The sequence below is a fragment of the Streptococcus huangxiaojuni genome (assembly GCF_040930515.1).
GTDB classification, from domain to species: domain Bacteria; phylum Bacillota; class Bacilli; order Lactobacillales; family Streptococcaceae; genus Streptococcus; species Streptococcus huangxiaojuni.
Genome location: NZ_JBFQEG010000009.1, coordinates 1 through 57,671, shown reverse-complemented (window position 1 = coordinate 57,671; position 57,671 = coordinate 1). Strand labels below are relative to the sequence as shown.

Annotated in this window: 48 protein-coding genes, 1 tRNA gene and 3 pseudogenes (1 of these 52 running past the window's edge); 47 read left to right on the top strand and 5 right to left on the bottom strand. The window is 40.4% G+C overall.

Annotated features, from left to right (window positions below; translation table 11 throughout):
- From AB3329_RS06605 to lacD, 4 genes are all read left to right on the top strand, one after another.
- Positions 1–1,537 carry the 3' portion of a flavocytochrome c gene (locus AB3329_RS06605; RefSeq protein ID WP_368395001.1) on the top strand. Its footprint begins 875 nt before the window's first position, so only the last 1,537 of its 2,412 coding nucleotides appear in the window; its start codon lies off the left edge, out of view; its stop codon occupies positions 1,535–1,537.
- Between the two features lie 435 nt (positions 1,538–1,972).
- On the top strand, positions 1,973–2,704 hold the full coding sequence (locus AB3329_RS06600) for a GntR family transcriptional regulator (RefSeq protein WP_368394999.1): 732 nt from the start codon (positions 1,973–1,975) through the stop codon (positions 2,702–2,704).
- A 105-nt stretch (positions 2,705–2,809) separates the two neighbouring features.
- Complete coding sequence (locus AB3329_RS06595; RefSeq protein ID WP_368394997.1) at positions 2,810–3,985, top strand: SIS domain-containing protein; 1,176 nt, start codon at positions 2,810–2,812, stop codon at positions 3,983–3,985.
- 12 nt (positions 3,986–3,997) lie between these two features.
- Entirely contained in the window at positions 3,998–4,981 is a 984-nt protein-coding gene (lacD, locus tag AB3329_RS06590; RefSeq protein WP_368394996.1) for a tagatose-bisphosphate aldolase, read from the top strand.
- 345 nt (positions 4,982–5,326) lie between these two features.
- Here the strand turns inward: lacD and AB3329_RS06585 are convergent, their stop codons facing one another.
- Positions 5,327–6,043 carry a GntR family transcriptional regulator gene (locus tag AB3329_RS06585; protein ID WP_368394995.1) on the bottom strand — a complete coding sequence of 239 codons (717 nt, stop codon included), beginning with the start codon at positions 6,041–6,043 and terminating at the stop codon, positions 5,327–5,329.
- 163 nt (positions 6,044–6,206) lie between these two features.
- Between AB3329_RS06585 and AB3329_RS06580 the strand changes: the two genes are divergently transcribed.
- The 8 genes from AB3329_RS06580 (at position 6,207) to AB3329_RS06545 (ending at position 15,205) form a co-directional block, all read left to right on the top strand.
- Positions 6,207–7,997 carry a glycoside hydrolase family 35 protein gene (locus tag AB3329_RS06580; protein WP_368394993.1) on the top strand — a complete coding sequence of 597 codons (1,791 nt, stop codon included), beginning with the start codon at positions 6,207–6,209 and terminating at the stop codon, positions 7,995–7,997.
- 913 nt (positions 7,998–8,910) lie between these two features.
- Positions 8,911–9,396: a PTS sugar transporter subunit IIB gene (locus tag AB3329_RS06575; RefSeq protein WP_368395020.1), complete on the top strand. Its 486-nt coding sequence runs from the start codon at positions 8,911–8,913 to the stop codon at positions 9,394–9,396.
- 42 nt (positions 9,397–9,438) lie between these two features.
- Positions 9,439–10,323, top strand: coding sequence for a PTS mannose/fructose/sorbose/N-acetylgalactosamine transporter subunit IIC (locus AB3329_RS06570; RefSeq protein ID WP_368394992.1), 885 nt, complete (start codon positions 9,439–9,441; stop codon positions 10,321–10,323).
- Positions 10,310–11,119 (top strand): PTS system mannose/fructose/sorbose family transporter subunit IID, encoded by an 810-nt coding sequence (locus AB3329_RS06565; protein ID WP_368394991.1) that lies wholly within the window; start codon positions 10,310–10,312, stop codon positions 11,117–11,119. Before AB3329_RS06570 ends, AB3329_RS06565 begins: the two co-directional genes overlap by 14 nt.
- A gap of 13 nt (positions 11,120–11,132) precedes the next feature.
- Positions 11,133–11,537, top strand: coding sequence for a PTS sugar transporter subunit IIA (locus AB3329_RS06560; protein ID WP_368394989.1), 405 nt, complete (start codon positions 11,133–11,135; stop codon positions 11,535–11,537).
- Positions 11,538–11,653: 116 nt separating this feature from the next.
- Entirely contained in the window at positions 11,654–12,802 is a 1,149-nt protein-coding gene (gene nagA / locus AB3329_RS06555) for an N-acetylglucosamine-6-phosphate deacetylase (protein WP_368394988.1), read from the top strand.
- Between the two features lie 463 nt (positions 12,803–13,265).
- Positions 13,266–14,708: a collagen binding domain-containing protein gene (locus AB3329_RS06550; protein ID WP_368394986.1), complete on the top strand. Its 1,443-nt coding sequence runs from the start codon at positions 13,266–13,268 to the stop codon at positions 14,706–14,708.
- A gap of 215 nt (positions 14,709–14,923) precedes the next feature.
- Entirely contained in the window at positions 14,924–15,205 is a 282-nt protein-coding gene (locus AB3329_RS06545; protein WP_368394984.1) for a transposase, read from the top strand.
- Between the two features lie 309 nt (positions 15,206–15,514).
- Here the strand turns inward: AB3329_RS06545 and AB3329_RS06540 are convergent.
- A tRNA-Thr gene (locus AB3329_RS06540) sits at positions 15,515–15,585 on the bottom strand.
- Positions 15,586–16,134: 549 nt separating this feature from the next.
- On the opposite strand from AB3329_RS06540, the pseudogene AB3329_RS06535 reads away from it, so the two are divergent.
- The 8 genes and pseudogenes from AB3329_RS06535 (at position 16,135) to AB3329_RS06500 (ending at position 25,009) form a co-directional block, all read left to right on the top strand.
- Positions 16,135–16,661: pseudogene (locus tag AB3329_RS06535) on the top strand (DapH/DapD/GlmU-related protein).
- Positions 16,662–16,730: 69 nt separating this feature from the next.
- Positions 16,731–16,985: a DUF1912 family protein gene (locus tag AB3329_RS06530; protein WP_368394982.1), complete on the top strand. Its 255-nt coding sequence runs from the start codon at positions 16,731–16,733 to the stop codon at positions 16,983–16,985.
- A 297-nt stretch (positions 16,986–17,282) separates the two neighbouring features.
- On the top strand, positions 17,283–17,555 hold the full coding sequence (locus AB3329_RS06525; RefSeq protein WP_368394980.1) for a hypothetical protein: 273 nt from the start codon (positions 17,283–17,285) through the stop codon (positions 17,553–17,555).
- Between the two features lie 364 nt (positions 17,556–17,919).
- Entirely contained in the window at positions 17,920–18,513 is a 594-nt protein-coding gene (locus tag AB3329_RS06520; protein WP_368394979.1) for a flavin reductase family protein, read from the top strand.
- Positions 18,488–19,069, top strand: coding sequence for a GNAT family N-acetyltransferase (locus AB3329_RS06515; protein WP_368394978.1), 582 nt, complete (start codon positions 18,488–18,490; stop codon positions 19,067–19,069). Before AB3329_RS06520 ends, AB3329_RS06515 begins: the two co-directional genes overlap by 26 nt.
- Positions 19,066–20,346, top strand: coding sequence for an ABC transporter permease (locus AB3329_RS06510; RefSeq protein ID WP_368394976.1), 1,281 nt, complete (start codon positions 19,066–19,068; stop codon positions 20,344–20,346). Before AB3329_RS06515 ends, AB3329_RS06510 begins: the two co-directional genes overlap by 4 nt.
- Positions 20,347–20,362: 16 nt before the next feature.
- Complete coding sequence (locus AB3329_RS06505; protein ID WP_368394975.1) at positions 20,363–23,011, top strand: valine--tRNA ligase; 2,649 nt, start codon at positions 20,363–20,365, stop codon at positions 23,009–23,011.
- A 519-nt stretch (positions 23,012–23,530) separates the two neighbouring features.
- Positions 23,531–25,009, top strand: coding sequence for a hypothetical protein (locus AB3329_RS06500; RefSeq protein WP_368394974.1), 1,479 nt, complete (start codon positions 23,531–23,533; stop codon positions 25,007–25,009).
- 312 nt (positions 25,010–25,321) lie between these two features.
- Here AB3329_RS06500 and AB3329_RS06495 read toward each other — a convergent pair.
- A pseudogene (locus AB3329_RS06495) lies at positions 25,322–25,590 on the bottom strand (transposase); the annotation flags it as partial.
- Positions 25,591–25,793: 203 nt separating this feature from the next.
- Between AB3329_RS06495 and AB3329_RS06490 the strand changes: the two are divergent.
- The 11 genes and pseudogenes from AB3329_RS06490 to AB3329_RS06440 all read left to right on the top strand — a co-directional run bounded on the left by AB3329_RS06490 (position 25,794) and on the right by AB3329_RS06440 (position 40,062).
- Positions 25,794–27,392 (top strand): type I restriction-modification system subunit M, encoded by a 1,599-nt coding sequence (locus tag AB3329_RS06490; protein WP_368394973.1) that lies wholly within the window; start codon positions 25,794–25,796, stop codon positions 27,390–27,392.
- Positions 27,392–27,994, top strand: a pseudogene (gene fic, locus AB3329_RS06485) (protein adenylyltransferase Fic). The gene AB3329_RS06490 and the pseudogene fic overlap by 1 nt, the downstream one beginning before the upstream one ends.
- Before the next feature lie 213 nt (positions 27,995–28,207).
- On the top strand, positions 28,208–29,083 hold the full coding sequence (locus AB3329_RS06480; RefSeq protein ID WP_368394971.1) for an Abi family protein: 876 nt from the start codon (positions 28,208–28,210) through the stop codon (positions 29,081–29,083).
- 11 nt (positions 29,084–29,094) lie between these two features.
- On the top strand, positions 29,095–30,453 hold the full coding sequence (locus AB3329_RS06475; RefSeq protein WP_368394969.1) for a restriction endonuclease subunit S: 1,359 nt from the start codon (positions 29,095–29,097) through the stop codon (positions 30,451–30,453).
- Positions 30,454–30,545: 92 nt separating this feature from the next.
- On the top strand, positions 30,546–31,001 hold the full coding sequence (locus tag AB3329_RS06470) for a restriction endonuclease subunit S (RefSeq protein ID WP_438272899.1): 456 nt from the start codon (positions 30,546–30,548) through the stop codon (positions 30,999–31,001).
- Positions 31,002–31,015: 14 nt separating this feature from the next.
- Positions 31,016–32,116 (top strand): AAA family ATPase, encoded by a 1,101-nt coding sequence (locus AB3329_RS06465; RefSeq protein ID WP_368394967.1) that lies wholly within the window; start codon positions 31,016–31,018, stop codon positions 32,114–32,116.
- A 31-nt stretch (positions 32,117–32,147) separates the two neighbouring features.
- Complete coding sequence (locus AB3329_RS06460) at positions 32,148–35,210, top strand: type I restriction endonuclease subunit R (RefSeq protein WP_368394966.1); 3,063 nt, start codon at positions 32,148–32,150, stop codon at positions 35,208–35,210.
- A 205-nt stretch (positions 35,211–35,415) separates the two neighbouring features.
- Positions 35,416–38,118: a TOTE conflict system archaeo-eukaryotic primase domain-containing protein gene (locus AB3329_RS06455; RefSeq protein WP_368394965.1), complete on the top strand. Its 2,703-nt coding sequence runs from the start codon at positions 35,416–35,418 to the stop codon at positions 38,116–38,118.
- Between the two features lie 106 nt (positions 38,119–38,224).
- Entirely contained in the window at positions 38,225–38,806 is a 582-nt protein-coding gene (locus AB3329_RS06450; RefSeq protein ID WP_368394963.1) for a GrpB family protein, read from the top strand.
- Positions 38,807–38,857: 51 nt separating this feature from the next.
- Complete coding sequence (locus AB3329_RS06445) at positions 38,858–39,340, top strand: GNAT family N-acetyltransferase (protein ID WP_368394961.1); 483 nt, start codon at positions 38,858–38,860, stop codon at positions 39,338–39,340.
- Positions 39,341–39,549: 209 nt separating this feature from the next.
- Complete coding sequence (locus AB3329_RS06440) at positions 39,550–40,062, top strand: HXXEE domain-containing protein (RefSeq protein WP_368394960.1); 513 nt, start codon at positions 39,550–39,552, stop codon at positions 40,060–40,062.
- A 251-nt stretch (positions 40,063–40,313) separates the two neighbouring features.
- On the opposite strand, the gene AB3329_RS06435 is transcribed toward AB3329_RS06440, so the two are convergent.
- Entirely contained in the window at positions 40,314–41,195 is an 882-nt protein-coding gene (locus tag AB3329_RS06435; RefSeq protein ID WP_368394959.1) for a TSUP family transporter, read from the bottom strand.
- A gap of 181 nt (positions 41,196–41,376) precedes the next feature.
- Between AB3329_RS06435 and AB3329_RS06430 the strand changes: the two genes are divergently transcribed.
- The 16 genes from AB3329_RS06430 (at position 41,377) to AB3329_RS06355 (ending at position 57,367) form a co-directional block, all read left to right on the top strand.
- Entirely contained in the window at positions 41,377–42,462 is a 1,086-nt protein-coding gene (locus tag AB3329_RS06430; protein ID WP_368394958.1) for an MmcQ/YjbR family DNA-binding protein, read from the top strand.
- A gap of 580 nt (positions 42,463–43,042) precedes the next feature.
- The gene (gene asnA, locus AB3329_RS06425) at positions 43,043–44,035 is read left to right on the top strand and encodes an aspartate--ammonia ligase (RefSeq protein WP_368394957.1); all 993 of its coding nucleotides are present in this window, start codon (positions 43,043–43,045) and stop codon (positions 44,033–44,035) included.
- A gap of 206 nt (positions 44,036–44,241) precedes the next feature.
- Positions 44,242–44,781, top strand: a complete 540-nt coding sequence (rsmD, locus tag AB3329_RS06420) for a 16S rRNA (guanine(966)-N(2))-methyltransferase RsmD (RefSeq protein WP_368394956.1) — start codon at positions 44,242–44,244, stop codon at positions 44,779–44,781.
- Positions 44,771–45,271, top strand: a complete 501-nt coding sequence (gene coaD / locus AB3329_RS06415; RefSeq protein WP_368394955.1) for a pantetheine-phosphate adenylyltransferase — start codon at positions 44,771–44,773, stop codon at positions 45,269–45,271. Before rsmD ends, coaD begins: the two co-directional genes overlap by 11 nt.
- Positions 45,249–46,334, top strand: a complete 1,086-nt coding sequence (locus tag AB3329_RS06410; protein ID WP_368394954.1) for a SepM family pheromone-processing serine protease — start codon at positions 45,249–45,251, stop codon at positions 46,332–46,334. Before coaD ends, AB3329_RS06410 begins: the two co-directional genes overlap by 23 nt.
- Positions 46,335–46,473: 139 nt before the next feature.
- Positions 46,474–46,722 (top strand): DUF3923 family protein, encoded by a 249-nt coding sequence (locus AB3329_RS06405; protein WP_368394952.1) that lies wholly within the window; start codon positions 46,474–46,476, stop codon positions 46,720–46,722.
- A gap of 100 nt (positions 46,723–46,822) precedes the next feature.
- Positions 46,823–48,187, top strand: a complete 1,365-nt coding sequence (locus AB3329_RS06400) for a bifunctional metallophosphatase/5'-nucleotidase (RefSeq protein ID WP_368394951.1) — start codon at positions 46,823–46,825, stop codon at positions 48,185–48,187.
- 253 nt (positions 48,188–48,440) lie between these two features.
- The gene (locus AB3329_RS06395; protein ID WP_368394950.1) at positions 48,441–49,028 is read left to right on the top strand and encodes a YutD family protein; all 588 of its coding nucleotides are present in this window, start codon (positions 48,441–48,443) and stop codon (positions 49,026–49,028) included.
- A 3-nt stretch (positions 49,029–49,031) separates the two neighbouring features.
- Positions 49,032–50,111: a dual-specificity RNA methyltransferase RlmN gene (rlmN, locus tag AB3329_RS06390; protein WP_368394949.1), complete on the top strand. Its 1,080-nt coding sequence runs from the start codon at positions 49,032–49,034 to the stop codon at positions 50,109–50,111.
- Between the two features lie 3 nt (positions 50,112–50,114).
- Positions 50,115–50,639, top strand: coding sequence for a VanZ family protein (locus AB3329_RS06385; protein ID WP_368394948.1), 525 nt, complete (start codon positions 50,115–50,117; stop codon positions 50,637–50,639).
- A 284-nt stretch (positions 50,640–50,923) separates the two neighbouring features.
- Positions 50,924–52,657, top strand: a complete 1,734-nt coding sequence (locus tag AB3329_RS06380) for an ABC transporter ATP-binding protein (RefSeq protein ID WP_368394947.1) — start codon at positions 50,924–50,926, stop codon at positions 52,655–52,657.
- A 5-nt stretch (positions 52,658–52,662) separates the two neighbouring features.
- Positions 52,663–54,411 (top strand): ABC transporter ATP-binding protein, encoded by a 1,749-nt coding sequence (locus tag AB3329_RS06375; protein ID WP_368394946.1) that lies wholly within the window; start codon positions 52,663–52,665, stop codon positions 54,409–54,411.
- Positions 54,398–54,721, top strand: coding sequence for a sensor histidine kinase (locus tag AB3329_RS06370; RefSeq protein WP_368394945.1), 324 nt, complete (start codon positions 54,398–54,400; stop codon positions 54,719–54,721). Before AB3329_RS06375 ends, AB3329_RS06370 begins: the two co-directional genes overlap by 14 nt.
- A 108-nt stretch (positions 54,722–54,829) precedes the next feature.
- A complete protein-coding gene (locus AB3329_RS06365; RefSeq protein WP_368394944.1) occupies positions 54,830–55,471 on the top strand; it encodes a hypothetical protein in 642 nt (213 codons plus the stop codon).
- 1 nt (position 55,472) lies between these two features.
- Entirely contained in the window at positions 55,473–56,069 is a 597-nt protein-coding gene (locus AB3329_RS06360) for a response regulator transcription factor (RefSeq protein ID WP_368394943.1), read from the top strand.
- Positions 56,070–56,197: 128 nt separating this feature from the next.
- Positions 56,198–57,367: a permease gene (locus AB3329_RS06355; RefSeq protein ID WP_368394942.1), complete on the top strand. Its 1,170-nt coding sequence runs from the start codon at positions 56,198–56,200 to the stop codon at positions 57,365–57,367.
- A gap of 220 nt (positions 57,368–57,587) precedes the next feature.
- On the opposite strand, the gene AB3329_RS06350 is transcribed toward AB3329_RS06355, so the two are convergent.
- Entirely contained in the window at positions 57,588–57,668 is an 81-nt protein-coding gene (locus AB3329_RS06350) for an IS3 family transposase (protein WP_368395019.1), read from the bottom strand.
- Positions 57,669–57,671 lie beyond the last annotated feature (3 nt).

Genomic DNA, 57,671 nt, shown 5'->3' with positions numbered 1-57,671 from the left:
TGATACACAGGATAAAGAGTACCAAACTGACATCGTTGTCGTTGGCGGCGGCGGCGCCGGCCTTGCTGCAACCGCTACTGTTTTACAGCAGGGACATGATGTTATTTTGGTCGAGAAATTTCCTGCCCTAGGCGGTAACACCGTACGTGCGGGAGGACCAATCAATGCTCCTTGGCCTGAATGGCAGAACACCTTCCCAGCAAATCCCGGTGAGGCTCATAATCTGCAGGAACTGCATGATGTAGATGAAGCAACTATTGATCCCGAGTTTTTAGATGATTTTCGGGCGCTGAAAGCAGAATTGGAAGCTTATCTCGAAGATCCTGCCTACCTCTTTGATTCTAAGCTCCTCTACCGTATTCAAACCTATATCGGCGGAAAACGCAAGGATCTTAATGGGAAAGAAATTCACGGGAATTATGATTTAATTAAAATTTTAACCGAACGGGCTTTAGAGTCTGTACAGTGGTTGGAAGATGTCGGTGTCGAATTTGACCGTGATGAAGTGACTATGCCTGTCGGTGCCCTATGGCGCCGGGGACATAAACCAAAGGTTCCAATGGGTTATGCCTTTATTTCGGTTTTAGGGGAGTATGTCAAGGAAAAAGGAGCAACTGTCCTGACTGACAGTCCGGTCAAGGAATTGATTGTTGAAGACGGACAGGTTAAAGGCGTGATTGCGACAGGACGCAACGGTCAAACAATCACGATTCATGCCAAGGCTGTTATCCTTGCCTCCGGCGGCTTCGGTGCCAATACTAAAATGCTGCAAAAGTATAATACCTACTGGACTAAGATTGATGATGATATCAAGACTTCAAATTCACCTGCTATTACGGGTGATGGTATTGTTTTGGGGCAAAGTGTCGGAGCAGACCTTGTCGGTATGGGCTTTACCCAGATGATGCCTGTATCTGATCCGGAAACAGGAGCACTCTTCTCAGGCCTTCAGGTTCCACCGGCCAATTTCGTGATGGTTAACAGCCAAGGCAAACGTTTTGTGGACGAATACGGCAGCAGGGATAAACTGTCGCAGGCTGCTATTGATAACGGCGGACTTTTCTATCTGATTGCTGACGAAAATATTAAAGGCACGGCCTATAATACCAGTGATGAAAAGATTGAAGCACAGGTTGCGGCTGGAACACTCTATCGGGCTGATAGCCTGGAAGAGCTGGCTGAGCAGATTGGGGTTGACCCTGCAGTTTTTGTTGAGACTATTACTAACTATAATTCGTATGTTGATGCTGGTTATGATCCGGAATTTAACAAAGGCGGTTTTGACTTTAAAGTTGAAAGAGCGCCGTTTTATGCAACACCGCGTAAACCGGCTGTTCATCATACAATGGGCGGTCTCAAAATTGATACCCAAACGCATGTTATCAATGAAGACGGCGGAGTGATTTCCGGTTTGTATGCTGCTGGAGAAGTTGCAGGCGGTCTGCATGCCGGCAATAGGTTGGGCGGCAATTCACTGACCGATATCTTCACATTTGGTCGTATTGCCGGTCAAACTGCAATAGCGGAGCATTGCTGATAAAAGCTGTGAGAAATATAAAAACAGCAGTTATCACTTATATATTAAAGAAAGCTGAACAGGCGGCGCCTGTCCAGTTTTCTTTTTTCCACAGCTCTGAGGCCGTGTTCAATTCAGCAAAATACAAAGCCCGTGAAAAACGCAAAAGGAAAATGACGGTAAGTCCGAAATCTTTGATTTCGCAGACGCACCTCTGCCAGGACGACTAGAAGGGTGCGGTTAGCTGTTAAGACGACAAAGCCTTCAGGCGTCTACGGCTAGCTAACTTGAAATCAATTCTAAACTTAGCCACATCTTTTTCCCGCGGCGCTTAGGCCGTGTTCAATTCATAACTGCCCTTTTTTGAAGACTTTTTATTTTGTTGGGAAATGAATTTGACAAGTCAGAAATAATATAATAAACTATAAATGGTTATAACCAGAACGGGGGGATGGGATGAAATCGTCGAAAAGTGAGCAGCCTCTTTATCTGCAGTTGGTTGACGCCTTGGAACTTGAAATAAGAGGGACAATGTCGCCTAACGACAAACTTCTTTCTGAACGGGAGCTTAGCGCAGCGCACGGTGTTAGCCGTATAACCGTGCGGCAGGCCCTTAAGGAATTGGAGACAAGGGGACTTATTTATAAGAAGCAAGGTAAGGGAACCTATGTTTCGGGTATAAAAACACCGCCTACAGATTTGGCGGCAGCCTACAGTTTTACCGAACATATGAAACAGCTGGGGAAAAAACCTCAGACAGATATCTTATCTTTTGAAAAAATGCAGGTGACGCCGTATCTGTCTAATTATTTAAATTTAGAAGAAGGCACAGACGTTTTTGAATTTGAACGGCTGAGAAAAGCCGACGGCAGTCCTCTGATGTTTGAGCGAACTTATGTTCCTTGCAGCGACTTTGCAACCTTGACAAAAAAATCATTGCTGAAGAAGCCCCTTTACGATATTTTTTCAGAAGATTACGGTCAGGCTGTTCGGCAGGCTGAGGAAGAATTCTATGCCAGTGTTGCCTTGGATTATGAGGCAAAACTTTTGGGAATCAAAAAGGGGGATCCCGTTTTGCATATGATTCGTAAAACATTCAATGATAAAAATAGGATTATTGAATTCACCTTCAGTATAGCACGCGCAGACCAGTTTCATTACCATATTACCCACTATCCTTCCCCTTAAAACCAAGGGCAGCCTGTCTTTGGTGGAGTCTTATAGCCAAAGCATTTTTAACCTCTCTTTGTTGTACGTTTTCTATCTAAAAATGACATGGCGGAGGAAGAAAAAATGTTTAACCTATCAGTAGAAGAACTTGAAAAACTTGGTGCAGAGATAACAGCCAGAGAAATTAAACAGCAGCCGGAAATATGGCAGGAAGCTTTTGAAAACTATTTCTCTAATAAGGAAGCGATTGCTGCTCTTTTAAACAGAGCTATTGCCTCAGCCAAGGGGAAACAGGTAAAAGTCATCTTTACCGGAGCTGGCAGCTCTGAATATGTGGGCAACAGTATCTTTGCGTATTTGCAGACCTATGGAGACAGAGACCGCTTTCTCTTTTCCAGTGTTGCCACAACAGATATCGTTTCTGTGCCGCATTATTATCTTTTTGAAGAAGATACGGTTATTTTGGTTTCATTTGCCCGCAGCGGCAATAGCCCAGAAAGTATAGGGGCTGTGGATTTAGCCGATCAGTTGGTGGGAAACTGTTATCACTTAACTGTTACCTGTGCACCTGACGGTGCTCTGGCCCAAAAGGCCAAGCAGGCAGACAATAATCTTTTGCTTTTGATGCCAAGCCGTTCTAATGACGATGGTTTTGCAATGACCGGCAGCTTCTCCTGTATGATGCTGACAGCTCTTCTTGTTTTTGATAAGCATACAGCAGACGAGGACAAGAAACGCTATGTCAGTATTATGGCTGAGCTTGCCAAAGATGTCATTGCGCGAGAGGACGAGCTGCAGGCAATTGTAGACCTTGATTTTAACCGTATTTGCTACATTGGTTCAGGCAGTTTAGCTGGTTTGACAAAAGAAGCGCGGCTGAAAATTCTGGAATTAACTGCCGGCAAAATTGCTACTATCTTTGATTCATCAATGGGATTCAGACATGGTCCCAAGGCCTTTGTTGATGAAAAAACATTAGTCATTGGATTTGTTAATAATGATCCTTATGTGCGCCAATATGATTTGGATGTTTTGGAGGAAGTTTATTCTGATCAAATTGCTGTTAAGACTTTGGCGGTTGAGCAAAGTGCCGACAGTCAATTCTCGGCAGATACCTTTTCTTTTGCACCGGCTGAACTTTTGCCTGATGCCTATCTGGCCTTTCCAATGATTGTTCTGGCCCAGACCATTGCTTTGCTGTCCTCTGTTAAGGTGAATAATTCGCCTGATACCCCATCAGCAACCGGTCAGGTTAATCGTGTTGTAAAGGGTGTCACGATTCATGAATTTGTCAAGTAAGGAGATAGCATCATGTCTAATGTCACACAAACCAAGCAAGCCTATCTTGAAAAACTGAGCCATGATGGGATTATTTCTGCCTTAGCATTTGACCAGCGAGGAGCTCTTAAACGTCTGATGAGCTCCTATCAAAGGGCAGAACCTTCAGCCGAGCAAATGAAAAATTTAAAAGCACTGGTTTCGAAGGAATTAACACCCTATACTTCAGCTATCTTGCTGGATCCGGAATACGGCCTGCCAGCCAGTAAGGTCCGCGATAAGCGTACCGGTCTGCTTTTGGCCTATGAAAAAACAGGTTATGATACAGCAACAACATTGCGCCTGCCGGACTGTCTGGACCAATGGTCGGTAAAGCGTTTAAAGGAGCAAGGTGCAGATGCGGTGAAATTTCTCCTTTACTATGATGCTGACGGCGATGAGGAAGTCAATTCTCAAAAACAGGCCTATATTGAGCGCATCGGTTCTGAGTGTAAAGCAGAAGATATCCCGTTTTTCCTTGAAATTTTGTCTTATGATGAAGGAATTGCTGACAGCGGAAGTGCAGCATTTGCTAAAATTAAGCCTCGTAAAGTTAACCAAGCTATGAAAATTTTCTCTGAAGCGCGTTTTGGTGCTGATATACTGAAAGTGGAAGTGCTGGTAAACATGAAATATGTTGAGGGATTTACAAACAATGATGTCGTTTACACCAAAGAAGAGGCTGCACAAGCTTTTCAGGAACAAGAAACCGTAAGCCGTTTGCCCTATATTTATCTAAGTGCCGGTGTATCAGCCGAGCTTTTCCAAGAAACACTTATCTTTGCTGCAGCATCCGGAGCCAAGTTCAGCGGAGTCCTTTGCGGGCGAGCAACATGGGCCGATTCAGTCCCTGTATATATTAAAGAGGGAGAAGCCGCTGCGCGTGAATGGCTGCAAACAGAAGGTGTCAAAAAAGTCATTGAGCTTAATAAAGTGCTGGAAAGAACAGCCTGTCCCTGGACAGCAAAAGGCAGATAAAAATAAAAAGGCCAAGCTGCCAGTAAAGCTATAAACAGCTGCCTTCTTATTTCTTGCCTGTTTGGAAAAGGATATAGCTCCGTCTGTGCAGTTGATTGGGCTCTTAAAAGTCACTAAGAGCAGCAGGTCTTATTATTTCAACTAAGAAAAGAAGGAGAGTGCGACAGTTGATTAGGGAGTTCTTATCCCTTGCCTGACAAGAGGTAAGAACTTCCAATCAAAAACCATATGTCTAAAAAATGAAAAGAGGCAGGACTTTTTGTCCTAGCCTCTTTTTAGTAGAAAAAAAATCTGTTTCAAATCCGGATAAAAGCACTTTATACTGATACTGGCCAAAACTTACAGCTAATCTGCTGAAGAAATTTCAAATTTATAGAATTGCCAGTGCTTATAGGTCTCGGTATACTCTAAGACACGATTATTTGTCTTGCTGAATGTTGTTTTGATTTGAAGGACAGCAGGTGCAGGGGCTGTTAGATTCAAATATTTCGCTGGCTCATCAGGTGCAGGAAAGGCAACCTCATTTGTTTCTGAAAAATTTTCTTCCAGCATGTGTATACCAAAATCATGTCGGAAGCGGCGGTAAATTGAGGCAAATTTCTCCAGAGGACTGCTGGGATTTAAAATATAATCGTGGGGCAGGTAGGATTGATGGTAGACGTAAGGGAGGGATTTATTATAGCGAACACGAATAATTTTATAGTAAAATTCACTCTTATGAAGTTTTAATTTATCAAGATAGTAGGGATCGTTCCCCTTTTCCATAGAAAGCACCTTGACAGAGTCATTAGATGTGGGGAAAAATTCTATATCAGAGAATTTAACCCGTTTTTCTTTGCGAGATCGTGAGACAAAGGTACCGACACCTTGCCGTCTGTCTAAGAAGCCTTCGTTTTCCAATTCCTTTAAAGCATGAATCACAGTAATAGAACTGACATGATATTTTTTAACAAGTTCTGCCTCAGTGTAAAATTTATCGCCGTATTCAAAGTCTCCGGCTATGATTTGTTTGCGCAAGTCATTTTGGATGTGTTTATATTTGGGCTCGTTTTGCTTGGTCATATCCTTTTGTATCCTTTAATTATCAATGGTTCTTATTTTACTAAACCTGGCTAAAAAAGACAAATAGAATTTTTAATTTTTTTGAAAAAATAACTTGATATAACCACTAAATAATGTTATTATACAAATAGGTAGAAAACGATTATAACAAGAGGTGGCGAAAATGCGGCGCTTTGATATAAGAGAAGAGTTTTATCTTGATGGAAAACCCATTAAAATCCTGTCTGGTGCGGTTCATTATTTTAGAATTCATCCTGACAGCTGGTATCATTCCTTGTATAATTTAAAGGCCTTAGGTTTTAATACTGTTGAAACTTATGTTCCTTGGAATTTGCATGAAGCCAGTGAAGGACAGTTCGATTTTGAAGGGATTCTGGATATTGAAGGCTTTTTACGGAGCGCACAGAACTTGGGTTTATACGCTATTATCAGGCCATCGCCTTATATTTGCGCGGAATGGGATTTTGGCGGTTTGCCGGCTTGGCTGCTGGAAAAAAATCTCAGAGTCCGTTCCTGTGACAGCGAATTTTTAAAATATGTCAGCCGTTATTATGATGTGCTCCTGCCCAAATTGGCCCGGCATCAGCTGGAGCAGGGCGGCAATATCTTAATGTTCCAAATTGAAAATGAATATGGATCTTATGGTGAAGATAAGGCCTATCTCCGTGCTTTGCGCCATCTGATGGACGAGAAAGGACTGACGGCACCCTACTTCACTTCGGATGGTCCTTGGCAGGCGACACTGAGGGCAGGGAGTCTCATTGAAGATGATATTCTTGTCACTGGCAATTTCGGCTCAAAAGCAAGGGAAAATTTTGCGAACATGCAAGCCTTTTTCCGTCAGCACAATAAAAAATGGCCGCTTATGTGCATGGAATTTTGGGATGGCTGGTTCAACCGCTGGCGGGAACCGATTATTAAACGTCAGCCTCAAGAAGCTGCGGATGCTGTTATCGACCTTGTCAAACGCGGCAGCATTAACCTTTATATGTTTCACGGTGGGACAAATTTTGGTTTTATGAACGGCTGTTCAGCACGAGGTCAAATTGATTTGCCTCAGATAACATCTTATGATTTTGATGCCATACTTGATGAAGCTGGCAACCCCACCCAGAAATTTTATGTACTGCAAGAACGGATGAAGCAGGTTTTTCCGGATTTATCTTATGCAAAGCCTCTGGTCAAACCAAGTATGGCCCTTGAAGCCATTCCTTTAAGTGCGAAAGTCAGTCTTTTTAATACGCTGGAAAATGTAAGCGGTTGCCAAGAAGCTTTTTACCCTAAAAATATGGAAGCATTAGGGCAAGAAACGGGCTATATTCTTTATCGAACCCGTCTGAAAAAAGATAAAGAAGAACCTGAAAAAATTCGCCTTATTGACGCCAGAGACCGTGCACAGCTCTTCCTGAATGGGGAACCTGCAGCTGTACAGTATCAGAATGAAATTGGCGAAGATATTTTCCTGAGGCTTGAAGAAGCAGACAATCAGCTTGATATTTTGGTTGAAAATATGGGACGGGTCAATTATGGGCATAAGCTGACGGCGCCTACTCAGAAAAAAGGCATCGGCAGAGGCGTGATGGCGGATTTACACTTTATTGGCGGCTGGAAGATGTACCCTCTAGCATTCAAAGATATTTCCAATATCGATTATAGCGCTGGTTGGCAAGAGCAGCAGCCAAGCTTTTATCGCTTTGATTTTAATTGTGAGGAACCTGAGGATACTTACCTCGATATGTCGGGATTTGGTAAAGGTGCTGCTTTTATCAACGGGCATTGTCTCGGCCGATTTTGGAATGTCGGTCCGACCCTGTCCCTCTATTTGCCTAAAGGTTTTTTGAACCGCGGGTCTAATACCGTCACACTTTTTGAGACTGAAGGTATTTATCAAGATCATTTACATTTAGCCGATAAACCAATTTTTAAAGAAGTTGAACACGGCCTAAAATCCTAGTGAAAAAGATGGCGTACACTATACTTTATACTATCAATGATTTGAAAAGCCAGTCGTAGCCGTCTGGGAGTGGGCCAGAACTTTTGTCAAGGATAAAAAGTTCGTTGTCCCACCCCCGCAAGGCCTAGTAGACATTTTAAAGCTTTGAAAAAGCGACTAAAATGTCACTAGACGACTAGCGTCTTGAAAAAGGCTGGAATTGATTTAAAAGTTAAAGCATTTGCCGCACCTTTCTAGCCGTTCTGGCAGGGGTACGCAGACGAAATCGAAGATTTCTGACTTACCGCCAGCCGTAAACGTCTGAAAGCTTTGTCGTCTTAACAGTCGACCGCACCTTTCTAGCCGTTCTGGCAGGGGTGCGCAGACGAAATCGAAGATTTCTGGCTTACCGCCATTTTCATACGGATTTTTCAACGGCCTTTGTATCTTGTCAGAACTGAACACGGCCTAAACGCTGCGGGAAAAAGATGTCCTGACTTAGAATCTGGCGATTCGTCAGTCAGTCCCCTATTTTCCTTTTGCGTTTTTCACGGCCTTTGTATCTTGTGAATTGAACACGGCCTAAGAGCTGTGCAAAAAAGACAGCCTGTCCTAGAGCCTTGAGGCTCTTCGTCCAGTCTCCTATTTTTGCTTTGCTCTTTTCACGGCCTTTGTATCTTGTCAGAACTGAACACGGCCTAAACGCTGCGGGAAAAAGATGTCCTGACTTAGAATCTGGCGATTCGTCAGTCAGTCCCCTATTTTCCTTTTGCGTTTTTCACGGCCTTTGTATCTTGTGAATTGAACACGCCCTAAGCTCTTTGCAAAAAAGATAAAACTTCCTAGAAACTGAAGTTTCTTCGTCAGTTTTCCTATTTTTGCTGTGAGCTTTTAACGGGCTTTGTATCTTGTTTTTAATAAAAGGAGAAATATGATGACTATTGCAGCTGCACGTATTGATGGACGGTTGATTCATGGACAAGTTGCTAATCTTTGGACAACAAAGTTAAATATCAGCCGTATTATGGTAGTTGATGATGAAGTGGTTAACAGTGATTTAGAAAAAACCGCATTGAAATTGGCAACTCCGGCGGGAGTGAAATTATCTGTGCTGACCATCGAAAAGGCTGCCAATAATATTTTAGCCGGACGATATGGTTCTCAGCGCCTGATGATTGTGGCTCGTAAGCCCGATCGCTTCTTGGGCTTGATTGAAAGAGGAGTAACTATCCCAGAACTCAATGTCGGAAATATGTCTCAAACTAAAGAGACGCGTTCGGTTACACGTTCTATTAATGTTGTTGATGCAGATATTGCTGCTTTTGATGCTATAAAGGCCAGAGGAACGAAACTCATTGCACAAATGGTTCCTGGTGATTCACCTGCAGATTTTATGCCTTTATTGGATAAAGTAAGATAAAGCCTATCGGTCGACATTTTAAAATATGAGGAGGAAAACATCATGATTCAATGGTGGCAAATTCTACTACTGACTTTGTATTCAGCTTATCAAATTTGTGATGAGCTGACGATTAATACGTCTGCAGGTTCACCTGTATTTGCCGGATTTATCGCCGGTATTATCATGGGAGACCTCGAAACGGGTCTTTGGATCGGGGGAAGTTTGCAGCTTATGGTGCTTGGTGTTGGGACTTTCGGTGGTGCTTCCCGCATTGATGCGACCTCTGGTGCAGTTCTGGCGACAGCTTTTTCTGTTGCTCAGGGCATCAAACCGGAATTGGCTATTTCTACGATTGCTGTGCCGGTAGCAGCGCTGATGGTCTACACGGACATCCTTGGCCGTTTTTCTACGACGTATTTTGCTCATCGTATCGATAAGCATGTTGAGAATTTCAACTATGCAGCCATTGAGCGCAACTACCTTTACGGTGCTATTCCATGGGCTTTATCGCGTGCCTTACCGGTATTTCTTGCTCTGGCCCTTGGCGGAGGTGCAGTCGATGCTATTGTACAAGGGATTTCTAATGTCCAATGGCTGGCTGATGGCCTGACACTTGCAGGGAAGATGCTTCCTGGTCTTGGATTTGCTATTTTGCTTCATTATCTGCCTGTTAAGCGCAATATTCATTATTTGGCCCTCGGTTTTGCCATCACAGCTATGATGACGACAGTTTTTGGCGGTTTATCATCACTTGGCGGCGCGGTTGCAGGCCTTGTTAAAGATTTTGATGCCAGCTCATTCAGTAATGGTCTTCCTATGATTGGCATTGCCATTATTGGCGCAGCTTTGGCAACAATCCATTATAAAAACGGTCAGAATGTGACAATTACCGAAGTAAAACCGGATCTTTCAGAAAGCGGGGAAATTGAAGATGACGAAATCTAATTATAAACTGACTAAAGAAGATTTTAAACAAATCAATAAACGCAGTTTGTTCACTTTTCAATTAGGCTGGAATTATGAACGGATGCAAGGCTCAAGCTATCTCTATATTATCCTGCCTCAGCTTCGGAAGATGTACAAAGATGGGACCCCTGAGCTGAAAGAAATGATGAAAACACATACTCAGTTTTTTAATACCTCAAACTTTTTTCATACTATTATCACAGGGATCGATTTGGCACTTGAAGAAAACGAAGGAATAGCGGCCAAAGATGCTGTTAATGGTGTTAAAGCCGGTTTGATGGGGCCTTTTGCACCAATTGGGGATTCTGTATTTGCTTCACTTGTTCCGGCGATTATGGGTTCTATTGCTGCTTCCCTGGCAATGAACGGCAATCCTTTAGGTGTTTTCTTATGGGTAGGGGTAACTTTTTTAATCAATATCTTCCGCTGGAAACAACTAGAGATTGCTTACCGTGAAGGAACAAAGCTGGTAACAACCATGCGTGATAAATTAACAGCACTGGTTGAGGCAGCTTCGGTTATGGGTGTTTTTATGGTCGGCGCTCTGATTGCCACAATGATTAATTTCCAATTTACTGCGGCTCCTTCAATCGGGGACAAGGTGATTGATGTTCAGGGTCTTTTTGATCAAATCTTCCCGCGTCTTGTCCCTGCGCTCTTTACTGGTGCAGTCTTCTGGCTGCTTGGACGTAAAGGTATGACATCAACAAAAGCTATTTTAATCATCATTTTCTTTGCGCTTGTGATGGCATACTTTGGTATTCTTGGTGTTTAGTAGGTAAATGTTTATGGCAAAGGATTTAATTTTAGTCAGTCACGGCGCTTTTTGTGAAGAACTAAAGAAAAGCGTTGAAATGATTATGGGACCGCAGGAAAAGATTCATGCTGTTGGATTATATGAATGGGAGGGGGCAGAAGAATTTAAGGATAAATTTTTAGAAATAGCTGAGAGTTTGGACAATTATATTGTTCTTGCTGATTTGATGGGCGGAACTCCCTGCAATGTGCTGTCCCGTCTCTTGATGGAGGGCCATCAATTTGAACTCTATGCCGGCATGAATATGCCTATGGTTATTGGTTTTCTGAATGGCCAACTGGTCGGTGAAGATGTGAATCTTGTGGAGTTTGCAAGAGAGAATACTCTGTGTGTTAATGATTTGCTTCTTTCACTTGATAAGGAAGAAGAGGATTGATCTTCTTTCAAATTTTATCCCAAAAAGTAACCAAAATGGTTGCTTTTTTGGTATGTACCATTTATGATAGAATTTAAAGGGTGTATACTAGAAATGACGAATCGGAGGATTTTATAATGACAACCTTTCTCAAAGCAGATTTATTTTATTACCCGGAAGAAATAAAAACCGGTGGTTATTTAGAAATCAATGATGGTGTTTTTGGCCAGTGGCAGCCTGCTCTCCCTGAGGGTGCGGATGTGATTGATTATTCAGGTTATCGAATTGCTCCCGGGCTTGTGGACACCCACATTCATGGTTATGGCGGCCACGATGTTATGGATAACTCGGCTGAAGGCATCAAAATTATAAGTCAAAGGCTCTTGTCAACAGGTGTCACTTCTTTTCTTCCAACGACTTTGACCTCATCGTTCGAACGACTGAGGGATGTGTCTGAGACAGTGGCATCGGCAGCTCCTGAAGTGACGGGCGCAAAAATCCGCGGTATTTATTTTGAGGGCCCTTATTTTACAGAAAAATATAAGGGGGCTCAAAACCCATCTTATATGAAAGATCCCAGCCTCGAAGAATTTGCGGCATGGCAGGAGGCAGCCGGCGGGCTTATTAAGAAAATTGCCATAGCCCCGGAACGCAAAGGTGCTGCGAACTTTGTCTCTGCTTTGACTGCTCAGGGTGTGACAGTAGCTCTTGGCCATTCCAATGCAACTTATAAAGAAGCAAAAACAGCCGTGGAGGCCGGTGCTTCAGTCTGGGTGCATGCCTATAACGGAATGCGCGGACTTAATCACCGTGAACCTGGTATGGTAGGTGCAGTTTACAACATTCCAAATACTTATGCGGAGTTAATTTGTGATGGACAGCATGTGTCACCTGTAGCCTGTGATATTTTAATGCAGCAAAAAACACACAACCGCATCGCCTTGATTACAGACTGCATGAGTGCTGGCGGCTGTGCAGACGGTGATTATAGGCTCGGTGAATTTGCGGTGACCGTGTCTGACGGGACAGCACGCCTGAAGGACAGCGGCAGTCTGGCCGGTTCGATTTTAAAACTGAAAGATGGTTTGAAAAATGTCGTCGACTGGGGACTTGCGACAGCAGAAGAAGCTGTTAAGATGGCCAGTTTTGTTCCTGCTGTTTCAGTGGGGATTGATGATGTTTGCGGTCAAATTAAGGAAGGCCTTGCGGCTGACTTTATTGTTTTAGATCAGGAGCTGAACTTAGCAGCGACTTATCTGGATGGCAAAAAAGTTTATCAGGCTTAGTTTGCCGACATGGCAAAAGAAATACCGTATTTTCAAAGAAAAAATCAGCTAAACAGACATACTAGAGCTTGGTATCTGCTGTATCAATTAAGAAGCAGAAGTTTTCAGTAAAGCCTTACCTTAGATAAGATTAAGACATGCTAGGAACAAGCTTTTATATTTTCTTTCAGACAGCAAATCTTTCGGAGTTGAAATGGATGAAACTCCGAAAGATTTGCTGTAAATCATTTGAATCCAAATATTTTAAATAAGCATGGCTGCATGTAATTTATTCCGGTCTATAAATATACTGTCATTTTTAGATTTATATAAAAAATTACTTACATCAATGTAGTAATATGCTATACTATATATAAAAGATTATAATTAGATTATAATATTTGATTTTTTAACAATATTAACATTATATTTTCAGCAGCTACTTGCTTAGTTAGCTTGTCAATCTAGGAGGTTTGTTTGAAAAATGAAAAAAATGGCAATATTCAATATGTATTTCTTCATACCGTTTGTATTTATCATGGCTTTCTTTTCTTTAGGAGGGACAGTTCAGGCTTCTGATGTCAGCAACAATATCACTTCTTTGACAGTATCGCCAGCCGAAATCAATGATGGCGGAAAAACAAAGGTCAGATTTACTTTTGATGAACATTCTCAAAAAATAAATTCAGGCGATACTATCAACGTAACATGGCAAAATTCTGGAACAGTTTATGGTTCAGGCTTTAGCAAGACAGTTAGGCTGACTATCCAAGAAACATATGTTGGCGATCTGGTTATCAGTGATGGTCAGGCGACTGTTACTTTTAATGAGGGTGTCAGTGGTTTGCAAAATATTACTGGCTGGGGTGAATTTGAAATCCAAGGCCGCAACTTAACACAAACCAGCGATGAACATTCTGGTTCTTTTACTCTCTCGAGCGGTGGAGAAACAACCAGTGTAACAGTGAAAAAAGGGGCATCAGGGGTCGGCAGTGTTTTCTATTATAAGACTGGAGATATGCAGCCAAATGACACAGAACATGTCCGCTGGTTTCTTAATATAAATAACGACAATGTTTATGCTGCTGATGATGTTCGAATTGAAGATCAGATTCAATCAGGTCAAACTCTTGATATGGATAGTTTTTATATTACAGTAACCGGATTACAGAATGCAGTGTATTCTGGTTCAGATGCTCTGAACGATTTTTCTAATGATTTTACTGGTGCCGTTATTTCCGCTGATGCTGCAACTGGTACAATAACTGTTGCTATTCCAAGCGGTTGGGTTTCTTTGAATAGCATCAGTATTATGTATTTGACCAAGGTGGATAATCCTGAACAGAGGTTTTTTGAAAATCATAGTAAAGCTTGGTATAAGGAAAATGGGAAAGACGCCGTTAGCGGTGAATCATTTAACTATACAGTAGCCAATGTAGCAGCTGATGGGGGAGCTGATGGCGATAAACTTACAAGTGTTACATCAGCAGAAACAACAATAACAGAAGCACCGACAGTAACAACAGAAACCCCTACTACTACCGCAGCGTCAACAACAGAAAGTGTGACAACTACAGTTGCTCCAACTAGCACGACCACAACGATAGAAAGTCCAACGACAACAGCGGTAACTTCAACAACAACTACCGTTAGGGGAAATCCAACAACTTCTATTACGGGAATATCGAGCAGTACGACTACAACTACTACCACAACAACCACCTCAACTTCTCCTGCTGGCAGCCAAGAATCGGGCACTAGCACAATGCCTGCCCCAAATACAAGTACAAGTTCAGATAAAGGCGGCAAGGGGAAGAAAAAACTGCCAAGCACAGGTGAGCAGGAAAATACAGTTGTTATTTTAGCAGGTGTTACTGTACTTTCCGTAGCAGGATTGTTCTTGGTCAACCGTAAAAAAGAAGCCTAAAATAAGAGAAAACAACAGTTAAAGTATCTAATGAAGAATCTGAGTCAAAAACTCAGATCCTTCTTCATTTATGCGACTTTAGTCCGTTTCGCTCCGTAGGTGCGAAACAATAAACCACCCGCTATGCGGGTGCGCATCGGATGTTATACAAAAAATCTCCAAACGCGTTACAATAAAGGTGTTCAAGCTTATTGTAAAGCGAAAGGAGAAAAAATATGATCCAAAAAACATATAGTCACACAAATCAGAGATTATGCAGCTACAGAGGAATTGAAATAATAGAAGGACATTTGATGCAGAGCGTTGGTAAGTATCTCGCCAAGAATAAGAGCCACAAGTTTCATAGGATATCGAAAGGTAGAAGTGTACTCATGATGTTTGATAAACACGCCAATCTCAAATACAAATTTGGTAATCAACATTTTTGGACAGAGGATTATTATGTCAGTATAGTTGAACCCAATGAAGCCACAATAAAGAAATATATCAAGGAATAGGAAAAACATGATATAGTTTTGGATAAATTGAGTGTAAAAGTATAAAGATTCTGTTAGGGATATTGAATCATACCAAAGCATACTTGAGAGGCTGGTGACAAGTTAAAAGTAATAAGGCTTGAATAAAGTGAAAACCAGCGTCTTTAGGCGCTGGCTAATAATGTGGGCTTACAGCCCTTTCCAAAACCACTCGTTTGAGGGTGTTTTGATTGTAAAGATGACTCATTAGTTTTTGTGAATAAAGTGCTATTTACTTTACAAAGTAAAAAACTTAAAAAATCAGGCTTTCAAAGTGCTAGTGATATATGATGCCACCACCGAGAATCGAACTCGGAACGGAGCATTACCATTGCTCTATTATACCATTTAACTATAGCGGCTACTTTTCTATAGTATCATGAAACTTTTTTTATGGCAAGAAAAATGTTATCTTTTCAGTTATTCTTTGAAGACATTTTCAGAAAAAAATGGAAAATTTCCTATTGCAGCCTCTTAGGAGCAACTGTTTATTTTTTTAGCTGGCTTACCTAGAGAATTTCAGAAGAAGATGATATAATGACTGAAAGGGTTTTCATAAATTAAATATCTGCAGAACTTATTTTACTCTTTAAAGGCTCTTTGTATCTTGTTAAATTGAACACGAGCTAAGAGCTGTGCAAAAAAGAGACGCAGTCGTAGGAAGCATAAGCTGACGTACGAATGTGGCTGCTCTTGTGAGTATAAAACTTCCTAGAAACTGAGGTTTCTTCGTCAGTTTTCCTATTTTTGCTTTGCTCTTTAAACGCTCTTTGTATCTTGTTAAATTGAACACGGACTAAATGCTGCGGGAAAAAGATAGCCTGACCTCGAATCTTTTTGAATTCATCGGTCAGTCTCCTATTTTCCTTTTGCATTCTTAACGGCCTTAGTATCTTACTGGAGGTGGGAGGATGACTGATTATAAAGATGAACAGAAGTTGGCTGATCCCTATCAAGAAGCAATTCGGATTAGTATGGAATTAAATAATACCTATCATAGTCCAGAGGAAGTCAGAGCTATCGTGAGCCGGCTCTTGGAAAAAGAGATTGATGAGAGCTTTCGTCTTTTTCCGCCTTTTTATACGGATTATGGCAAAAATATCAGTTTGTGTAAAGATATTTTTATTAACTCGGGCTGTCATTTTCAGGATCAAGGCGACATTGAAATCGGTGATGGCTGCTTTATTGGCCATAATGTTGTTCTGGCGACGGTTAATCATGACCTCAGGCCTTCATGAAGCGCAAAAACCATTATGCGCCGATTAAGCTGGGTCAGAATGTATGGATTGGCTCTAATGCAACTGTTCTCAGCGGTGTGACCATAGGCGACTGGGCCGTTGTGGCTGCCGGTGCTGTGGTCAGTAAAGATGTCCCAGCTTATACTGTTGTCGGTGGCGTTCCCGCCAAGGTGATTAAGCACATTGACCCTGACAGCTGAGAATAAAAACTTATTTTGTTTTTGAAAAATGGTATAATAAGGCATCAACAATAAAGGGGTTATTTATAAATGACTTACGAACAGGAATTTTTACGGGATTTTGAGGCTTGGATTGATTCACAGATTGCGGTGAACGAGATGGCTATGGCAGCCAGCCGAAAGCTTGTTGAGGAGGATAAGGATGAGCAGGCAGCTGATGCTTATATTCGCTATGAGAGCAAGCGAGATGCTTATCAGTTTATTCAGGGGAAATTTGATAATTACCGTGCCGGCAAGGGGTTTCATGATGCGCCGGATGGTTTATTTAAAAAGAGCACTTATTGAAATTTTATGACAGCACAGATATATGAAAAAGAAGCTATTATTTTGACTTAATCTATTGATAGCAGCCAGTTTTTACCAGCTTGCAGCCTAGTAACTAGGGGAGGGGCTTCTTCTGAATCGACTGAGCAAACATCTTCTCAGTCTTGCGCAGAGACAAGAAGTTTTTCTTCCAGAGAAGAATCTCCCTTGTCTGGCATGCAGCGGATTGGTAACGTTGACTAAGGTTATGTTTATGTTCCTAACGACTGGGTCAGTTTCACAGATTTAGATGGCGAAGAGAGTTATCAGTATTCTGATTTGTCACCCTATAATGCTGTAACTCTTTATGCTTACGCCAAGGAAGACTTGGGTGCCGAAACGATCAAGGGCGATGTTCTGGAGCGAACTGCAGGTACCTGCTTTGCCAATCTAAAAGAAGAAGACCTTTTTGATGGGCTGACAGGTTCAAGGGCAGCTATTTCAGGCAATGATGCTTATCAGATTTACGGCACTGCAAAAAATAAGGGGAAACTCTTTTATGTCTGGTTCTTTACAACCAAAAAAATGGTAAAGTTTACGATGTTTCCTTAGAAGGGGAGCAGGATACTTTTGCAGAAGAGCTGCCTTATGTCGAAGAAACATGGACAGGACCGAGCTAGATTGCTTTTTGCTGGAAATTCTGTTAAAATAAAAAGCATTCAGAGGTATTTTGAGTTTGTCTGTTTACAGAAAGCGGTGGGGCTGAGAAATCCGTACAGATGTCAGAAGAGTTGCTGATGATTAGAGGAAGATAGATAAAGCAGCGGGCTTGAAGCCCGAATCTGGGTGGTACCGCGGAAATCACAATGAGATTCGTCCCTGTCAGAATTGACAGGGACGTTTTTCTATTGCAGCAGAAAAATTTGGTGAGCTGATGCTAATTTATTGGTCATTAAGCGAAAAAAAAGAGAAATAAGTGAAACAAGCACTTGAAACTGAGAAACTGTATTATGGCTTTCCTATCTTTATCCTAGGATATAAAGATGAGGCGTTCAGTTATAATATCACAACAGCCAGCTCATCCTATAGTTTAGGCGATATGGTTGTCATTGGTTTGTTTGAAGGGAACAACGCTGTCCGGCAGATTCAAAAATCCGGTTCTTTTACACTTAATATTCCTGAAAGAAAAGAAGCTTTAATTATGGAAAGCGCTGGCTTTATGACAGGTCAGGATAAGCTCTCAGAATTATCTGTATCATACAGTCAGGCTGAAACGATAGATGCTCCGCTGCTGACAGCCTGCCCGATTAATTTGGAATGTCAGGTGGAAACTGTACAGCAATGGGAACATTATGTCAATTTCACAGCTCGTATCACTAAACGATGGGCGGACGACAGATTGTTTGATGAGAAAGGCTATTTCAGAAGCACAGATTTTCACCCCCTTATCTATATGGGAGACAGTAAGAAGAGGATTTACCGCTATCTGGACGAAGAAGATTCAGATCAGTCAGGCAGTTTCATCAAGAAAGCAAGGAAAAAATATGATAAAAATTTTAGGGCAGGTTAAAGATAAGATTTTACCTGCGATAGAAACCGACCGTCTCTACTTGCGTCAGCGGGCAGTCGCAGATGCAGCTGATATTTTTGCCTATGCCAGTCTGCCGGAAGTTAGCTGGCCGGCAGGCTTTCCGCCGGTACAAACCGTAGAAGAAGAAATTTACTACCTTGAGCAAATTTATCCGCAAAATCTGCAAAAAGAAGACCTCCCTTCAGGTTACGGCATTACCATCAAAGGCCAAAATAAAGTAGTTGGTTCACTGGATTTCAACCACCGCCATGCAGATGATGTGTTGGAGATGGGCTATACTCTGCATCCTGCTTACTGGGAACAGGGCTATATGCCGGAAGCTGCGCGTGCACTGCTGGAAATAGGCTTCACTCTGCTTAATCTTCACAAAATCGAATTGACCTGTTATGACTATAACAAACCGAGCCGCCGTATTGCCGAAAAACTGGGCTTCACCCTAGAAGCCAGAATCCGTGACCGCAAAGATGCCCAAGGCAGACGCTGCGCCAGCCTGCACTACGGGTTGCTCAAAAGTGAGTGGGAGGGGAGAAAATGAAAAAATTATTTATATATTTAACGTATATAGTAGCCTTACTACCTATTATGTCATTGTTTTCCCTGTTAATATTAGTCCCTTTAGCTTTTCCAATATCTTTATTTCCAAAGAGTGTCTTACCGATTGCACCAGTCTATATTGTTGAGATTATTTTAGTAATAATGCTAGGACTATATGGATTAAGATTAAATAAATTGGTGGCCAAAAAAACTTATAAATTCTTCTATTGGATTTCTTTGATGGTGCTGATATTTGTATTTTTGAAATCCAGATTAGTAGTAATCTTACAGCCTTTATTAGCTATTATTTACAGTATTTTATTTGAAGAAAGCTTTCAGAAAATGAGAAAGTTTTTGCGGAAAAGTATAGGAGCAATTGCTTTTTTAAATGGTTTTGATACTATTTTGATTATTATATTTTTTATATTAAGAGATAATATCAAGTACGTAGAAATGGTATTAAGCAATTTTTCTGATATTTTTGAGGAATTCCACTTATCTCAAAAAAATTTTGAAGCTACTATTATAACCATGGGTATGCTATTTCTTATATTATTACCTTTGTTGAGAAGTTGTATATCTGTTATAACTTATAAAAAACTAAATAATATTTCTGTGTCATCAGGTAAAGTGCTTTGGAATTCATACCTAGAATCATATTTTGGATCAGCTATTTCTGTATTGATGTACTTTAGATTATTTTTTCAGATAGATAGTTCATCATTTAGCGCTAGTACTGTATTTGTTCTTTTTATACCTATGGCAATAAGCATTTATTTTTGGATGTGGGTGTATGAGAGCATTAATAAAGGCGGTGATGATAAAGATTCACTAATATTATTATATATATTATACCTATCTGCAATAATCTTTATGGTTCTTTTAAGTATGATAGAAAGTGATTTAATTGAAATATTGACATGGTTTTTACCTATCTTACTTCCTAATATTATAGGAAATATAAATAAATACAGGCGTCCAAGTAAAAAACCGACTGAAAAAATGGAAAGGCATCTGTATTTACTGACAGTAAGGAGTTTTAATTTATTACTTATATATAATTTATTGTCGGTATTATCGGAAAAATATAACTTAAAAGAAGGGTTGAACAATATAATCCAACACAATTCTAAAGATATATCAATATTTATGTCCAATCTATTTAGCACTTTGATTCTAATGTCTATCTCTGTCATTATTACATTTCATATAAGTGATAAGATAATTAAATGGGTTGAGAAGTACTATCTAGATTCATCAAATGGTTTTTTTTATTAAAAATAAGGGAGGAAAAATGAAACAACTTTCACCAAAATACAATCCGGCCGAGGTTGAGGCTGGGCGTTATCAAACTTGGTTGGACCAAGATGTTTTTAAGCCGTCAGGGGATAAGAAGGCTAAGCCCTATTCCATCGTGATTCCGCCGCCCAATGTTACTGGGAAACTGCACTTAGGGCATGCTTGGGACACGGCCTTGCAGGATATCATTATCCGCCAGAAGCGCATGCAGGGCTTTGATACCCTCTGGCTGCCGGGGATGGACCATGCAGGGATTGCCACTCAGGCAAAGGTTGAGGAGCGTCTGCGCCAGCAAGGGATTTCCCGCTACGATCTGGGTCGTGAGAAATTCTTGGATAAAGTCTGGGAATGGAAGGACGAGTATGCGGCAACCATCAAGGAGCAGTGGGGGAAGCTGGGGCTTTCTCTTGATTATGCGCGTGAGCGATTTACGCTGGATGACGGCTTGTCGAAAGCTGTCCGCAGGGTTTTTGTTGACCTTTATAAAAAAGGCTGGATTTACCGCGGTGAGTTCATCATCAACTGGGATCCGGCTGCCAGAACAGCTCTGTCAGACATTGAGGTTATTCATAAAGATGTCGAGGGAGCCTTCTACCATATGAACTACATGCTTGAAGATGGTTCGCGTGCTTTAGAAGTCGCAACAACACGGCCTGAAACCATGTTTGGAGATGTAGCTGTCGCTGTTAATCCGGAGGATCCGCGCTATAGAGACCTGATTGGCCAAAATGTCATCCTGCCAATCGTCAATAAAGCTATTCCAATCGTGGCTGATGAACACGCTGATCCTGAGTTTGGAACGGGGGTTGTGAAAATCACCCCTGCTCATGATCCGAATGACTTTGAGGTCGGTCAGCGCCATAACCTGCCTCAGGTTAATGTCATGAATGATGACGGAACAATGAATGACCTGGCCGGTGAGTTTTCCGGGATGGAGCGTTTCGAAGCCCGCAAGGCAACAGTTGCCAAACTGGAAGAAATCGGTGCCCTTGTCAAGATTGAAAAACATGTCCACTCTGTCGGTCATTCAGAGCGCACCGGTGTCCCAGTTGAACCGCGCCTGTCCACCCAATGGTTTGTCAAAATGGATGAGCTGGCTAAACATGCCATTGCCAATCAGGCGACAGATGATAAGGTGGATTTCTATCCGACACGCTTCAACGACACCTTCCTGCAATGGATGGAAAATGTTCATGACTGGGTGATTTCCCGCCAGCTCTGGTGGGGACACCAGATTCCTGCTTGGTACAATGCTGACGGGGACATCTATGTTGGAGAAGAAGCTCCGCAAGGTGATGGCTGGACACAAGACGAAGACGTCCTTGACACCTGGTTTTCTTCTGCTCTCTGGCCGTTTTCCACTATGGGCTGGCCAGACACTGAAAGTGAGGACTTCAAACGTTATTTCCCAACTTCAACCCTAGTTACAGGTTATGATATTATCTTTTTCTGGGTGTCGCGTATGATTTTCCAATCTTTAGAGTTCACCGGCCGCAGACCCTTCCAAAATGTCCTGCTTCACGGCCTTATCCGCGATGAACAGGGCCGCAAGATGTCCAAGTCTCTTGGAAATGGCATCGATCCTATGGATGTCATTGACCAGTATGGAGCCGATGCCCTGCGCTGGTTCCTCTCCAACGGTTCTGCCCCAGGGCAGGATGTCCGCTTTTCTTACGAGAAAATGGATGCTGCTTGGAATTTTATTAACAAGATTTGGAATATATCCCGCTACATTCTCATGAACAATGAGGGCTTAGAGCTTTCTGCAGCTAGTGAGAATGTGGCTAAGGTAGCAGCTGGTCAGGCCGGCAATGTGACAGACCGCTGGATTCTCCACAACCTCAATAAGACAATTGAAAAAGTAACTGAAAACTTTGATAAATTTGAATTCGGTGTGGCAGGCCACAGTCTCTATAACTTTATCTGGGACGAGTTTGCCGATTGGTATGTGGAGCTGACTAAAGAAGTGCTTTACAGCAACAATGAAGATGAAAAAATCATCACCCGTTCTGTTCTGCTTTATACCTTGGATAACATCCTGCGCCTGCTTCACCCTATCATGCCTTTTGTAACTGAGGAAATTTTTGGCCAATATGCTGATGGTTCAATCGTGACAGCAGCCTATCCGCTAGTGAACCCTGCCTTTGATAATGCAGAAGCTCACAAGGGAGTGGAAAGCCTCAAGGACTTGATTCGTGCGGTGCGCAACAGCAGAGCAGAAGTCAATGTTGCTCCAAGCAAACCCATTACCATTCTTATCAAGACCAGCGACAGCAAACTGGAGCGTTTCTTTAAGGAAAATATCAGCTACATCAGACGTTTTACCAATCCGGAGCATTTGGAAATTTCTGAGCATATTGAAGCTCCGGAACTAACAATGTCCAGTGTGATCACAGGAGCAGAGCTCTTCCTGCCGCTGGCTGATCTCCTTAATGTTGATGAGGAGCTGACCCGACTCAGTAAAGAACTCAGTAAGTGGCAGAAAGAATTGGATATGGTTGGCAAAAAGCTGGGCAATGAAAAATTTGTCGCCAAGGCCAAACCGGAAATCGTCGAAAAAGAACGGCAAAAACAAGCCGACTACCAAGCTAAATACGATGCGACAATGGCGCGGATTGAAGAGATGAAGAGGTTGGTGAAATAATAATAGAAATACTGGAAAAACTTTATTTTTGACTGCTCTTGCTGTCTCTGTCTTTGTGTCCGCCATAAGAATGCAAAGCCGAAATTAAGATTAAGCTTTCTGAAAGAAAACTTTCAGCTTCACTTAAGGAAAGCTCTGTATACTATAACCATCCTAGAAATAGGAATCCTAAAACTTTTCTTTTTCATAAATCTCCTAAACCAAGCCCAGCTCACAGCTGGGCTTGGTTTTTGTATAAACAGGCAAAATATTGCAGTCTGATTTTCATATATGAGTTTTTGTATAAACAGGAAAAATATTGCAACTTGATTTTCGTATGTTAGAATATGGTTGAAAGGCTGTATTTTTTGAGAGAGTATAATAAGAATTTTTCAGTTGGCACTGTACCACACAGATATCTTGTTTTTTAGAGATTATTCATGACGTGACAGAAATAATATCCAAAATATGTCCTATTACATGTGTTTAAAATGTGATAAGGTTTATAATCGATCTAATTATATAGAAAGAGTGTTATTGATGGGAAATACTATTTTAAAACAACTTGAAAAGAGAGAAGAAGAGATAAGAGAAGAAATTTTAAAACACGATTTCTTTAAAATTAGGAGAGAAAAAGCAATAAAGTTTTTAATTTCAAGACTTGAAACATCTATTATGATTTCAAATGGTAATCTATTTTCACTTCCACAGTCTCCAAATGATGATTTATTAATGAGTGGGCATAAGTTAGTGGAAGTAATTCAAACCTCAATACCGTTTATCTTTTATAATTTACATGAGAAACATCAAGTAGATAATTTACAAATTGATGTGGTTGATTTAATAAAATTAATTCAACAAGTATGTGATTATTTAGAATTCAAAAAAATGATTCGACTTTATAAAATGCAGATTGTAAGAGTTATTTTTAATGACCAAGTTATCCGATTTGAATATAAAGACGACGTATTTAGAATAAACGATATCTATAATGGGTATTGGCATTCGAAGGAACAGAATGTTGTACTAGAAGATGCTGAAAGTTTGGAAGATATAACAGAGAAAATATTTGATTTGACTGTAGATATAAACATTGGTCAGTTTTCTATGGAAGATTATAAACTTTTTTGTAAAGGTATTGACTTCTTTATATTAACAGAATATATCAATCCAGTTATGATAGTGAATGATATTGGCTATATTGAGTTAGAAAAAAATAAATGGATTAATCAATTATCTTATTTTATCACTGACTTGAGTAGTGAAAAGATAAAAAGTATCGTAGAATTTTTGACCTATAATTTTGAAGATATAAACGGTGATCCACTTTTATCGTATTTTATACCAACCAATGGTAAACTACTGTTATCTATAAGTATGTTTAGTTCCCAAAGACTAGATAAAAATTTACTTCGATTATTGTTACAGAAAAATGAAGCACATTTCCAGAATGAGCAGAAGAAACTAGAAAAACATCAAATTAATGAGCTTAGACTACAGAAATCAAGCATGTATGATTTTGACACAGATAAGGATGGAAGTCCAGGAGAGGACTTGATCGTGTATGATAAAAAGGCGAATATAGTACATGTGATTGAGTTAAAATTTAAACTGCCAGTGGATTCAATAAAAGAATTGAGAAGTTTAAAAAGGATGCTAGCCAAAGCTAGTACACAAAATGAAAAAGCAAAAAAAGCGATTACGCTTGATAATATTTTCGAGAAGTATTTCAATGGAAAGTATGAAGGGAAAAAACCTAAAGAAATACTATATTTTACCTTAACAAATTATTCTGTTTATTATGATTCTAACTGCCGTATTTTATTAACTCAACACTATGCTGAATTATTGAAATCAGATAATTGCTCAGAACGGCTAAAGAAGATTTTTAATGATCCATTTAGAGGTATAAATATGAAGCCAAATGTAAAATTTGAGAAAATTAATCTTTTTGGGAATGTAATAAAGATCCCGTTAAATTATTCAGAGACCCCATATCTACAAGAGTTAAAATACTGAGAGAATAATAACAACAGACGAAAAATATTCGAAGTTTTTCTATTATAATAAAGGGAGCAGATCCATGTAGAAAGCTCAACTATAAAACTGACATATATATAGATTGACAATTCAAATCTCTCCTACGAAGCCAAGCGAGAGCTTTGGGAAATAATTTTTGCTCTCCAAAAATGGATGGACTGAATCCATCTGTTTATATGGAAGAGTCGACCGATAGCCAAGCGTGTGGCGAGTAATCTATGATCAGGTCTATGAGGAAATCACCAAATACCACCAGCCAACTAATGCGAATACTATTGTCAAACATATCTAATTCACTTCAATATCCTTGATGGTTTGGCGCATAGAGCGAATGCCATAGAAGCATTGAAGGATAGGAATTTTGATTAGCAGGATAGGATCCAGACTTGGACAGCCATTACATTATCAGATGAATAAGTTTTCTCAACCAAGTCATAGATAAACTCAAAATCGATGAGTTTATCCACTTATCGGAGAAAATGATCTTCAGTGATAAGTTGGTCTAGGGTGTAGAAGCCCAATTGATTACGATTGTAGTCAGGTTTTTCTTTGTGAAACATAAGATAGCTCACAAGCTCTTTTTAGGCTATTATACGCCTAAAAATAACAAAAAAACTTAGAAATTAAATTCTAAGGACTTTGTCTTCAATCGACCCAGCCGATAAGGTTGGGTTTTAACAAGATTAAGAGAATATTCAAGAAAAAGGTAGTAGATTGATTTGTGATATAATAGAACTAGTTTTTATAATAATTGGAGAAATAAATGACAGCTAAGAATGAAAGGCAGCAACGTCAAGGATTACATCAAAAAATTTGGGCTATTGCGGATGATGTTCGTGGAGCAGTAGATGGTTGGGATTTTAAACAGTATGTTTTGGGGATTTTGTTTTATCGTTTTATTTCTGAAAATATTGCAGCTTATTTTGACCAAACAGAACATGAAGCAGGAGATGAAACGTTTCGGTATGCTGATTTAAGCGACGAGGAAGCAAAGGAAGACTTTCTTCCAGGAACAGTCGATGAAAAGGGCTTCTTTATCCTTCCTTCCCAACTATTTGAAAATGTTCTCAAAGATGCTGCTACAAATGATAATCTAAACACTGATCTAGCAAAAATTTTCAAAGACATTGAAGGCTCCTCTATCGGTCACCCTTCTGAAAATGATTTTAAAGGGCTGTTTGATGATTTAGATACAACTTCTAATCGTTTAGGTGGCTCGGTTACAGAAAAAAATCAACGTCTCGTCAAAATTTTAAAAGGAATTGCCAAAATTGATTTTGGCAATTTTGAAGAGAATGATATTGATGCTTTTGGGGATGCTTATGAATTTTTAATCTCCAACTATGCCTCCAATGCTGGTAAAAGCGGAGGTGAGTTCTTTACGCCGCAGACAGTCTCTAAACTATTGGCGCAGATAGTCATGGTGGATAAAACGAAAATTAATAAGGTCTATGATCCAACCTGTGGGTCTGGTTCGCTGCTTTTACAAATGAAAAAGCAATTTGAAGACCATATCTTAGAAGATGGTTTTTTTGGTCAGGAAGTTAACATGACCAATTACAATCTGGCTCGGATGAATATGTTCCTTCATAATATCAATTATAACCATTTTGATATTCGTCGCGGAGATACTTTACTCGAACCCAAACATCTAGATGAACGTCCTTTTGATGCTATTGTATCTAATCCCCCTTATTCTGTTAAATGGGTTGGGACTGATAATCCGACCTTGATTAATGATGAACGCTTTGCTCCAGCGGGTAAACTTGCACCTAAGTCCAAGGCTGACTTTGCTTTTATCATGCATAGCCTCAATCATTTATCTAATAGAGGTCGGGCGGCTATTGTATGTTTCCCTGGTATCTTTTACCGCGGAGGAGCCGAGAAAACCATTCGACAGTACCTTGTAGATAACAATTTTATTGAAGCGGTTATTGCTCTTCCCGACAATCTCTTTTACGGAACCAGTATTGCAACCTATGTTTTAGTTCTTGCTAAAAATAAATCTGACGATAAAACCCTCTTTATTGATGCCTCATCTGATGAAAAAGAAGCAGACTCTGGTAAGCCTAAGTTTCACGAAACAGTTACCAATGGAAAAATTTTGAATTCAGAGAACATTGAGGCAATTGTTAAGCTATTTAAAAATAAAGAAGACATTGACCACGAAGCTAGTTTGGTTGATAATGCTATCATTGCTAAGGAACATGATTATAATCTCTCAGTATCAACCTATGTTGAAAAGCGAGATACCAGAGAAGTAATTGATATTATTGAACTCAATAAAGAAATTACGGCAACTGTAAAGAAAATCGATGTTCTTCGCCATGAAATCGATAAGATAGTGGAGGAGTTGAGCTAATGGTTTTGGATAATAAACTGGAATTACCGATTCTTTGGAACTAGCTAAGGCTGAAGAAAAGATAAGCAAGGAATGGGCCAAGGCATTATTTGAACAAGGCTTGTTAGCCACAAACAAGGCTGCTAGTTTTGAAACTTTGGCCTTTATTCACAGAGAACTGTTTCAGAATATCTATACTTTTGCAGGATAAGTTCGTGATGTCAATATGGCAAAAGGCCTTTTTCGCTTTACGCCAGTCATGCATATGTCCCATTCGCTTGAAACTATTGACGAGATGCCTCAGCCAACGGTGGATGAGATTCTTGAGAAATATGTGGAAATGAATATAGCCCATCCTTTTCGGGAGGGTAATGGCCGTGGCATGCGTTTATGGCTGGACCACCTGTTGAAAACAGAGATTGGACAGGTTGTTGATTGGTCAAAGGTGGATAAGGAAGACTACCTTCTAGCTATGGGCGCAGCTCTATCTGGGACATCGAATAAAGTATGTTATCAAACAGGCTTTGACAAGTAAAGTGGACGACTGCTCCATTGAGATGAAGGGAATCGACCATTCCTCCTACTACGAAGGTTATAGTCTCTATAGGACGGAGGACTTGTAAGTCATGTCTAATGATGAAGTCTTTACTGATAAGAGTACGACTGCCATTGACCTTCGTTTATGACTATTTGAGCTAGGTCGTTTCATTTTCTCCAAAATAAAGCAATTCGCTCTCTTGACAAGGCATGTGAAAATAGGGTAGAATAATATTAATAGGACCGCCCACCTCTCTCTGATGTGACAAGGCGGACATTTTTTTATACGGAAGTTTAAGATGGAAGTAAAAGCATTTAAAACTTGGAATGAGCAGGTAGCCAAATTAATTGAGCATGGTTGTGAAGATATTACCTCTGAAGAATATGCCAGAGGTATTTTGCAACGGGTCAACTATTATCGGTTAACTGCTTATTTTTTGCCCTTTCGTGATGTTGTTAGTAAAACCTATGACAGTTCCAAGGTGAGTTTAGAGAAGATTTATCAGATTTACTCTTTTGACTCTGAGTTGCGCTTACTTCTTTTGGAGTGCCTGGAAGTTGTCGAGCTCTACTTAAGGACGCAGGTAGCCTATCACCATGCTAATCTGTATGGTGCGCTAGCCTATAAGGAAGCTCAATATTTTAATAAGTATCATCGCCACAATAGTTTTTTGCAAGATGTGGAGCAAGAACTCCAACGGCGAAAGAAAGACCTCATTTATCAACATCATCAGTACAAGTATGGTGGTCAATTCCCTATTTGGGTATTGGTTGAATTCTTTACCTTTGGTATGACATCAAAGTTTTTTGCGGATGCTCCAACGGCTGTTCAGCAGGAGATAGCCAAAAGCTTAGGGCTTAAAACGGCACAAGTCCGGACCTATCTTGAGGTAGCAGTCGTCTTGAGAAACTTCTGTGCCCACTATAATCGACTTTATTACACTACCTTTAGCAAGTTGCCAGGGCAACTACCGCCTTTTATAGCAGAAGACCTTAAACTCAAACATCGACTGATGGCTCAATTGTATGCGGTCAAAATGCTCTATCCTGATCAGCAAAGATGGAATGAGAATGTACTACCGAAATTGGAAGGTCTTATCACCAAGTATCGGGAGGCAATCCACCTCCACCATATCGGCTTTACAGACAATTGGCAAAAAGTACTAAGGAAATAGAGGAGAAATTAATGACTAAAATCGAAGAGATGCTAGCAGACCTCTGCCCCAATGGTGTGGAATGGAGAGAGTTGGGGGATAAAGATATTGCCAAACTCTCACGTGGAAAAGTGATGTCTAAGCAATTCTTAGAAGAGAATAAGGGTGATTATCCCGTTTACTCTTCTCAAACTGCAAATGATGGGGAAATCGGAAAAATTTCAACCTTTGATTTTGATGGTGAATACATAACTTGGACAACTGATGGAGCAAATGCTGGAACGGTGTTTTATCGACAAGGGAAGTTTAGTATTACAAATGTCTGTGGCTTAGTAGATATCCAAACAGATAAATTACTTACTAAATTTATTTATTACTATCTAACTATCTCAGCAAAAAAACACGTTTCATCCGGCATGGGAAATCCTAAGTTGATGTCGAATGTAATGGCTAAAATCAAAATCCCCATCCCACCCCTAGAAATTCAAGAAGAAATCGTCAAAATGCTTGACAAATTTACGGAATATGTTACAGAATTGACCACAGAATTGACCACAGAATTGACCCTACGCCAGAAGCAATATACTTTTTACAGAGATAAACTCCTGAGCTTCGATGAAGATGGTTCGGGGGAGGATAATAAAGTTTATCAAGTTGAGTGGAAGACGCTGGGGGAGGTGGCGCTTCCGACAGAGAATATTTCTTGGAAAAATCAAGGGGAACAACACTTTTCTTATATAGATCTCTCATCTGTTGATAGGAATAGTAAGAAAATTACAGAAACTACAAAAATTACTAAGTATACTGCACCTAGTCGAGCTCAAAGGATTGTGAAAGAAAATGATATTATTTTTGGAACAACTCGGCCAACACTGAGGAGATATGCAAAAATACCTCTTGAATTCGATAATCAAATTTGTAGTACAGGATTTTATGTATTTAGGGCTTCTGATGAGGTATTACCCAAATATATATATCATATTTTCGCATCTAATGACTTTAATAACTTTGTTGAAGAAAATCAAAGTGGAGCTAGTTATCCAGCAATTTCAAATAGTTTGGTTGAACAATATAAACTGCCAGTTCCAAGTAAGAAAATCCAATCACGCATCGTTCAAGTCCTAGATAATTTTGATACGGTTTGTAATGACCTCAATATTGGTCTACCTAAAGAGATTGAACTTCGTCAAAAACAGTATGAATTTTTTAGAGATAAACTCTTGACTTTCGCCGCTCAAGGCGTGTATACTGGCAGCACAGCACAGCACAGCACAGCACAGCACAGCACAGCACAGCACAGCACAGCACAGCACAGCACAGCACAGCACAGCACAGCACAGCACAGCACAGCACAGCACAGCACAGCACAGCACAGCACAGCACAGACTTGATTAAGCTTTTAAATTGGGTATTTGGGCCAATTAGAGTCCGATTAGGCTCAATAGTTGAGTTGAAGCGAGGAAAGCGAGTAGTTCGAGGTCAGTTGGCAACAGATGATTTATATCCTGTATATCAAAATAGCATGGTTCCCTTAGGGTTTTATAATAAAGCTAATAGACAAAAGGGAACTACTTTTGTTATATGCGCAGGTGCTGCAGGAGAAATTGGTTATAGTGATATGGACTTTTGGGCTGCTGATGATGTTTTTACTTTAGAAAATTCTGATAATATGGTTCCAAAATTTATATATTACACATTGTTAAATAAACAGGATAGGATAAAGTCGCAAGTAAGAAGAGCAAGTATTCCTCGCTTGTCTAGGACGGTCTTAGAAAATCTTGTTTTCACGTTGCCATCCATAGAGAAACAAAAATACCTTGTTTCAGTCTTGGATAATTTCGATAAACTAACATCGGACTTATCACAAGGTCTACCAAAAGAAATCGGGCTGCGGCAGAAACAATATGAATATTTTCGGGATAAACTCTTAACGTTTTAGAAAGATTTAGCGAAATGAAACTTAACGACATTGCAAAACGTCTCTATGCTAATAATAAAAGGGCTAAGATTATTTATGGTTTTAATGGGACAGGAAAAACGAGACTTTCTCTGACTTTTAAAGATTTAGTGGAGCATACCTCGGATTCCAGTGTGGTCTATTATAACGCTTTTACCGAAGATTTGTTTTACTGGGATAATGATTTTGATGAAGGGCAAAATTATAAACTGATGATTAATCCCCGATCCAGTTTTGTCAAGACAATTATCAAAGATCAAGGGAAAGAGCATGATGTTATCCGTGTTTTTCAAGACTACACGTCATCAGATATTCTTCCTCAGTTTAATAATGAGGTTACGGAAGTCAGCTTTTTACTGCAATCAGAAGAGTCGTCACCTGCCATAAAAATTTCTAAAGGCGAGGAAAGTCAGTTTGTTTGGTCTATTTTCTATAACCTTTTAGACATTATTATCAATGAGTTAAATCTGGAACAAGAGGACCGTAGTACTGCTGAATTTGATAAGGTCAAATGTATTTTTATAGATGATCCGATATCTTCTTTAGATGATGGTAAGGTAATCAATGTTGCTGTCCAGTTAGCTAATCTAATAAAGACCTCTACGTCTGAATTGCAATTTATCATCACCACGCATCATGCCTTGTTTTACAATGCGATCTGCAATGCTTTAAATGATTGGAAGCAGTACGATTTAGCGCAAGGGCAAGAAGTTAGAGCCTCTGTTCGCTACACGTTTACTCGAAAAGATGATGACTATCAATTAAAGAAACAACGAACGGACTCACCCTTTGCCTACCATCATATTCTGGTGTCAGAGTTGCATCGAGCGATTACAGATGGTAATGTGCAAAAATTCCACTTTAACCTCATGCGCAATCTTTTGGAAAAAACAGCAACTTTCTTAGGTTATGCAAACTGGTCAGACTGTATTGCTGAGGAAGAAAAAGCTCTTTATGCTAGGGTTTTAAATATTCATAGTCATAGTAAGAATAATGAATTTGAATACCGAGAACCAAACATACAGGAGTGTGCAGTTTTGGAAAGGGTTTATCAAGGATTTATAGATAAGTATCATCTTAAGGTTTTTGAAAAATAACGGTAAGTAAAAGTAAGGACAAGTAATTATTATGGTAACATATGAACAACAGCGTACGACTTTACCAGTAGCTGAAATGCCTAATGGGATTATCATTGAAGAATTTGTAAAGACAGAACGCTACAATCGAGATGTCTATCAAACGGAAGAAGAAATGGAAGAGCAGCTGCTTAAAGATCTGATTTCTGGCCAGCATTATGAACCCTTTACTGAAAAGACGACAACAGCTCTGTTGTTAAATTTGCGTCAGCAACTACAGCGTTTAAATGATATTACCTTTACTGATGTAGAGTGGCAGCGTTTCTTAGATGAGTACCTAGATAAAGTCAGTGATGGCATGATTGAAAAAACGCGTAAAATTCAAGAAAATCACATTTATGACTTTATTTTTGATGATGGCAGAATTAAGAATATCATGCTGATTGATAAGAAAAACATTCATCGGAATCACTTGCAAGTTGCTAATCAGATCACTCAAAAAGGGAGTTATAAAAACCGTTATGATGTGACAATCTTGGTTAATGGCCTGCCGTTAGTGCAGATTGAATTGAAAAAACGGGGTGTTCCGATGAAAGAAGCGTTTGAACAGATTCATCGTTACAGTAAGGAGTCTTTCAATACGCAGCATTCTTTATTTCAATATATTCAGCTTTTTGTTGTTTCAAATGGAACAAGGACACGTTATTTTGCTAACACAACTGCCCAGAATAAAAACCATTTTGAATTTACCTGTGAATGGGCAGATAAAAGAAATCAAGCGATACATGATTTAGAAGATTTTGCTCAAACTTTTTTAAACAAACAGACTCTTTTGTCGTTGTTGACCAAATATTGTATTTTTGATGCTAATGATACTCTGCTAGTGATGAGGCCTTATCAGATTGCAGCGACTGAAAGTATCTTGCATCAAATCCATATCGCTCATGAAAATAAGCGTTATGGAAGTGTTGACGCTGGGGGCTTTGTTTGGCATACAACGGGGTCTGGTAAAACTTTAACCAGCTTTAAAACGGCCCGTTTAGCGACAGAATTGGATTATATTGATAAGGTATTCTTTGTTGTAGACCGTAAGGATTTGGATTATCAAACCATGAAAGAATATCAAAAATTCCAAAAAGATTCGGTCAATGGCAGTAAAAATACCAAGGAACTAAAAAAAGCGATTGAAAAGGATGATAGCAAGATTGTTGTCACAACTATCCAAAAATTGAATGAATTTCTCAAGAACAATCCGATGCATCCTATTTTAGAAAAACAATGTGTTCTGATATATGATGAGTGTCATCGCTCGCAGTTTGGATCCTCCCAGAAAAAAATACAATCTGGTTTCAAAAATTACTATCAATTTGGTTTTACAGGGACACCTATTTTTAAAGAGAATAGTCTCAACGGACAAATGACGGCTGACGTTTTTGGGCGACAGCTTCATGCTTATATTATTACAGATGCCATCCGTGATCAAAAAGTTTTGAAGTTTAAAGTGGACTATAACTATGTCAAACCTGAGTTAAACCAGTTCAGAGAAGCAGAGCAGACTGTGGGGGAAGAGCGTGATGAAAAACAACTGACAAAAATAGAAAACGAGACCCTACTTCATCCCAGTCGCATTGCTAAAGTATCAGAGTATTTATTGCGTGTTTTTGATGATAAAACACACCGACGAACCCAGTACACTTTTAAGAGGAAGCGGTTAAACGGCTTTAATGCCATGTTTGCCGTTCAGAGTGTCAAAGCGGCTAAAGCTTACTATGAAGAACTTAATCGTCAGCAAGCCGACTTACCTGATGATAGGCGATTAAAAATAGCAACGATTTTTAGTTACACTCCTAATGAAGAGCAGAGCGCTTATGGGACAATTGTTGAAGAAGGCTTTGAACCAACTTACATGGACTTAACGTCCAAGGAGTTTTTAGCAAAGGCTATTGGCGACTATAACCAAATGTTTCGGACTAATTTTTCGACTGAATCGAAAGAGTTTCAAAATTATTATAAGGATTTATCACAGCGTGTCAAAAATAAAGAGGTTGAACTGCTGATTGTCGTTGGGATGTTTTTGACTGGTTTTGATGCACCGACCATGAATACGTTATTTGTGGATAAAAACCTACGCTTCCATGGTTTAATTCAAGCATTTTCTCGGACAAATCGTATTTTAAGTAAAGAAAAACCTTTTGGCAATATTGTATGTTTCCGTGATCTTGAAAAAGCAACAGTAGATGCCATTAAGCGGTTCGGTGATCCGGATGGTAAGGGAAATGAAAATAGCATCCATGTTATTTTGGAAAAAAGTTATCAAGATTATGTGGATGGTTTTGTTGACGAAGAGACTGGGCAATCAAGTAGAGGCTATCGGGAGATTTGTCAAGAGCTTTTGGACAAGTATCCAGATCCAACAGAAATCTATTTAGAATCTGAAAAAAGAGAATTTGTTCAGCTTTTTGGTGATGTTTTAAAAATGGAAAATATTCTGCGTAATTATGATGAATTTGTGGAAGAAGGAAGCATGTTTTCACCAGGATTGATGCAGGATATGCGTAGTGTTTATGTTGATATTAGAGAAGAAGCATACGGTGGGAACAGGGTTGGCACTACTGACTCGGGCATTGATTTTTCAGATATTGAGTTTGAAATTGAATTACTAAAAACAGAAGAAATTAATTTAGATTATATCATTAACTTGATTTCAGAAAAATCAAAAACATCGGTTTCAAAAGATGATTTGAAGTCTGAAATGACTCGTGTTATCCGCTCAAGTATTGATATGCGATCCAAAGAAGAATTGGTTTTATCTTTCATTAATGACCATAATCAGGAAAAATTGCAAGATGAGCAGACGATTTTAGAATCATTCTACACTTATGCACGTCAACAAAAGGAAGTAGCTATTCAAACTCTTGCAGAAAAAGAGAGGCTTAAAGGGGATTATCGCCACTTTATTAAGCAATCTCTTATACGCGGCTATGTACCAAGTGGAGGAACGGAATTAAATGAGTTAATGCCACCTACTTCTCGTCGAAAAGGTGCTAGAGAACGTAAAAAACAGGAAATATACCAACAATTGCAGGAACTTGTTGAAACTTATAAGGGAATATAGTTTTTTAGTCGAGTTTGGGCAGAATGGTATTATATAGTGTAGATACACATGTTTATGTAAAATGCTTACTTACCAAACTAAGTATTATAAAATTATAGGCCAATTTTTGACTAGAAATATCCCAGTTAGATGTATTAAAATTTCTTATAAAGGTGCAAATTAGGTCCAATCTCATTACTGGAATTTGAAAGGATGGTAGTTGCTGATGTCCTATTTTTACGAAAAAGCTACAGGCAGGTTAGTTAAACAACTTGCCTGTTTTCCCTATTATGGGATGGCTAAAGTCTTGAATTTGCTTGAGTATCAGGATAGCCATGAACAGTTTATCATCAGTGAGGAGCATCTACAGGAGTATTTCTTACTGCAAAAATCTAAGATGACAACTGAAGAAAAATTGCAGCTGTATTTCTCACTCTTTAAAGGGCGGAATGATGTTTACGCTAAGTCTTATATCGATGATAAAGGGAAAATTCAGTACTACCCTTCATATCATTATGGCTGGCGTAAACTGCCTCCCGAGAAACGGACATGCGAACCTTTAACTGAGGATATCCTAAAAAGACATTTACGAGGCGACAGCAGTATCGGTATGTTTCCTATCAGTAAATCTGATACTTGTGCTTTTTTAGTAATTGATTTTGATGAGGCTGATTGGCGAGAATCGGTTTTGGTCTTAAGGAAAGTGGCAGAAAAGAAAGGGCTTAATGTTTATGTGGAAATTTCACGTTCTGGAAATGGTGCTCATGCTTGGTTTTTCTTTAAAGAAGAAATTTCGTGCCAGCAAGCCAGAAATTTTGGGAAAAATTTACTAGAATTGGCTATGCAAGAGTCACAATCAGTTAGCTTTGCTTCGCTTGATCGTATGTTTCCAAATCAAGATTTTTTGCCTAAAGGTGGCTTTGGTAATCTTATTGCCCTGCCTTTACAAGGTAAGGCTTATGCAGAAGGGCGAACTGTCTTTGTAGATGAAAGTTTTCAGCCTTATATTGACCAATGGGAACACCTGCAGAGTATTCAGAAAATACCATATAATCAATTAGAGAAAGTGCTATCTGCCACGATTACTAACCAGCAAGATGATAATTGCCTAGAGCTTACATTGTCGAATATTTTAAGTGTTGAAAAAAGTAGGATTTCTGCTAAAACAAGCCATTTTCTCAAGACATTAGCCTCTTTTTCAAATCCTGAATTTTATTTAAAGCAAGCAACTAGACAGCCTACCTATCAAACGCCAGAACGTATTTATCTTTTTGAAGAAACTGATAATGATATTCGTCTTCCCAGAGGTTTATTATCCAAATTAGAAGAATATTTTGAGCAGATTACTATTATTGATAACCGTTACTATCACGATCCGATCAATGTTGTTTTCACGGGTCAATTACGTTTTGAACAAGAGCTTGCTTTAGCTGATATAGTTAGGAAAGAAAATGGACTTTTGTGTGCTGAAACGGGATTTGGGAAAACAATTTTAGGAGCTGCTTTGGTTGCACATCGCAGGAAAAAAACGATAATTTTAGTCCATAATCGTCAGCTTCTTGAGCAATGGTTGGATAAGCTGTCCGCTTTTTTAACTTTTAAAGAGGAAGAAGCTGTCCGCTACACACCATCTGGTCGGAAAAAGAAAATAGGGCATATTGGTCAGTATGCTGGTTCTAAGAAATGGCGAAGCGAACTAGTTGATGTTGTTATGATTCAATCACTTTTTCAGTTGGATAATATTTCTACATTTTTATCAGGCTATGATATGATGATTGTGGGTGAGTGTCACCACGTAACAGCTGTGCAATTTGAAAAGGTTATTTCGCAATTTTCTGGAAAGTACCTATATGGTTTAACAGCAACACCAGAGCGAAAGAATGGACATGAACCTATTATTTTTCAAAGAATAGGTGATATTCTGCATACTGCAGAAATTGACCAAGTTACTTTTGATAAAATACTGGTTTTACGCTTCACACCCTTTGGGAAATTGGATATTGAGAAATCTAACAGTACAAGTTTTTCAAAGCTTAACGAATGGATTGCTAAAGAGACAATTCGTAATCAGATGATTTGCCAAGATATTTGCAATTTGTATGAAAGTAAACGGAAAATCTTGGTTCTTGTTAATCGTATTGAGCATCTTGAAACCCTCAAACAATTATTAATACAGAAAGGGTTATCATCTAATATTTTTCTATTAAGTGGTAAAATTAAGAGAAAAAGTGCTAAAGAGATACGAGAAAAAATGGAGGCTTTAGGAGATGATTCGCCGCTTGTACTTATTTCAACAGGGAAGTATATTGGGGAAGGATTTGATTTACCTAAACTAGACACACTTATTTTAGCTGCCCCTTTGTCTTGGAAAAATAATCTTATCCAATATGCTGGACGGATTCATCGTCCTTATCAAGGAAAAAATGAAGTAGAGATTATAGATTATATTGACATTCATGTTCCTTACCTTGAAAAAATGTATCAGAAGAGGCAAGTGGCCTATCGTAAAATGTCTTATCAGTTAAAAGAAAAAGATCAGAAGCAGACTTTATTTGGTAGTAAAACATATGAAAGCACCTTTATAGAGGATATACAGAAATCTTACTCAACTATCTTTATTCGGACAGCTTCAATAACAACTGATAGAATCTGCTATTTATTAAGTCTATTAGGAGATAAGCAAATTGAACTTCAAATTCCTATAAAGCATAAATTAAGTTCATGGCTAAATGGGCTAGAAAAAGACAATTTAAAGGTAACTTTATTGACTGAGAAAATATCCACAAACGCTATCATTATTGATGCAAGTATTGTTTGGTATGGTAATCTTTCACCATTAGGGTATCAATTTGATGAAACAATGAGTTTATTGAGATTAGAAAGTACAGATATTGCAAAAGAACTTCTGGATAAGTATAATTCAATATGATATGCTGATTTCACATTATATAGCTCTATTCTATTTTTACACATAGAATGACAATATCATTTTAAATATAAAAGTGAAGTTTTTGATAAGAAGGGAAGTAGAGCAATTGAACAAAAAATTAGAAGATATGAGTTTGGATGAGCTTTGGCAGCTTTTTCCTATATTTTTAGTAGCGCCTAATGCAGATTGGGAAAGTTGGTATGAGGAGGAGAAAGAAGCTGTTTTATCTTTGATGCCGAGTGATTTTTTTGTTAGAATAAACCATATTGGCAGTACATCTGTCCCTAATATTTGGGCTAAAAATATTGTGGATATACTGCTGGAAGTGAAAGATTGCAGTGCTATGGAGCAGGTTAAAGAACTGCTGCTGGAACATGGCTGGCGCTGCATGAATGAAACCAAAAAGAGGGCTTATTTTAACAAGGGCTATACAGATGCCGGTTTTGCTGATCGTGTTTTTCATTTGCATTTACGCTTATATGGTGACTGTGATGAGTTATATTTTTGCGATTATTTGCGCAGACACCCGGAGATTGCTAAGGATTATGAGCGTTTGAAACTGTCGCTTTGGAAAAAGTTTGAGCATAATCGTGATGGCTATACAGAAGCCAAAACAGACTTTATTAAGAAATACACGAAGTTAGGAAAAAGTGAGTTTACAGGAACAGACAGGTATCCTAAAAGCTGAGGTCCGGTTTCCTTTGTTTTTCGCGGCTTTGTCCTTAAGGAGGTGATTGTTATGTCACTTATTTTACGTCCTATGGCCCCGGAAGAATATCCGCTTTTGGAAGAATTCCTCTATCAGGCAATTTTTGTACCTGAGGGTTACCCAGCTCCTGACAGACAGATTGTTCAGCTGCCGGAACTGCAGCTATATATCAAAGATTTTGGCCGAGACTTGCATGACAAGGCCATGGTGGCGGAAGTAAACGGTCAGATTGCGGGAGCAGTTTGGGTTCGGATTATGCCTGATTATGGTCATATCGATGATGAGACACCGTCACTTTCTGTTTCACTGTTTCCTTCTTACCGCAGGCGAGGTATTGGCCGAGCTTTACTGACTGCTTTTCTTGTCTGGCTTAAAATGGAGGGCTGTCAAAGGGTCTCTTTGTCTGTGCAAAAAGCTAATCCTGCCTTTTACCTATATCAGCAGCTTGGTTTTCAGATTTTTCGGCAAAATAAGGAAGACTGTATTATGATTTGCGATTTATCCAAACTGTAAAACCGCTGCCGTGATGCAGAGCTATTTGTCAGCCTCTTTTGTCCAATGACCGGGGCCTAAATGTTCTATAAAAAATGCTCTGCAATACTACGATATGAGTGCGGCTGCACTATGGGGACAGCCCCAAAGCTGCTAATGGCTCGGCGGCCGGCTTCAATGTTTTGACTTTGCCTTAAAACGCCCTTTGTATTTTGATGGGAGATGATGTTATGACTTCAGCTTTGTTGGCCTTTCTTGCGATTGTACTTTTTATGGTCCATGAATTTGAAGAGATTGTGAGAGTTCGCCCTTGGATTGACAAAAAAGGCAGTGACCCTGAATTGGCGTCAGAAATGTTTATTTCAGGAAGGGCCTCCTATCCGTCGGCAGAGACGATGGCTGCTTTAATCATGGAAGAGTTTATTCTGGCTGGTTTAGTTCTTTTTGCAGGCATTATTTTTCGTCTGCCGGAATTAGTCTTAGCGATTACATTGGGACATACGCTGCATTTGTTTGCTCATATCGGTCAGGTCCTTTCTTTTCGTATTTGGGTGCCGGGCAGCATCACATCTGTTTTAACCATGCCTGTGCTTTTACTGAGTATTGCTGTCTTTATCCTTTCTCAGTCTCTTAACTGGCTTCTTTTGTTTATTTTAGTTCCGCTGATTTTTGTTGCTTTACTGCTTAATCTAAACTTTCTTCACGGACAGTCCGAAAAGGTTGAACAGCTTTTGCATGGTTAGTCATGCAGACTGTTTGTACTTTACTGCGAAAATGAGTTCTGCCTGCTGTTTTGATGAAATATTGTCAAAACAACATTAGCTTCCTTTTCTTTATACAAAAAGCTCTGTAAATTCTGCTGAGGGATTTACAGAGCTTTTTTATCTTAAGAAATTTTAAGGAAGTAAAATCATTCTGAGGCTTTGCTGGATAGAAGAGGTCTGTAAGCGAAAAAATGTTTTTTCCAAATATGTGTAAACACCGTCAGCAAGCTTTATTTTGATCGGATAAGAGCTGAACGCAGCAGCATCAAGCCTGTATAGAGGGCGATAAAAACGACTAGAATTTTAAGCTTATCAATATCTAGGCTGGTCAGGAAAAATGCTGCGATTAAAACACCAAAGACTCCGCCGATAATGATACCTAATACCCCGGGCCAGTGTACTCGGTCTGATTCGATAAACTGTTTGGAGCCGGCAACCATAATCATGGCTGCATTTAACATCATAACCGGAAGTGCAATAGCCGGACTGATTCCCATCAGCGAGAAAAAAATAAGTTCCGGCGCATAATTGCCCAGTCCCATAGTCATCAGCATTCCGATGATGAAGTCAAAAATGATACCGATAAGCAGTCTGATTCCCGACAGACCGCGAATATCGTTAGCAATATCTGCACCAGGATTTGTCAGCATACGGTAGACCATAAAAAAAGCCGCAATAATCAGCAGAACTCCTAAAACCATCTGGACTTTCTGAGTGTTCCAATTTTTGGTCAGCCGTGCTCCAACAAAAGCTCCGGAGAAGGCTGCGGCCGCCATGCAGGCTAGGGTAGTCAGATCCACCTCCACAATAGTAATAAAACACAGGGCCTCTACTAAAACCGGAATAACATGAGCCGTTGTCATAGTAGCGGGAATTTGACGGTCATCCTTAACTAACTGCGTGGCCTTAAAAAGCGTCGTTGTTGTCGCAAAAGTTCCGATTCCCAGTGTATCTAATAAATCAGTCACTATGCCGATTCCAAAACCCGTAAAGAATTTATCTCTTAAATCAATCTGCCGTCTGCGGGCATTTCTCACTATTAAAAAAATGACCCAGGCAATTAAGCTGACCAGCATCAGCTGAATTATATGAAGTATAAGTGAATTAGTCATAGCCCTATTATAGTCAATTAAGACGATTAAGTAAATATCGTTTTTTATTGATTTTCTTAAATGTTCAGAGGCTGCGCCTCCGCCGGCAGTTGATTCAAAAAATATGTCTGTTCTTTTATAATGCAGCTGGTAAGGCTCATTTTATTTTTGCTATAATAGAGTCAAAAAGGAAGTTTGGGTTATGTCTTTGGAGTCTGAATTTTTCAAGAAAAAACGGGTCCTTATAAAAGAACTTCTGCCTTTTGGCTTTAAAAAAGAAGGTGACCTTTATAATTACCGAGAATTATTTATGGATGGGAATTTTGAAGCTCAGCTGTCTATTGGGGCTGACGGCCGGGTCAGCGGCCGCGTGATTGATACTGAGATAAATGATGATTATTTGGCCCTGCGTACTCAGCGGCAGGCAGGTTCTTTTGCCGGTCAGGTCCGGGCAGCCTATGCTGCCATTTTAGAAAAAATAGCCATCAGCTGTTTTGAAGACCGGCCTTTTGTAACTGAACAAGCTGACCGTTTGCTTCACTATATTGAAAAGACCTACGGTGATCAATACGATCATCCCTTTGCCAAATACCCTGATTTTGCAGCCTACCGCAATCCCATAAACCGAAAATGGTACGGTCTGATTATGACTGTCAGCCGCAGTAAGCTGGATTCGGGCGAAGAAAAGAGGAAGCAGGAAGAGACGGAGGATGAGGTTGAAATTATCAATCTAAAAGTAAAAAACGATGATTTAGCCCATTTGCTTACCTGTCCCGGGATTTATCCATCTTACCATATGAATAAAAAGTCTTGGGTCTCAGTCATTTTGGATGAAGATGTTTCCGATGAGCTGCTTTTTTCTTTAGTTGATAAAAGCAGAAAGCTAACGGAGAAGGGCAGTTTAGGCAGTGCCGATGGTCCTGATTTTTGGCTGATTCCAGCTAATCCCAAATATTATGACGTTGATGCTGAGCTTGCAGCTCATAAAATGATTCATTGGACACAAAAAGCGTCGATAAAAACAGATGACTATGTGGGTATTTACATCACAGCGCCTGTGCGTTCTCTTCGCTATCTCTGCCGAGTTTTAGAGGCTGATATCCCTAATGAAGCCTATCCTGACCGTTCTGAAACAAAGAGACTCATGCGAATTGAGCTGCTGACCCAGTTTCCGGACAGCCGGTTCTCCAGCTCTGTTTTAAAAGAATACGGTGTTACTAATATCCGCGGGGCACGGCGGATGACCAAAGAACTGGCTGCTGAGGTAAAAAAGGCTCTTAAGAACTAGAAGTATACTGCGGGTCTATAATTCTGATTGCAGGCTGGCTTAAGGTGAGAAGACAGGGTGTGAGCCTGTCTTAATCGCCTGTTAAGACTGATATTTTTTTTGAAAAACGGCGAAATAGGCTAAAAGACTTTTCTTTTGCCCGTCAGAAGTGTATAATAAGCCTATCTTTGTTTTTTCTAAAAAGCAAAAAGACGATTAGACCGTCGTTTTTATTAATTTGATTGATACCAATTAGTTACAGTAAAGAGAGAACACGGGCTAAGCTCTTTGCAAAAAAGACATAGTAAGTTTAGAATTGATTTCAAGTCAGCTAGCCGTAGCCGTCTGAAAGCTTTGTCGTCCTAGCGGCCGACCGCAGCTTTCTAGTCGTCTTGGCAGAGGTGCGTCTGCGAAATCAGAGATTTCGGACTTACCGTCATTTTCATACGGATTTTTAAACGGCCTTTGTATCTTGGTGGAATTGAACACGGCCTAAAATCCTAGTGAAAAAGATGGCTGTCATCGTGATGCCAGCATCACTTGCCATCCCCTATTTTCCTACGGATTTTTAAACGGCCTTTGTATCTTGGTGGAGGAGTGTATGAAGAAGAGTTTTATTCATCAGCAGGAAGAAATTTCTTTTGTAAAAAATACGTTTACACAATATTTGATTGATAAACTTGATGTTGTCGAAGTGCAGGGCCCTATTTTGAGCCGGGTTGGCGATGGGATGCAGGATAATTTGTCTGGTGTCGAAAATCCTGTTTCTGTCCATGTTTTGAAGATTCCCGATGCGACTTTTGAGGTGGTCCATTCACTGGCTAAATGGAAGCGTCATACTTTGGCGCGTTTTGGTTTTAATGAGGGGGAAGGGCTTGTTGTTAATATGAAGGCACTCCGCCCTGATGAGGAATCGCTGGATCCTATTCACTCTGTTTATGTGGATCAGTGGGATTGGGAAAAAGTGATTCCTGACGGCCGCAGAAATTTGGCTTATTTGAAAGAAACAGTTGAAACGATTTATAAGGTCATTCGCCTGACGGAATTAGCTGTTGAGGCGCGTTATGACATTGATTCCGTGCTGCCTAAAAAAATCACTTTTATTCACTCTGAAGAATTGGTTGAGCGCTATCCTGATTTGACACCTAAAGAGCGTGAAAATGAAATTACCAAAGAATATGGCGCGGTCTTTTTGATCGGTATCGGCGGTATCTTGGCCGATGGACAGCCCCATGACGGTCGTGCACCGGATTACGATGACTGGACCAGTGAGACGGAACATGGGTATAAGGGGCTAAATGGTGATATTTTAGTTTGGAATGAAGCGCTGGGATCGGCTTTTGAACTCTCGTCAATGGGAATTCGTGTTGACGAAGATGCCCTTAAACGTCAGGTCGTTATTACAGGTGATGAAGATCGTCTTGAACTGGATTGGCATAAAACACTTTTACGTGGCTTCTTCCCTTTGACGATAGGCGGGGGTATCGGCCAATCACGGATGGCTATGTTTTTACTGCGCAAAAAGCATATTGGCGAAGTGCAGACTTCTGTTTGGCCGCAGGAAGTCCGGGATACCTATGACAATATTTTATAATTGTTTTGGCTGAATTTGGCAGTCTTATAAATTAATCAGAGGCAGGGACAAAAGTCCTGCCTCCTTTCATTTTCCAGACATATGAGTTTTGGTTGGAAGTTCTTATCTCTTGTTAAACAAAGGATAAGACCTCCCTAATCAACTGTCCCACCCTCTTTTTCTTATATTTACCAAAAACAATTGTTTTTTGGTATAATAATAGCGTTATGAGAATTGTTGCTGGTGAGTTTGGCGGGCGTCCCTTAAAAACGCTTGAGGGGAAAACAACACGTCCCACTTCTGATAAGGTACGTGGGGCCGTTTTTAATATGATTGGCCCTTATTTTACAGGCGGCCGTGCCTTGGATCTTTTTGCCGGATCCGGCGGACTCGCTATTGAAGCAGTTTCCCGCGGGATAGCAGAAGCTGTTTTGGTAGAGAAAGACCGCAAGGCGCAGGCTGTTATAAATGCCAATATTAAGATGACTCAGAAAGCCAAACAGTTTCGGTTAATAAAAAAGACAGCCGCCCAGGCTGTTAAAGAACTTACTGGCTGTTTTGATCTGGTTTTTCTTGATCCGCCTTATGCCAAAGAAGAGATTGTGCAAAATATCACTGTTTTGGAGGCAGAGGGACGTTTGGCAGAAGGTGCTGTGCTCGTCTGTGAGACTGAAAAGACAGTGGCATTGCCTGAAACCATTGGAACAATTAGAATGTGGAAGCAAAAAAAATACGGAATCAGTAAGGTAACAGTATATGTCAAATAAAATAGGACTTTTTACCGGCTCCTTTGACCCTGTAACAAACGGGCATATGGCAATTATTAAAAGCGCAGGCCGGCTTTTCGATCAGCTTTATGTCGGTCTGTTCTACAATAAAAATAAGGAAGGTTTTTTTACAGCAGCTAAGCGCAGAGCCATGCTAGAAGAGGCTGTGGCTGGTCTCAGCAATGTCAAAGTGCTTGCAGCTCATGATTCTCTGGCAGTTGATATTGCCGGACAGATTGGTGTTACGCATCTGGTGCGGGGCTTAAGAAACGGCAGAGATTTGGAATATGAAAGCGAACTGGCCTTTTTTAACAGCCACTTGGCAGAGACTATTGACACTGTTTTTTTTCTGCCGCCTGCTGACCTGGCCCATATCAGTTCCAGCCGTATTCGTGAATTGATTCATTTTCATTCGGATGTATCGGATTTTGTTCCGGAAAGTGTTGTAAAAGAAGTGGAGAAACTAGGTGAAGATTTTACAAGTCTTTAGTTCAAATCTAAAAGCACTGAAACAGTGGGTCAGGCAGTTTAAATGGTGGCTGATCGGTGCTCTGGCAGCCTTTTTGCTGCTTTTTAGTCTTTTTGTGCCGCTTCCCTATTATTTAGAGATGCCGGGCGGTGCTTATGATATTCGTTCGGTTTTGACGGTTGATGACCGTAAAGATGATCAGGCGGGTTCCTATAATTTTGTGGCTGTCAGTATGAGTCAGGCCACTCTGGCCCAGCTGATTTACGGCTGGCTGACCCCCTTCACTGAAATTACCAGTATGCAGGAGACGACTGGGGGCTACAGCAATGATGATTATATCAGAATGAATCAGTTTTACATGGAAACCTCACAGAATAATGCTGTTTACCAGGCTCTAAGTTTGGCTGGTGAAGAAGTCAGTCTTGACTATATGGGGGTCTATGTCCTTAATGTCAATGAAAATTCCAGTTTTAAGGGGATTCTTCAGCTGGCTGATACAGTCACAGGCGTTAACAGCCGGACTTTTAGCAGTTCTGCCGACCTTATTGACTATGTCAGCGGTTTGGAATTGGGGGAACAGGTAACCGTTCAGTATACATCTGATGGCAAAGCTAAAGAGGCAGAAGGAAAAATCATCAGGCTGGAAAATGGGAAAAATGGTATCGGCATTGGTCTGGTCGATCATACAGAGGTTAATTCGGATAAGGATATTGTTTTTTCAACGGATGGTGTTGGAGGTCCCAGTGCTGGTTTAATGTTTACCTTAGATATTTATGACCAGCTGACTGAGGAGGATCTGCGGCAGGGACGTGTAATTGCCGGAACTGGAACCATTGAACAGGATGGCTCAGTCGGTGATATCGGCGGTGCTGCTTTGAAGGTTGTTGCAGCGGATAAGGCTGGAGCAGAAATCTTCTTTGTTCCTAATAACCCTGTAGATGAAGCTGCTTTAAAAGCCGACCCAGATGCTAAAACGAATTATGAAGAAGCTGCAGCAGCCGCTAAAGAGCTGGGCAGCAAGATGAAGATTGTTCCTGTGACCAATGTTCAGGAAGCTATCGATTATTTAAGAAAGCAGGATTAAACTAAAAAGGATGTCAGAAATCTTTCAATAGCTGACAGCCTTTTTTATCTGTTCCTTAAGTTTTTATTAAGCCTCACTGGTTAGATTAATGTTAAAAATAAATAAAGAGTAAAATCCAAATTGCTCTTTAGGAGGCAAGATGTCAAAACTGCAAAAACGGTTTATTATAGGATTTAACTTTGCTCTGCTGGCTGTTTTTTTAGATATCAGCATGCTGATTTTTTTAAGAACAGTGGACAGTCAGGGGGTTTTTCAGACCAGTGAACGCAAATGGCTGACTTTCTTCATGTGGCTTTTGTGCTATGCTTTTATTTGGATGTGTCAGGGGCTGATTTATCTGGGATTTCTGTATTTTAAGAATTTAAAAAATGGCAAGGAAATCAACTGACCCTAGGCAGACTGCAGGCCTGCTAAACAGCACCTTTTTCTATCTGTAAAACTGATTTCTTAACATTCGCTTCTGTCAGCGGAAGTGTTATAATAAAATTATGATAGAAAAGCTTAAAATTTTGCATATCAATGATTTGCATTCGCATTTTGAAGCCTTTCCCAAAATTAAGCGCTTTTTTGCTGAGAAATCTGACACTGGCAGCCAAGTGATTAAGCTTGATATTGGTGATAATGTTGACAGGAGCCATCCAATGACTGAGGTCAGTTCCGGCCAAAGCAATGTTGACTTGATGAATGAACTGGGCATTGATTTTGCAACAATCGGCAACAATGAAGGCATCGGTCTGGCTAAGGCTGAGTTGAACGAATTATATGATCAAGCGGCTTTTAAAGTTGTTTTGGGCAATTTGACAGATACAGAAGGCAGACGGCCTGCTTGGGCCGGTCCTTATGAGATTGTCACAACTGAGGCAGGGACTAAGATTGCTTTTTTGGCCTATACTTTTCCTTATTATTGGACTTATGCGCCTAATGGCTGGGAGGTGGCCGATCCGCTTGTCTGTCTTCAGAGAGACTTGGCACGGCCTGAAGTGGAATCTGCTGATTTTCGCATTTTACTGAGTCATTTAGGGATCCGTTTGGATGAAAAGATTGCCCGGTCGTCAGCGAAGATTGATTTGATTATTGGGGCACATACACACCATGTTTTTGAAGAAGGTGTCAGTTTAAATGGGACTTATCTGGCCGCTGCCGGCAGATATGGCGAATATGTCGGGGAAATTGATCTGACTTTTGCCAATCACAGGCTTTCTGATATAACTATTCTAGCGCATGAAACCCGCCACCTGCCAAGTTTAGTGGCAGACAAAAAATGGCTGGAGAACTATACTGAAACAGGGCGGGCTCATCTGCGACAGCAGAAACTGGCTGTTTTTGAGCATGATTTGAGTCTGTCTGAATCTGCTGATTTATTGATGGAGGCGATGAGAGCTTATGCCAAAAGTGATCTAGCCATTGTCAATACAGGTTTAATAGTTGAACCTTTTCCCCGTAATTTTACCAAGGATTCTCTGCATCATTCGCTTCCCCATCAGATGCGCCTGCTTAAATTTTATCTGACTGTACAGGAGCTGACAGTTATTTGCCGAGAAATGTTTGCCAAAGAGGACTTGCTGGCCGGTCAGGAAATTCGCGGGATGGGTTTTCGCGGCAAGCGGTTCGGCCATTTTATGACAAAAGGCTTTACTTACAAAAACGGGAAAATAGTGTATAATAAAGAGGCTGAAAAAAAAGATGGCCGGCTGACATTAGTTTTAGCAGACCAGTATTATTTCGCCACTTATTTTGAAAAATTAAAAGAACAAAGAGCAGAATTTCTTTTTCCTGATTTATTGCGTGAAGTGCTTGCACGTTACCTCATCAATAATAAAAACAGCAGGACTAAAAAAGAAGCCGGACTGTAAACGCAAAAACTGTTTTGACAGTCTTTGCGCTGATCCTGATAGCATAATGCCCTAAGAGGCTCCACAGAAAAAACTGTCAAGAGCTGTTCATTCTAGTCAGCCGTAGCCGTCTGAAGGCTTTGTCGTCTTAGGAGCCGCCCGCACCCTTCTAGTCGTCCTGGCAGAGGTGCGCCTACGAAATCAAAGATTTCTGGCTTACCGTCATTTTCATACGGATTTTTAAACGGGCTTTGTATCTTTTGGAAGGTAGTGTATGAGAAGAGAATTTTCTCCTGAAATGTATAACTATAATAAGTTTCCGGGACCGCAGTTTGTGGTGGCTGCTGATCGTGTTAAAAGCGGCTCTATCGAATTTCTACTCTTGGAAAATGAAAAAGAAGCTTTTGACCCTAAAGTATTCAGCCAGCGCTTTTCAGAAATTCTGCTTAAGTATGATTATATTGTTGGAGACTGGGGAAATGAACAGCTGCGTTTGAAAGGATTTTATAATGACAGCAGGCAGCTGAAAAAGAGCAGTACCATCTCCCGCTTGCCTGAATATATTAAAGAGTACTGTAACTTTGGCTGTGCTTACTTTATTCTTGAAAATCCCGAGCCAAAAGCAATAGTAGGGGAGCGGTCAGAGAAGAGGGAGCAAAGAGCAGCCGTAGGCTATGGCTATAGCGCTGATTCTGAAATATATGCGCCTTCCCCCAAGGCTAAAAGAAAGTCGGCTGCAAAGGGGACCTTTGATCAAAAGCACAGACGCGGCCGCAGACCGTCCAAACAGTTAAAAAAGGATCGGAAAATGCGGAAAGAGACGGTTAACCAGCATTTTGTTATCAGGAAAAAGGAAGGTTAGACTATGAAAGCATCAATTTACGGCTTAACACGAGCTCAACTGTCAGAATGGGTCAGCAAGCAGGGGGAGAAACCCTTCCGTGCCGAACAAATTTGGGACTGGCTTTATCGAAAACGTGTCCAATCTTTTGATGCTATGACCAATCTGCCGCAGCATTTTACCAATCTTCTGGCAGAACAGTTTTGTATTAATCCTTTGCAGCAGCGAATAGTCCAAGAGTCTGCTGACGGCACGGTCAAATATCTTTTTGAACTACCTGATGGTATGCTGATTGAAACGGTCATGATGCGTCAGCATTATGGTTTATCTGTCTGTGTCACGACACAGGTTGGCTGCAATATTGGCTGTACGTTTTGCGCCAGCGGTCTTATTAAAAAACAGCGTGATCTTACCAGCGGGGAGATTGCAGCGCAAGTCATGCTGGTTCAAAAATATTTTGATGAGAAAGGACAGAATGAAAGAGTCAGTCATGTTGTAGTAATGGGGATAGGTGAACCTTTTGACAATTATGACAATGTTCTTAATTTTTTGCGCGTTATCAATGATGACCGCGGTTTGGCAATAGGAGCCCGTCATATTACTGTTTCCACTTCAGGTCTGGCTCATAAAATTCGTGATTTTGCTAATGAAGGTGTTCAGGTTAACTTAGCTGTTTCTCTTCACGCTCCTAATAATGAACTGCGCTCCAGCATTATGCGAATCAACCGTTCCTTCCCTCTCGAAAAACTATTCGAAGCCATTGCCTACTATATCGATACCACTAACCGGCGAGTGACTTTTGAATACATTATGCTCAACCGTGTTAATGATTGGCCGGAAAATGCTCAGGAATTAGCTGATTTGACAAAGAAAATCCGAAAACTGTCTTATGTCAATCTGATTCCTTATAATGCTGTATCTGAACACGATCAGTACAGCAGAAGCCCTAAGGAACGTGTGGACGCATTTTATGATGTGCTTAAGAAAAACGGGGTTAACTGTGTTGTACGGCAGGAGCATGGTGCAGATATCGATGCGGCCTGCGGTCAGCTGCGCTCCAATACCATGAAGCGTGATCAAGCCCAGCTGACAAGAAAAGCATGAGTTATGAAATCTTTTTTTACCCAAAAAGCAGAACTTACTTCCTTGGGCAAGAAGGTGTGCTGGTGTTTTTCGCTCTTATACCTGATTTTTCTTATGCTTATCTGCTTTGCTCCGCAGCATGGCATAACAGGGATAGAGACACCGGGGATTCGGCATTTTGGCCGTTTAGTCTTTTTACTGCATCCCTTTAATTCCTTAATCCATTTTCATCAGCTGGCTGATTGGCAGGCTGTTATTTGGGTTTTGGGGCAGAACATTGTCAATATCTTTTTGCTTTTTCCCTTAATGTTTGCCGGTTTATTTCTGTTTCCCCGTTTGAGAAGACGCAAGCTTATCTTACTGCTGAGTTTTGCAGTCAGCCTAGCGATTGAATGCCTGCAGCTCCTTGCAGATTTGCTCTATGATGCCAATCGTGTTTTTGAACTGGATGATTTATGGACAAATACATTGGGCGGCTTACTGGCTTGGCAGGCTTACCGGTTTATATTGAAACGTTTTTTAGATAAAAATAAACAATCTCTTTCATGACATTTTTGCCTGAAAGGGATTTTCACGTAATTTCATACAGTTTTCTATACGGCCTTTGTATCTTGGTAAACTGAACACGCCCTAAGCTCTTTGCAAAAAAGAGACGCAGTCGTAGGAAGCGCAAGCTGACGTACGAATGTGGCTGCTCTTGTGAGTATAAAACTTCCTAGAAACTAGGGTTTCTTCGTCAGTTTTCCTATTTTTGCTGTGAGCTTTAAACGGGCTTTGTATCTTGTGAATTGAACACGGCCTAAGAGCTGTGCATTTTGTTGGAAGGGTATTATATGTCCATTATTAAAAATTTGTGGTGGTTTTTTAAATTGGAAAAGCGGCGCTACTTACTGGGGATTTCTGCCTTGAGTTTTGTCGCAGTCCTCAATCTTATTCCTCCGAGAATATTGGGGGATGTTATTGACGCTATTACGCAAAGAGACTTAACACGGGCAGAGCTGCTTTGGAATCTCTTGTGGCTGATTTTGGTGGCTCTGGCTATGTATTGGCTGCGTTATATTTGGCGCATGTACATTATAGGGACCTCTTACCGTCTGGGGCAGATTATTCGTTATCAGCTGTTTGAGCATTTTACCAAAATGTCCCCGTCTTTTTATCAAAAATATCGCACCGGAGACCTTATGGCTCATGCTACCAACGATATTAATTCGCTGACACGGTTGGCCGGAGGCGGCGTTATGTCAGCTGTAGATGCTTCTATCACTGCCTTAGTTACCTTGATTACTATGTTTTTTACCATCTCGTGGCAGATGACTTTGATTGCTGTGCTGCCGCTGCCTTTAATGGCTTTGGCTACCAGCCGTTTGGGACGTAAGACACACGAAAGTTTTAAACAGTCGCAGGCTGCCTTTTCTGAACTCAATAATCAAGTACAGGAAAGTGTCTCTGGAATAAAGGTCACCAAATCTTTTGGTTATCAAGAGCAAGAATTGGCAGCTTTTCAGCAGACCAATGAAATAACCTTTAAGAAAAATATGGTCACCATGAAATATGATGTCATGTTTGATCCCTTGGTCTTACTGTTTATCGGCAGTTCTTACGTTTTAACTTTACTTATGGGCTCTGTTTTGGTGTCGGCCAATCAAATTACTGTTGGTAATCTAGTCACTTTTATAACCTATCTGGATATGCTGGTCTGGCCTTTGATGGCTATCGGCTTTCTCTTTAACATGGTTCAGCGTGGCTCTGTGTCTTATGAGCGGATTAATGCTTTGCTGGAACAGGAGTCTGATATTAAAGATCCAATTGAGCCTTTGTCTGGGATTGAAAACGGTCCTTTAACTTACCACATTGACCATTTCCAGTATGAAAATGAGCCAACCTTGTCTGATATTCATTTTACTTTAGAAAAAGGGCAGACCTTGGGCCTGGTCGGGCAAACCGGATCCGGAAAGACAACCCTGATTAAACTGCTCCTGCGAGAATATGATGTCACACAGGGCAGTATCAGTCTCAACGGACACGATATTCGCCAGTACCGTCTGGCCGATTTACGCAGCCTGATTGGCTATGTTCCTCAAGACCAGTTTTTATTTGCTGACTCCATATTGGAAAACGTCCGTTTCGGAAATGCAGACTTAAGTTCTCAGGAAGTCGAAGAGGCGACACAGCTTTCTCAGGTTTACGATGATATAATGGCCATGCCTGAAGGCTTTGAGACAGTTATCGGCGAGAAAGGTGTTTCACTGTCAGGCGGGCAGAAGCAGCGGATTGCTATGAGTCGGGCAATGATTTTAAATCCGGAGATTCTGATTTTAGACGATTCTCTTTCAGCTGTTGATGCCAAGACTGAACATGCTATTATTGAAAATCTTAAACAAACACGTCAGAATAAATCAACGATTATCACAGCTCACCGCCTGTCGGCTGTTGTTCATGCCGATTTGATTCTGGTGATGCAGGACGGCCGTATTATTGAGCGCGGCAGGCACGATGACCTCGTTCAGGCCGGCGGCTGGTACGCGTCCACTTATGCGGCTCAGCAATTAGAAGGAGAGGAGGACTGAAAACTATGAATAACAGTAACCAGTGGCGCGTCTTTAAGCGCTTGATGTCCTACCTCAGACCTTATAAACTGCTGACGGCAGCCGCATTAACATTACTTTTGCTGACAACGGTAGTGCGCAGTTTGATTCCTTTGCTTGCCTCCTATTTTATTGACCACTTTTTGACTGATTTTAACCAAACAGCGGTTATGATGCTGATCGGTTATTATCTCATGTATGTCCTGCAGACCATCATCCAGTATTTGGGTAATTTCTTTTTTGCGCGTGTGTCTTATAGTATTGTTCGTGATATTCGCTATGATGCCTTTGCCAATATGGAAAAATTGGGCATGTCTTACTTTGATCGGACACCGGCTGGGTCAATCGTGTCACGTCTGACCAATGATACCGAAAGTATCAGTGAAATGTTTTCAGGCATCTTATCCAGTTTTATATCTGCTATTTTTATTTTTACAGTTACTCTTTATACAATGCTGATGCTGGATGCTAGACTGACAGGTCTAGTTGCTGTTTTTCTGCCTTTGATTTTTATTTTGGTTAACCTCTACCGTAAAAAATCTGTTAAGGTGATTGAAAAGACACGGAGCCTGCTAAGTGACATCAATACAAAACTGTCTGAAAGTATTGAAGGAATTCAGATTATTCAAGCTTTTAGCCAAGAAGACCGACTTAAAGATGAATTTGAAGCCATAAATGAAGAGCATGTTCTCTATGCCAACCGTTCTATGGCTTTGGACAGTCTCTTTTTACGTCCGGCCATGTCGCTTCTAAAACTTTTGGCCTACGCAGTTTTAATGGCTTATTTTGGCTTTCAAGGGATTGGGGCAGGCATCACAGCTGGACTGATGTATGCTTTTATTCAGTATATCAACCGCTTGTTTGATCCTCTGATTGAAGTGACGCAGAACTTTTCGACCTTGCAGACTTCCATGGTTTCTGCCGGCCGTGTTTTTGATCTTATTGATGAAGCCGGATATGAGCCGCTTCAGGCAGACAGTCAGGCAGAAATTGAAGAAGGCAATATTGAATTTAAAGATGTCAGCTTTTCTTATGACGGAAAAAACCGGACCTTAAATCATATTTCCTTCAAGGTTCAAAAGGGTCAGACCATTGCCTTTGTCGGACCGACAGGTTCCGGGAAGTCCTCTATTATCAATGTCTTCATGCGGTTTTATGAATTTCAGTCCGGACAGGTTCTGCTGGATGGCAGAGACATCCGGGCATATAGCCAAAAAGAACTGCGCAGCAAAATTGGTCTGGTGCTGCAGGATCCCTTCCTTTATCATGGCACCATTAAATCCAACATCAAAATGTATCAGGATATTTCCGATGCCGATGTAGAAGCTGCAGCGGAATTTGTAGATGCAGCGCCTTTTATTCAAAAACTTCCGCAGCAGTACGACACACCGGTCAGTGAACGCGGCTCCAGTTTTTCAACCGGACAGCGTCAGCTTTTGGCTTTTGCCAGAACAGTAGCCAGTCAGCCTAAAGTTTTAATCATGGATGAAGCAACAGCTAATATTGACTCAGAAACTGAGCAGATTGTTCAGCATTCACTCGAAAAGCTGCGCCGAGGACGGACGACCATTGCCATTGCCCATCGTTTATCCACCATTCAGGATGCAGACTGTATTTATGTCCTCGATAAAGGACAGATTATCGAATCAGGAACTCATGAAGAGCTGTTAGCTCAAGGAGGGACCTATCAGAAGATGTATCGGCTGCAGGCCGGCATGATGGATGCAGCAGGCTAAAAATGGCATAGCGTTTTCATTGCCGCCCCTTATCCAGTCCAGTGCTACAATGATTTTGCGTGAATTGACAACCAATGTTGTCAAACATGCCAAACGAGCTCAGAACTGTCATATTAAACTAAAAACACATCAGGACAGAATTGTGATTGAAGTGAGCGATGATGGCTGTGGTTTCAAGCAGTTAACAGGACAGGAACTTCAGTCTATCAAAGAACGTCTGCAGTTAGTAAGTGGTAAAGCTGAGATTGTCTCACGCCACAGTCCGACAGTTATCAGAGTCAGCTTAGCAGAATCAGATTCGAAGCTATAAACCTATACGGCAAAGTGTCTAGTGAATGCTTTATCTAGAGTAGAGTTTTGTTTAGCCTGAACAGCTGTATAAGAATTTTTGACTGAGTTATAGTTAGAGAGGAAACTTATGGAAAAAGAGCAGCAAAAGTTTTATGGGGAAGCAGCGCAAAGCATTGCCCCTTATGGTTTCTTAATGGCCTTTTTTACACTGATTTATTCTTTGTTTTTTGGTAAGGCTTGGGGGTTGATTGGGTGGCTTATATTTGCTTTAGCAGCTGCCTGCAGTGTTTATATTGCTTGCATGAGTTTGAGAAATATAAAGCATGCCAACCGTTTTGAGGTTTATGAAAGTCTGGAAGGCCAGAGGATTAAAAAGCAGATGGGGCTCTTAAGTGCTGTGACTTATACTGGTGTTTGGATATCTGGTTTGATCTTAGCATATTTTGGCCTGAACTCATTTATTTTTCCAACAGTAACACTGATAATCGGTTTGCACTTTATTCCGCAGGCGAAAATTATGAACAGAACTGTTGATTATTTTGTAGCACCTTTCCCGATTCTATCAGCTTTATCAGCAATCTATCTCGCCTTTGTGTCTGATATGCGCTGGTATGTGTTATGGTCTGTGGCTGGTATCGGCGGCGCTTGTGCGACATTGATTTATGGCTTTTATCTATTATCAGTTTACAGAAAAACAGCTGAAAAATTTGGTATTCCCTATAAGCAGAGGGAAGCGTTCAAGGATTGCCTAAAAGAGAGGAGACGCTGAAATGAATTTATTAGTTGCGGAGGATCAGTCTATGCTGCGGGATGCTCTCTGTCAGCTGCTGCTTATGGAAGACGATGTTGACAGTGTTTTTCAGGCGGCGGATGGATTAGAAGCAATCGCTGTTTTGCAGGAAGAAACCGTGGATGCTGCGATTTTGGATATAGAGATGCCCAAAAAGAGCGGTTTAGATGTTTTAGAATGGGCGCGTGCCAATAGTGATACGAAGATTATTATTGTCACAACCTTTAAGCGAATCGGCTATTTTCAGCGGGCTGTCAAGGCTGGAGTTGATGCTTATGTTCTCAAAGACCGTTCGATTTCTCAGCTGATGAAGACTATTCACACTGTCTTAGATGGAGATAAAGAATACTCTCCGGAATTGATTGAAAATATTATATCAGATGATAACCCGCTCAGTGTTCAGGAACAAAAGATTCTGAGGCTGATTGCCAAAGGGAAAACCAGCAGGGAGATTTCTCTGGCGCTCTACCTTTCAGATGGGACGGTACGCAACTACACATCCAATATTTTCAATAAACTGGGGGCAGGCAACCGATTTGAAGCTCTCAAAATTGCTCAGGAAAAAGAGTGGATATAGATAAAAGGTGCCCATTTCTTATACGACTCTGGTTTTTAGTAAATTTTTCTTAAAAAAATTTGATTGGCTTAGATTTCTTTGTCTTATTGGCTTTACATATCCTGCCAAGAGGTATTATAATAAGGACTATGAAGCAAAATGAGACGCATTACAAATTAGAATTGCCCTTGGAAATTGCAGAACAGCTGCAGCTTGATGATAAAGAAGAAGTGAAGGCTGAATGGGATTCCAAGGAATTGTTTATCAAAAAACAGTCTGTAAAACGTCAGCCGCTCCTGCCTAACTGGGTTTTAATCGTCTTTAGTATTCTGGCTGTGCTGATTTTTTTAATCTTAACTGCCCTATTAGGACTAGAACAAGTCCCCTTGAATGGTGAATTTTCTATCTCCAGTTTTTTGCTTGTGGGAGGCGGTTTTTTAGCGACTGGTTTTTTTACGGTTAATTTTATTGCCAATCGCAAAACCTTTCTGGCCGGTCTTAAAAGCCGGATTTTTTGGCGAATGCTGCCAGTTGTTATTCTTGCCTTTTCCACTATTTTATTTGTTGTCCTCTTAGGTTTTTCCTGGCTGCTGGCCCAGCTCTTTAGAGGTGCCTCCTTTGACCAGCTGACCTCTGCTTTCATCTTAGGAATTATGGTCTATACAGTCACTCTTTTATGGTCTCAGCTGGCTGAGCAAATCAGAGCGACTTGGCTGACTACAGTATTTACAATCATCATGATGACAGGTGTTTTATTATCTATGGCTACTAACAGTTCCAGGCATTGGTGGCAGGTTAATCTAAGTTTTCTGGGAACAAAAGCCGCTCAAAACGGTTGGCAGTTTAATATGACTTTGATGCTGTCTGCTCTTGTTTTGGTTGCTTTAGTTGATTACCTTTTTGTTGCTCTCGGCCATCATTACGGCAAAGACTGGAAAATGACAGCACTGCGGCTTTTACTGACGCTTTTAGCGATTGATTTAGGCGCTGTCGGCTATTTTCCTAATGATGGAGACTGGCATTATCTGCATACACGATTTGCCGGTTATTTGATTTATATTGTCATTCTTTTGATTATCAGCGTTCCTTGGCTGGTACCGCAGGTAACGCGCGATTTTACTACCACTTCTTACCTTATTGGTACAGTTTTAGTTGCTTTAGAAGTAGCCTTTCAGCTTATTGGCTATTTATCTTTGACTGCATTTGAAATATCGGCCTTCTTGCTGGCGTTTAACTGGCTCTTGCTGCTGTTTAACCATCTTGAAAAGCTTATTCTGCCGGAACGGCAGGAGCTGTTTCTGAAGCTGACAGCAGAATAAGCAGCTGGAAGAGGACAGATGCCTTTTTATCAAAAAATATCCGCTTTTTGCAAACCTAGCCAATTGTTGAAGGAGAAAGAGTAAAGGCTTTTATTGTTAAAGCCTCAAAAGGGCTATCAGCGCTATCATCAGGCCTATGACATTTAAAGAAAATTAATAAGAAAGGCCAGGACTCTTTGAACAGCTCCCTGTCAAGTGGACAGTCAAATAATAAAAATAGTTAAGCAACCTGATTCCTAAATTCCAAAGGAGTCAGGTTGTTTAGTTTGGCTTGATAGCGTTGAGTATTGTAAAAATGGATATA

What these genes read in the sequence shown, in the direction of transcription:
- AB3329_RS06600 (WP_368394999.1), top strand. Translation starts at nt 1,973, where the DNA reads ATGAAATCGTCGAAAAGTGAGCAGCCTCTTTATCTGCAGTTGGTTGAC.
- AB3329_RS06595 (WP_368394997.1), top strand. Translation starts at nt 2,810, where the DNA reads ATGTTTAACCTATCAGTAGAAGAACTTGAAAAACTTGGTGCAGAGATA.
- lacD (WP_368394996.1), top strand. Translation starts at nt 3,998, where the DNA reads ATGTCTAATGTCACACAAACCAAGCAAGCCTATCTTGAAAAACTGAGC.
- AB3329_RS06585 (WP_368394995.1), bottom strand. Translation starts at nt 6,043, where the DNA reads ATGACCAAGCAAAACGAGCCCAAATATAAACACATCCAAAATGACTTG.
- AB3329_RS06580 (WP_368394993.1), top strand. Translation starts at nt 6,207, where the DNA reads ATGCGGCGCTTTGATATAAGAGAAGAGTTTTATCTTGATGGAAAACCC.
- AB3329_RS06575 (WP_368395020.1), top strand. Translation starts at nt 8,911, where the DNA reads ATGACTATTGCAGCTGCACGTATTGATGGACGGTTGATTCATGGACAA.
- AB3329_RS06570 (WP_368394992.1), top strand. Translation starts at nt 9,439, where the DNA reads ATGATTCAATGGTGGCAAATTCTACTACTGACTTTGTATTCAGCTTAT.
- AB3329_RS06565 (WP_368394991.1), top strand. Translation starts at nt 10,310, where the DNA reads ATGACGAAATCTAATTATAAACTGACTAAAGAAGATTTTAAACAAATC.
- AB3329_RS06560 (WP_368394989.1), top strand. Translation starts at nt 11,133, where the DNA reads ATGGCAAAGGATTTAATTTTAGTCAGTCACGGCGCTTTTTGTGAAGAA.
- nagA (WP_368394988.1), top strand. Translation starts at nt 11,654, where the DNA reads ATGACAACCTTTCTCAAAGCAGATTTATTTTATTACCCGGAAGAAATA.
- AB3329_RS06550 (WP_368394986.1), top strand. Translation starts at nt 13,266, where the DNA reads ATGAAAAAAATGGCAATATTCAATATGTATTTCTTCATACCGTTTGTA.
- AB3329_RS06545 (WP_368394984.1), top strand. Translation starts at nt 14,924, where the DNA reads ATGATCCAAAAAACATATAGTCACACAAATCAGAGATTATGCAGCTAC.
- AB3329_RS06530 (WP_368394982.1), top strand. Translation starts at nt 16,731, where the DNA reads ATGACTTACGAACAGGAATTTTTACGGGATTTTGAGGCTTGGATTGAT.
- AB3329_RS06515 (WP_368394978.1), top strand. Translation starts at nt 18,488, where the DNA reads ATGATAAAAATTTTAGGGCAGGTTAAAGATAAGATTTTACCTGCGATA.
- AB3329_RS06510 (WP_368394976.1), top strand. Translation starts at nt 19,066, where the DNA reads ATGAAAAAATTATTTATATATTTAACGTATATAGTAGCCTTACTACCT.
- AB3329_RS06505 (WP_368394975.1), top strand. Translation starts at nt 20,363, where the DNA reads ATGAAACAACTTTCACCAAAATACAATCCGGCCGAGGTTGAGGCTGGG.
- AB3329_RS06500 (WP_368394974.1), top strand. Translation starts at nt 23,531, where the DNA reads ATGGGAAATACTATTTTAAAACAACTTGAAAAGAGAGAAGAAGAGATA.
- AB3329_RS06490 (WP_368394973.1), top strand. Translation starts at nt 25,794, where the DNA reads ATGACAGCTAAGAATGAAAGGCAGCAACGTCAAGGATTACATCAAAAA.
- AB3329_RS06480 (WP_368394971.1), top strand. Translation starts at nt 28,208, where the DNA reads ATGGAAGTAAAAGCATTTAAAACTTGGAATGAGCAGGTAGCCAAATTA.
- AB3329_RS06475 (WP_368394969.1), top strand. Translation starts at nt 29,095, where the DNA reads ATGACTAAAATCGAAGAGATGCTAGCAGACCTCTGCCCCAATGGTGTG.
- AB3329_RS06465 (WP_368394967.1), top strand. Translation starts at nt 31,016, where the DNA reads ATGAAACTTAACGACATTGCAAAACGTCTCTATGCTAATAATAAAAGG.
- AB3329_RS06460 (WP_368394966.1), top strand. Translation starts at nt 32,148, where the DNA reads ATGGTAACATATGAACAACAGCGTACGACTTTACCAGTAGCTGAAATG.
- AB3329_RS06455 (WP_368394965.1), top strand. Translation starts at nt 35,416, where the DNA reads ATGTCCTATTTTTACGAAAAAGCTACAGGCAGGTTAGTTAAACAACTT.
- AB3329_RS06445 (WP_368394961.1), top strand. Translation starts at nt 38,858, where the DNA reads ATGTCACTTATTTTACGTCCTATGGCCCCGGAAGAATATCCGCTTTTG.
- AB3329_RS06440 (WP_368394960.1), top strand. Translation starts at nt 39,550, where the DNA reads ATGACTTCAGCTTTGTTGGCCTTTCTTGCGATTGTACTTTTTATGGTC.
- AB3329_RS06435 (WP_368394959.1), bottom strand. Translation starts at nt 41,195, where the DNA reads ATGACTAATTCACTTATACTTCATATAATTCAGCTGATGCTGGTCAGC.
- AB3329_RS06430 (WP_368394958.1), top strand. Translation starts at nt 41,377, where the DNA reads ATGTCTTTGGAGTCTGAATTTTTCAAGAAAAAACGGGTCCTTATAAAA.
- asnA (WP_368394957.1), top strand. Translation starts at nt 43,043, where the DNA reads ATGAAGAAGAGTTTTATTCATCAGCAGGAAGAAATTTCTTTTGTAAAA.
- rsmD (WP_368394956.1), top strand. Translation starts at nt 44,242, where the DNA reads ATGAGAATTGTTGCTGGTGAGTTTGGCGGGCGTCCCTTAAAAACGCTT.
- coaD (WP_368394955.1), top strand. Translation starts at nt 44,771, where the DNA reads ATGTCAAATAAAATAGGACTTTTTACCGGCTCCTTTGACCCTGTAACA.
- AB3329_RS06405 (WP_368394952.1), top strand. Translation starts at nt 46,474, where the DNA reads ATGTCAAAACTGCAAAAACGGTTTATTATAGGATTTAACTTTGCTCTG.
- AB3329_RS06400 (WP_368394951.1), top strand. Translation starts at nt 46,823, where the DNA reads ATGATAGAAAAGCTTAAAATTTTGCATATCAATGATTTGCATTCGCAT.
- AB3329_RS06395 (WP_368394950.1), top strand. Translation starts at nt 48,441, where the DNA reads ATGAGAAGAGAATTTTCTCCTGAAATGTATAACTATAATAAGTTTCCG.
- rlmN (WP_368394949.1), top strand. Translation starts at nt 49,032, where the DNA reads ATGAAAGCATCAATTTACGGCTTAACACGAGCTCAACTGTCAGAATGG.
- AB3329_RS06385 (WP_368394948.1), top strand. Translation starts at nt 50,115, where the DNA reads ATGAAATCTTTTTTTACCCAAAAAGCAGAACTTACTTCCTTGGGCAAG.
- AB3329_RS06380 (WP_368394947.1), top strand. Translation starts at nt 50,924, where the DNA reads ATGTCCATTATTAAAAATTTGTGGTGGTTTTTTAAATTGGAAAAGCGG.
- AB3329_RS06375 (WP_368394946.1), top strand. Translation starts at nt 52,663, where the DNA reads ATGAATAACAGTAACCAGTGGCGCGTCTTTAAGCGCTTGATGTCCTAC.
- AB3329_RS06370 (WP_368394945.1), top strand. Translation starts at nt 54,398, where the DNA reads ATGCAGCAGGCTAAAAATGGCATAGCGTTTTCATTGCCGCCCCTTATC.
- AB3329_RS06365 (WP_368394944.1), top strand. Translation starts at nt 54,830, where the DNA reads ATGGAAAAAGAGCAGCAAAAGTTTTATGGGGAAGCAGCGCAAAGCATT.
- AB3329_RS06360 (WP_368394943.1), top strand. Translation starts at nt 55,473, where the DNA reads ATGAATTTATTAGTTGCGGAGGATCAGTCTATGCTGCGGGATGCTCTC.
- AB3329_RS06355 (WP_368394942.1), top strand. Translation starts at nt 56,198, where the DNA reads ATGAAGCAAAATGAGACGCATTACAAATTAGAATTGCCCTTGGAAATT.